This is a genomic window from Streptomyces sp. NPDC054794 (assembly GCF_053611585.1).
On the sequence record NZ_JBSHAQ010000012.1, the window covers coordinates 1 to 55,745 of the forward strand.

The window sequence follows — 55,745 nt, forward strand, 5'->3', positions numbered from 1 at the left end:
CCCCCCCCCCACCCCCCCCCGCCCCGCCCCCCCCGGGGGGGCGGGGGGCGCCCCACCACCCGGCCGGGTGGGGTGCCTCTGGAGCGGAGAGGCACCCCACCCGGCCGATCATTGTGCCGGGTCGATCAGACGTTCTGGCCGTTGCCGCCGCCGGACGACACCTTGATCCCCCGGGTGATCTCGTCGATCACCGACTCCTGCTGACCGACGTCGACGCCGAAGCGGACGACGACGATGTTCTTCGGGTCGGCCGGGGAGGGGAAGGCGAGCGACTCGACGTAGCCGTCGGCGCCCTTGCTCGTGATGGCCTTCCAGCGGACCAGGTAGCCCTTCTGGCCGGCCACCGTCACCGCCTTGGAGGCGAGCACCTCGTGCGAGGTGATCGCGCCGTAGGTGGCACCGCCGTACGAGTCCTTGGCGCTCTTGGCGATGTCCGCCTTGGCGACCTCCTCGGCCGTGCCGCCCGCGGCGCCCAGCAGCTTCGCGGGCGCCGAGTAGGCACCGCCGGTGGTGCACACCTTCGACGTGTCGCCGGGGCACTTGTAGGACTTGTCCGAGCTGACCTGGACGCCCGCGGTGCTCGCCTGGCCGGTCCAGCCCTGCGGCACGGGCAGGCTGATCCCGTTGAACGCGTCCGGCACGGTGCCGCCGCCCTCGACCTTCGGCGCCTCGGTCCGGCCGGGCGACGGGGACCGGTCGCCCGGCCCGCCGGAGCCGCCGCCCGATCCGCCCTGGCCGCCGCTTCGGCCGTCGGAACCGCCCTGCCCCGGCCGCTGCTGCGAACCGGCCCGGTCGCGGCCGCCGGAATCGCCCTTGGACAGCGCGTACACGCCGACGCCGATGCTCACGAGCACCGCGGCCGCCGCCACGACCGCTATGCCGATGCGCAGACCGCGCCGGGGAGCGGCCGGCGGCGGGGCGGGGTACGCCGGATAGCCCGGGTAGCCCGCCTGGGCCGGATAGCCGGAATGGGCCGGGTACGCCTCGCCGGCCGGCTGTGTCGGGGGACCCCATGCGGCGGCCGGCGCGGCGGGGCGGGTCTGGGCCGTCCATGCCGCGCCGTCCCACCAGCGCTCGGTGGCGGGAGAGTCATTCGTCTGCCCGGGGTCGGGGTACCACCCGGGAGGAGTCACCTGCGTCATGCCCCCACCGTATGAGGCGTCGGTGAAAGTGTGATGAGAGGCCCCGGCAACAATTTCGTGGCGGCGGCCGCCCGCCGGTTCGCGGCGACGGCCGTCCGCCGGGATCCCGCCGCCACCGGGGGCGTCACGCCGTCCCCGGTCAGCGCGACTCCAACTCCAGCCGCACCGGCCCCTGCCGGGCGGGCGCGGGCAGCCGCAGACCGTCCCGCCCCGGGGTGAGCGACCCCAGGACGCTCGGCCGCCGGGCGCCGGTGGCGACCGGATCGGTGCCCGGCAGCCCGTGCGCGGTGAGGAAGCCGAGCACGGCGAAGGCGTACGCCTCCTTGGCGTCCGCGGGCAGCCCCAACTCGTCGGAGGTGCGCAAGGAGACCCCGGACAGCCGGTCCCGGAGCAGCGCCATCAACGCGGGGTTGCGGGTGCCGCCGCCCGAGGCGAGCACCTCCGTGGCGCCCACGGACCGCACGCCGTCCGCAACCGTGCGGGCCGTCAGCAGGGTGAGCGTGGCGAGGACGTCCTCGGCGGGCAGGCCGTCGACGCCTGCCGCGCGCAGATAGCCGTGGTGGAACAGCTCCTTGCCGGTCGTCTTCGGGGCGGGCAGCGCGTAGTACGGCTCCGCGAGCAGCCGCTCCAGCAGCGGCTCGCGCACCCGGCCGCGGGCGGCCAGCGCCCCGTCGGCGTCGTAGGCCAGCCGCCCGCCGCTGAACTCCCGGGCGGCCGCGTCGATCAGCGCGCAGCCGGGACCGGTGTCGAAGGCCGTCCCGTCCGGTGCGGTGAGGTTGGCGATCCCGCCGATGTTGAGGGCCACCGGCGTGCCCGGCCGGCCCCGCAGCCACAGCCGGTCGACCAGGCTGACCAGCGGGGCGCCCTGGCCGCCGGCGGCGACGTCCCGGGGCCGGAAGTCGGCGACCACGGTCAGCCCGGTCGCCTCGGCGATCCAGGCGGGCTGGCCCAGCTGGAGCGTGCCGTGCACCCGGCCGTCCTGTGCCCAGTGGTAGACCGTCTGGCCGTGCGAGGCGACCAACTCGGCGGTACCGTCGCAGAGTTCACGGTTCGCGCGGACGGCCGTCGCGGCGAAGGCCTGCCCGATCCGGGTGTCGAGCCGGCACACCCGGGCGAGCGGCACGGCGGCCGGGGGCAGTGACCCCGCGAGGTCCTCCCGCAGCTCGTCCGGGTACGGCTCGCTCACCATGCCGAGCGGCCGCAGGACGAGACAGTCGCCGGCGAGGCGCAGCTCGGCCGCCGCCGCGTCGACGGCGTCGTACGACGTCCCGGACATCAGACCGATCACCAGCATCGCGTCAACCCGCCTTTCTCATACGTCCCTTGGCCAGTGCGAGCGCGCTCACCGCGCAGGCGGCCGCCGCGTAGTACGCGGGCACGTCCGCGTTCCCGGTCCGCCGCACGGCCTCCGTGATGACCAGTCCGGCGCAGCCCGAGAACACGGCGTTCGACAAGGCGTAGGCGAGCCCCAGGCCGGTGCAGCGCACATGCGTCGGGAACATCTCGGCCAGCAGCGCGGGCCCCGGCCCGGCCATCAGCCCCACGACCGCGCCGGCCACGAACACGGCCGCCCCCTGGCCGGCGGGCGAAGTGCCCGGGTCCTGAAGGACGTCGAGGAGCGGCACCGCCAGCACCACCACCAGGACCGCCCCGGTCAGCATCACGGGACGGCGCCCGACCCGGTCGCTCAGCAGCCCCGCCGGGAGGATCGTCGCCGCGAAACCGAGGTTGGCCACGACCGTGGCGAGCAGCGCCCGCCGGACGTCCGTGTGCAGCGTGGTCTGCAGATACGACGGCAGGACCACCAGGAAGGTGTACCCGGCCGCCGACCAGCCCATGACCCGCCCGACGCCGAGGGCCACGGCCCCCGCGAGCCGGCGCCCCGGCCGGCGCTCCACGGCCCGCTCCCCGTTCCGGAACGACGGCGTCTCCTCCAGTCGCAGCCGCAGCCACAGCGCCCCCAGCCCCATCGGCAACGCCAGCAGGAACGGCAACCGCCAGCCCCAGTCGGCCAGCTGATCACCGGTCAGCACCGTCGCCGCCCCGGTGGCCGCCCCGGCCCCGCCCAGCAGCCCCAGCGCCACGGTGAACGACTGCCACGCCCCGTACAGCCCGCGCCGGCCCGGCGGGGCGAACTCCGTCATCACCGACACCGCGCCACCGAATTCACCGCCCGCCGACAGCCCCTGAAGCACCCTCAAAAACGTGAGCAGCCAGGGCGCCAGGACGCCCACCGTGGCGTACGTCGGCAGCACGCCGATCAGCGTGGTCGCTCCGGTCATCAGCGCGACGACCATGATCAGCACCGGTCGCCGGCCGATCCGGTCACCCAGCCGGCCGAACAGGGCCGCGCCGACCGGCCGGAAGAAGAACGCCAGCGCGAAGGAGGCGTACGTCTTCACCAGCGCCTCGACCGCGCCGCCGCCCTCCGGGGTGAAGAAGCGCTGGGCGATGACCGGCGCCAGATAGCCGTAGACGCCGAACTCGTACCACTCGATGAAATTGCCCACCGATCCGGCGGCCAGCGCACGGACGGCGGGGGGTCGTGCCACAGTTCGGCGATCTTCGAAAGTCAGCTTCATTTCCAGGCCTGTTGACGGTCCGTTGGCTCTGTTTGCGGCAGGTCCGGGTCGTGGCGCGTCGCCTGCCCGTACCCGGGTTCACCCGTCCCGGCAACAGGTGCCGGGACGGGCCTCCGCATAGCCAAGCGGACGGCTACGCTCGTGGTCTGTACGTCGTTCGGGCGACTTGGGGAGGTAACGGGATGACGGAGGCACGGCCCCCAGCGGCCGCCTCGGCTTCCCTGTGGGAGCGCGACGCGGAGATCACCGCCGTCGCGCAGGCGCTCGACGGCCTGTGCGCGGACCGCTCGTCCTCGGGAAACCTGCTGGTCTTCCGGGGTGAGGCGGGCATCGGCAAGACCGCGCTGCTGGCCGAGACTCGGCGGGTCGCCGAACGGCGCGGCTGCACGGTCTGGTCCGCCCGCGGCGGCGAGACCCTGCGCTCCGTCCCCTTCAACGTGGTACGGCAGCTGCTGCAGCCCGCGCTCGTCTCGCTGATGCCCGAGGAGGCGCGCGAGTACCTCGGCGACTGGTACGAGATCGCGGGCCCCGCGCTCGGCATAGCGGAGCCCACCGAGGGACAGGCCGACCCGCAGGGCGTGTGCGACGGGCTGGTCGCCGCCGTGCGCCGACTCGCCAAACGCGAGTGGCCGCTGGTGCTGCTGATCGACGACGCGCACTGGGCCGACCAGGAGACCCTGCGCTGGCTCGCCGCCTTCGCCGAGCGCCTCGACGACCTGTCCGTCCTGGTCGTGGTCGCCCGCCGCCCCGGCGAGGTCACCGGCGACAGCGCCCGCTACCTCGAAGCGGTCGCCGCCACCGCGGGCGACCCCGTCGCCAACCTGGTCGCCCTCACCCCGGAGGCCGTCGCCGGGCTCACCCGCGCCGCCCTCGGCCGGTACGCCGACGCCCCCTTCTGCCGCGAGGTCTGGGCCGTCACCGGCGGCAACCCGTACGAGACCGTCGAACTCCTCGCCAAGGTGCGGGACAACGAGATCGAACCCGTCGAGGCACGGGCCGGCGAACTGCGGCCGCTCAACCGCTCGGCCCGGGGCGGCGGACTCGTCACCCGCCTGCAGGAACTCGGCATCGACGCCACCCGGTTCGCCTGGGCGGCCGCCATCCTCGGCACCGGCATCACCGTGGACCTGGTCGCCCAGCTCGCCATGATGAGCCTGGACGACGCGGCGCGCTGCGCCGAACTGCTGACCAATGCGCGCATCCTCACCGAGCCGGACCCGGCCGGCGCCCGGCCCGAGGACGGCGACCTGGAGTTCGTCCACCCGCTGATCGCCTCCGCCGTCTACAACTCCATCCCGCCGTCCACGTGCACCGCCATGCACGGCATCGCCGCCCAGATCGTCACCGACATTGGGCGCGGCGCCGCTGCGGCCTCCCGCCACCTCCTGGAGGTGCATCCGGACGACGACGAGGAACTCGTCGAGCAGCTGCGCGAGGCCGCCCGCGAACACCTCGCCGTCGGCGCTCCCGACGCGGCCCGCCGTTGTCTGGAACGCGCCCTGGTCGAGCCGCCCGTGCCCGAGATCCACGCGCGGGTGCTCTACGAACTGGGCTGCGCCACCCTGCTGACCGCGCCCGCGACGACCATCCACCACCTGCAGAGCGCGCTCGCCATGCCCGGCCTCGACGGCGGCGAACGCGTCGACGCCGTCGTCCGCCTGTCCCAGGCCCTGCTCCACAACGACCAGCTGGAGGAGGCCGTCCGCACCGTCGGTGCCGAGGCCGCGCGCCACGAGCCCGGACCCGCACGGATGCGGCTGCAGGCCGTGCAGTTCATGTGGGAGGGCATCTACGCGGGCGAGGCGACCTCACCGGGGCGCTCGGAGCGGCTCGCCGAACTCGCCGGGATGTGTGCCGGCCGGGACAACGCCGAGCGCGCGCTGCTGATCCTGCGCGGCTTCGACGCCCTGACGCACGGCGAGAGCGCCGAGGAGGTCGTCGGGCACTGCGACCGCGCGCTCGTCAACGGGCGGCTGGCACCGGGCCTCGGCTGGACCGACACCGAGTGGGGCATCGAACTCCTGCTCATGCTGGCCAACGCGTACGCCTACGCCGACCGGCTGGACCGGGCCGAGGCCCTGTACAACGAAGCCCTGCGCACCTACGAGACCGCCCGCTGGAGCGGCGGCCACCTCGCCCTGGCCCACGCCTACGTGGGTTTCGGGCACCGCAGGCGGGGCCGGCTCAGGGAGGCGGAGGCGTCCCTGCGGGAGGCGCTCGGCCTCGCCGAGCGCGTCGGCCGGGGCCTGCCCCTGTACTGGACCGCCGCCTGCAACCTCGTCGACACGCTGCTCGCCCGCGGTCAGGTCGACGAGGCGTGGGCGATCGCCGAACAGGGCGGATTCGCCCCGCCGTACCCGTCCACCATCGTGCTGCCGGATCCCCGCTCCGTGCGCGGCCGGCTGCTGCTGGCCGTCGGCCGCGTCGACGAGGGCATCGACGAACTGGAGGCGGCGGCCAAGGCCGCGGCCGTCCGCGGTCACCACAACCCGGTGATGGTTCCCTGGACGGTCGACCTCGCACGGGGCCTGGCCCAACGGGACCCGGGCCGCGCCGCCCAGCTCGTCACCGACGCCCGCCGCCAGGCCGAGCGGTTCGGCACGGACACCGCCATCGGGGAGGCCCTGCGCTGTGCGGCGGCCCTGGAAACGGGCCAGCGTGCGGTCCGGCTGGCCGCGCAGGCCGTCGCCTACCTGGAGGCCTCGCCCTGCCAGTACGAACACGCGGCGGCCCGCGTCGAGTACGGCATCGCGGCACGCTCGGTCGCCGAGCTCAACCGGGGCCTGGCGCTGGCCCGGTCGTGCGGCGCCGACGGGCTGGTGGCCCAGGCGAGGGAGGTCCTGGACACGGGCCGCGGCCTGGTCTGACCGGGTGACCGGGACCGGAGCGTGGGCCGAGGGGTCGCGCGGTTCGCGCTCGCGGGCCGGGCCGCCTCAGAGCGCCAGGAGCTGCGCGGTGACCGCCGCCAGCCGCTTGCGCACCTCCGGGTCGTACGCCTTCTCGTGCGCCCGCGCCGGACGCGTGCCCTCCAAGTAGCCGCCCGAGCCCAGGTCCCGCGTGGCCGACGCCAGTACGCCGGGCGCCCCCTCCGCGACCGTGCGCCGCGGGGGGATCCCCGCCTCGCGCACCATCGCCGTGTCCATATGGGTCGCCGGGTGCAGCACATTCACCGACACGCCGCTGCCCGCCAGCTCCTCGGCCAGCGAGAAGGTGTACGCGGCGAGGGCGAACTTGCTGCGGGCGTACGCCGACAGCCCGCTGTAACCGCGCGTGAGCTCGGGGTCGGCGAAGTCGAGCGGCTCCTGGGCGGCCGAGCCGACGTTGACGATCCGGGCCGGCGCGTTCGCGCGCAGCACCGGCAACAGGGCCCGGGTCAGCACGACCGGGGCGAGGTAATTCACCGCGAGACACAGCTCGTGCCCGTCGGCACTCAGCTGCCGGGCGGAGTCCGGCGCGCCGCCGCCCACCCCCGCGTTGTTGATCAGCACATCGAGCCCGGGACGCGCCTCGGCGACCCGGGCCCCCAGCTCCCGCACCTGATGAAGCGAGGCCAGGTCCGCGACGAACCCCTCGGTCTCACCCTCGGCGCGCAGTTCACCGACGAGCCGCTCGGTGCGCTCCGGGTCGCGTCCGTGGGCGAGGACGACATGGCCGGAGCGGACCAGCTCGAAGGCGACGTACCGGCCGAGCCCGGAGGTCGCGCCGGTGATCAGAACAGTGGACATATCGCCAGCCTAGGCACGGTCCGGTGGCGGTGCGTGGTGCCGCTGAGGCTACGACCGGCAGGATCACCCTCGGCCGGTCTCCTCCCCGGTCTCCTCCCCGGCGTCCTCCTCCGCGAGCGCGCGCTGGGCCGTCGCGAATGCCGAGTTCGCGGCGGGGACCCCGCAGTACACGGCCGTCTGCAGCAGCACCGCGCCGATCTCCTCCGGCGTGAGCCCGCCTCGCCGGGCCGCTCGCACGTGCAGCGCCAGCTCCTCGTAGTGGCCGTGCGCGACCAGGGCCGTCAGGGTGATCATGCTGCGTTCGCGGCGTGCCAGCGTCGGGTCCGTCCAGACCTCGCCCCACGCGTACCGGGAGATGAAGTCCTGGAACCGGGCGGTGAAGGGGGTCTGCCGGGCCTGGGCCCGGTCGACGTGCGCGTCGCCGAGCACCTCCCGGCGTACCGCCATGCCGCGCCCCGGAACGCCGTCGAGGTGGGCGCGCAGGGCGGCGACCACGGGCCGGGGACACTGCGCGGGCGCCAGGTGCGAGGCCCCGGGCAGCTCCACCAGCGTCGACCCCGGCACCGCGTCCGCGATCTCCCGCAGATGGGCGGGCGGCGTCGCGGGATCCTCCCGGCCGGCGATCAGCAGGGTCGGTACGGAGATGTCCGCCAGCCGGTCGCGTACATCGAACGCGGCCAGCGCGTCGCAGCAGGCGGCGTAGGCCGCCGGGTCCGCCTCCCGGTGCGCGCGGACGAGCCGGGGCACCGTGAAGCCGGGCGTGAACCAGCGGGCGTCGGCGCTCTCCACCAGCCACTCCAGCCCTTCACGGCGGACACGCTCGGCCCGTTCCCGCCAGGGCCGGGAGCCGTTGAAGTGGGCGGAGGAGCAGACGACGGCCAGCGACTGAAGCCGCTCGGGGTGGTGCACGGCCAGATGCAGCCCCACCGCCCCGCCGAGCGACACCCCGGCGTAGCCGAACCGCTCGATGCCGAGGGAGTCGGCGAGCGCGAGGACCAGGTCCGCCAGATCGCCGACCGTGGCACCCGGCCCGATCAGGTCCGCAGGGGAACCGCCGTGCCCCGGCAAGTCCCAGCGGACCACCCGGTGGGTCGCCGACAGCTCCGGCGCTACGTCGTCCCACAGGGCGTACGAGGTGCCGAGCGACGGTCCGAGGAGCAGCGGGGGAGCCGAAGCGGGCCCCTCGGTGCGGTGGTTGAGGAGTTGTCCGGTCATCAACGTCGCTCCAGAGCACGGTCGGTGAGCGTTCCGGCGGAGCCGGTGCCACGGGCGGGATCGGTGAGCTCGTCGAGGTCGAGGTCGGGTTCGAGACCGAGGGCGCGGGCGTTGTCCTTCGACTCGGGCTGCTCGGCGAGGAGTTCGGCGAGTGGGCGGCCCTCGGTGCGGGTGCGGCGGGCGAGTTCGGTGAGCAGTTCCTTCGCGCGGGCGCGGCCGAGGACCGGGGTCAGCGCGGCGGACAGCCGCTCCGAGACGATCAACCCCCCGGTGAGATCGAGGTGGTGGCGCATCGCGTCCGCGTCCACCCGCAGCCCCTCGGTCAGCTCGGCCGCGTCGCGTGCCGCGCCGCCGACCAGCCGGAGCAGGTCGCGCAGCGGTTCCCATTCGGCGTGCCAGGCTCCGGCCGGCCGCTCGTCCTCCGCCGCCATCGACCCGTACAGCGTGGCGGCGAGCTGCGGGGCGCGCCGGGCGGCGGCCGCGACGAGCGTGGAGCGTACGGGATTCGCCTTGTGCGGCATCGCCGACGAGCCGCCGCCGCTGCCCTCGCCGACCTCCGCGATCTCGGTGCGGGAGAGGGTGAGCACATCCGCGGCGAGCTTGCCGAGCGCTCCGGCGGTGAAGGCCAGACAGCCGGCGAGGTCGGCGATCGGAGTGCGCAGAGTGTGCCAGGGCAACTCCGGGGCGACGAGCCCGACTTCGCGGGCGAACGCCTCGGTCAGCGCACGCGTGTCCTCGGCGCCGTACGCCTCGAAGGCCGCCAGCGTGCCGGCCGCGCCGCCGAGTTGGGCGGGGAGCGAGTCCCGTACCCGGGTGACGCGGTCGCGCGCGTCGAGGACCAGTGAGCGCCAGCCCGCCGCCTTCAGGCCGAAGGTGGTCGGCACGGCGTGCTGGGTGAGCGTGCGCCCCGGCATCGGGGTGTCGCGGTGCGCGGCGGCCGTTCGGGCCAGGGCACGCTCGGTGCGGGCGAGGTCGGCGAGGACGAGGTCGAGGGTGCGTACGGAGACCAGCATCGCGGCGGTGTCCAGGATGTCCTGGCTGGTGGCGCCCCGGTGGACGTACGGACCGTACTCCGCGCCCACCGCCCTGGTCAGATCGGCCACCAGCGGGATGACGGGGTTGCCGCCGCCCCGGGCCCGCTCGGCGAGGGAGCGTACGTCGAAGCGGGTGGCGTCGGCGGCCTCGGTCACCGCCGTCGCCGCCCGCGCCGGGGCGAGTCCCAGCGCGGCCTGGGCGCGGGTCAGCGCGGCCTCCGCGCCCAGCAGCGCCCGCAGGTACGCGGTGTCGTCCGTCGCGGAGGCGGCGGGGGAACCGGCCCACCCGGGGCCGAGCAGACCGGTGCCGGACTCTTCGGGTGTCACTGGAACTCCAGGAAGACCGTCTCGCCCTCGCCCTGAAGGCGGATGTCGAAACGGTACGTTCCACGGCCCTCGTCGACGGCGATCAGCGTGTCGCGCCGCGCCTCGTCGAGCCGGGCGAGCAGCGGGTCGGCGGCGAGCGCCGCCGGGTCGCCGGGCAGGTAGATCCGGGTGAAGAGGTGGACCAGCAGGCCGCGCGCGAAGACACAGACACTGAGGTAGGGGGCGCTCTGCCCGCGTGCGCCGGGCCGCAGCGTGCGCGCGTGCCAGTGGCCGGCCGCGTCCGTCTGGACGCGGCCCCAGCCGGTGAACTCCACGCCGTCTCGGCCCAGATGGCCGCCGGTCGCGGGGTCGCGGCGGATCGAGCCGTCGGCCGTCGCCACCCTGCCGTCCGGATCGGGCCCCCACAGTTCCAGCAGTGCGTCCGGCAGCGGGGCGCCCTCGCCGTCGTGGACGTGTCCGTGGACGGTGATCGTGTCCGGATGGCCGAGCGGGGCGATGTCACCGCCGCCCGGGAACGGCAGCGCGTACCCGTAGAACGGGCCGACCGTGTGCGACGGGGTCGGCAGGACGCTCTCGGGCCCGCTCGGGTCGGTCGTCGTCATGACAGGTCAGCGTCCTTCCTGGGGCCAGGTGGCGGCGGGGCCGTCCAGCACGATGTCCCAGTGGTAGCCGAGCGAGAACTCCGGCACCGACAGGCTGTGGTCGTACGTCGCGACCAGCCGCTGCCGGGCCGCGTCGTCCGTGACCGACTGGAGGATCGGGTCGTACGGGAACAGCGGGTCGTTCGGGAAGTACATCTGCGTCACCAACCGCTGGGTGAACGCCGTGCCGAAGAGGGAGAAGTGGATGTGCGCCGGGCGCCAGGCGTTGACGTGGTTGCGCCACGGATAGGGGCCCGGCCGGACGGTGGTGAAGCGGTAGCCGCCGTTGGCGTTCGTGAGCGTGCGCCCCGTGCCGGTGAAGTTCGGGTCCAGTGGCGCGTCGTGCTGCTCGCGCCGGTGGGCGTAGCGGCCGGCCGCGTTCGCCTGCCAGATCTCGATCAGCTGGCCCCTGACCGGGCGGCCGTCCCGGTCGAGCAGGCGGCCGGAGACGGTGATGCGCTCACCGATCGGCGCGCCGGTGTGCTGCCGGGTGAGGTCGTTGTCGGTCTCGGTGAGGTCCCGCTCGCCGAACGCGGGGGAGTGCAGCTCCACCAGCTCCGGGTCCGCGCGCACGTCGATGGTGACCGGCGGCCGCACGGGGTGGCGCAGTGCGGAGGAGCGGTACGGGGCGTAGTCGCGGCGCGGGTGGTGTTCGACGGGGGCGCCGTCGGCGACCCGCTTCCGGTATTCGGCGCGGCGTGCCGCCATCTCCTGGTCGACGTCCTGCTGGGTGAGAGGCATGAAGGGCTCCTGGGGGTCCTGGGGGTCCTGGAGGTCCTGGAGGTCCTGGCGTGGCACGGGGTCCACGATGTGCACCGCGTTCACAGCAGGTCCTCCGTGACGACCAGCCGGGTGCCCGTCCTGGCGATGACCTCGTCGACGGTCACCTCGGGCGCGGTCTCGATCAACATCAGACCTTCGTGTGTCACGTCGAGCACGCCCAGATCCGTGACGACTCGGTTCACACATGCCCTGCCGGTGAGCGGAAGCGTGCACTCGTCGAGGATCTTCGGGCTGCCGTCCTTGGCGGTGTGGGTCATCACCACGATGACCGTGCCGGCGCCGTGCACCAGGTCCATCGCCCCACCGATGCCGGTGATCAGCTTCCCGGGGACGGCCCAGTTGGCCAGGTCACCCCGCGCCGACACCTGCATCGCGCCGAGGACGGCCACGTCGATGTGCCCGCCCCGGATCATCGCGAAGGACAGCGCCGAGTCGAAGAAGGAGGCGCCCGGCAGGACCGTGACGGTCTCCTTGCCCGCGTTGATCAGATCCGGGTCCACCCGGTCCTCGGCGGGGTAGGGGCCCGTGCCCAGGATCCCGTTCTCCGACTCCAGGACCACCTCGACGCCCGCGGGCAGGTGATTGGGGATCAGCGTCGGCAGCCCGATGCCGAGATTGACGTACTGACCGTCGCTCAGTTCGCGCGCGGCGCGGGCGGCCATCTCCTCGCGTGTCCAGGCCATCAGGAGCTCACCGTCCGCCGCTCGATCCGCTTGTCCGCCGCCTGCGCGGGCGTCAGCGCCACGACCCGCCGCACGAAGACGCCGGGCAGGTGCACCGCGTCCGGGTCGATCGCGCCGGGCTCGACGAGTTCCTCCACCTCGGCGATCGTCACCCGGCCGGCCATCGCCGCCAGCGGGTTGAAGTTCCGGGCGGACCTGTTGAAGACGAGGTTGCCGTGCCGGTCGCCCTTGGCCGCGCGTACCAGGGCGAAGTCGGTGCGGATGCCGCGCTCCAGCACGTACTCGGTGCCGTCGAACGCGCGGACCTCCTTCGGCGGCGAGGCGAGCGCCACCCCGCCCGAGCCGTCGTAGCGCCAGGGCAGTCCGCCCTCGGCGACCTGGGTGCCCACTCCGGCCGGGGTGTAGAAGGCGGGGATCCCGGCCCCGCCGGCCCGCAGCCGCTCGGCCAGCGTCCCCTGCGGGATCAGCTCCACCTCCAGTTCCCCGGCCAGGTACTGGCGGGCGAACTCCTTGTTGGCGCCGATGTAGGAGCCGGTCACCCGGGTGATCCGGCCGGCCGCCAGCAGGACGGCGAGGCCGGACTCCAGCGCCCCGCAGTTGTTGGAGACCACCGACAGCCCGCCGACCCCACGCTCGTACAGAGCCTGGATCAGGACGTCCGGGACCCCGCTCAGCCCGAAGCCGCCGACCGCGAGCGACGCGCCGTCCGGCACATCGGCCACCGCCTCCAGGGCCGTGGCGACCACCTTGTCCATCCGCGAAGCCCCATCTCGTCCTGGCGTCCCGACCGCGGCAGGAACCGCGAATTAATCAGGGCACTGAGTATTTGGTGAGCCGGTCCTCACGCTGCCATCACGCTGCCGCAGCGTCAAGAGCTGGACCGATGGCCGATGTGACCGCAGACAGTCAGCCGGGCGAGGGGTATCGTTCAGTACACCGACGAAAAATGCACCAACGAGGAGCACACATGGCCGCGGTGGACCTCACGACCCACCCCGGGCATCTGGCCCGGCGGCTGCAGCAGGCCCACTACCTGCTGTGGAACACGATGGTCTCGGAGGAGGTCACCTCGCCGCAGTTCGCCGTCCTGAACGCGCTCGTCGCCGAGCCGGGCCTCGACCAGCGCACCGTGGGGGAGCGGGTGGGGCTCGACCGGTCGACCATCGCCGAGGTGATCAGCCGGCTCTCCCGGCGCGACCTCCTCGACAAGGTGCGCGACCCGCAGGACGGCCGCCGGTTCCTGCTGCGCCTCACCGACGAGGGAGTGCGCACCCACCGCAGGCTGAGCGTGCGCACGGCCCGGATGAACCAGGTCTTCCTGGCCCCGCTCTCGGCCGAGGAACGGACCCTCTTCCTGGACCTGATCCGCCGGGTCTCGGACGCGGCGGAGGGACTGCGCCATCCCGCGGAGCCCCTCGCCGCACAGCCCTGATCAGCCGTCGGACTCCGTGAACACCACCCACACCTGGCCGTTCGCGAAGTTCACCGGCGTGCCGTCCGGGCCGGTGAAGCCCGTGCCGTCGTGCACGGTGGGGCGCGTCCAGGTGGCGTCGAAGGCGCGCCCGTCCCGCAGCACCTCCGCCTTCCCGGCTCCCACCGTCTCGGTGAACGGCGTGTTGTTGCCGAGCACGTCGTGGTACGCCGAATCGCGCACCGTCACGTGCTGTACGACGACCGTCGCCGGGGCCACCGGCTCGCCGTCGGCCGTCACGGCGGGCGTGCCGTCCATCGCGACCAGATAGCGGTGCCGCTCGGGGGACCAGGTGAAGGTGAAGCGGGCGGCGGGGTAGCGCACGGTGCGGGTGGCCTCGGCCCGGCCGCCGGCGGGCGCCGCGCCGTAGTGGAAGCCGGTGGTCAGCGCGGCCGGGCCCGGTGCGGAGGGCAGCAGTCGGTCCGGGCGCAGATAGAGGTTGTGCGGGGCGGGCCGGTCGGTGCCCCGGTAGTACGCGCCGGACGTCCCCTCCGGGGTCTCCGGTCGCAGCGAGGCCTTGTCGATCAGCGGCAGCAGCTTGTGCTGCGCTCCGGAGAAGGCCAGGACCGGCCGGTCGAACTGGCCCAGCAGTTCCAGGTCGGACTCGCGGGCGCTGCGCACCGGCCCGACGGCCTCGGGCAGCCGGGAGGCGTACACCGCCATCAGCCGGCTCAGCCCGCCCTCGACCTGCTCCGCGTACACGACGTCCGCCGCGTCCAGCCCCCTCTGCGGGCGTGCTGCGCCCACGTTGTCGATCTTCACGGCGAGGAGCGGACCCGCGTCGCCCACGCTCCGGCCCGTGCCCCCGCCCATGCCCGGCGCCGTTTGCCGGCCCCGCCCGTCGTCGGCCGGGGCGTGCCCCCTCGTGCAGCCCGCCGCGAGGGAAGCCGTCAGCGCGGCGGCCAGCAGTGCCGCCGCTCCGACGCGCCGTGAGCGCGACCGCTCTCTCATGTCCACCGCCGTTGCCACCCCGTCCGTGTCGTCGATTGTGCGCTCGTACGTTCAGTAATGGCCATACCCGATTGATCCCGATCAGGAGCGTTTGATTCTGATTGGGTCACTTCAATGCTCTGATCGGCTTACGTCGCCGGACGCGGGGGTACCCGGGCGGCACCGTCACGCGGGCGGCACCGTCACGGAGGGAGCGCGACGCCATGAAGGCAGTGACGTGGCAGGGCAGGCGGGACGTACGGGTGGACGACGTGCCCGACCCGAGGATCGAGGAACCGACGGACGCCGTCATCCGCGTCACGTCCACCGGGCTGTGCGGCTCCGATCTACACCTGTACGAGGTGCTGACCGCGTTCATGACCCCGGGCGACATCCTCGGACACGAACCCATGGGCATCGTCGAGGAGGTCGGCGCCGGGGTGCCGGACCTGCGGGCGGGCGACCGGGTGGTGGTGCCGTTCCAGATCGCCTGCGGCGGCTGCTGGATGTGCCTCACCGGGTTGCCCACGCAGTGCGAGACCACCCAGGTCACCGGCGAGGGCATGGGCGCCGCCCTGTTCGGCTACACCCGCCTGTACGGCGCGGTGCCGGGCGCCCAGGCCGAGTACCTGCGGGTCCCGCAGGCGCAGTACGGTCCGATCAAGGTGCCCGAGGGGCCGCCGGACGACCGCTTCCTCTACCTCTCCGACGTCCTGCCCACCGCCTGGCAGGCGGTCGCCTACGCCGGCGTCCCTGCCGGTGGCAGCATCGCCGTCCTCGGCCTCGGACCGATCGGCGACATGGCCTGCCGGATCGCCCGCGTGCGCGGCGCGGAGCGGGTGTTCGGCGTCGATCTGGTCCCCGAGCGCCTGGAACGGGCGCGCCAACACGGCGTGGAGACGTACGACCTCACCGACTTCGACGACGAGAAGGACCTGGTCTCGGCGATCCGCGACGCGACCGGCGGCCGGGGCCCGGACGCCGTGATCGACGCCGTCGGCACCGAGGCCCACGGCAGCGCCGCCGCGCGCCTCGCCCAGCAGGCCTCCTCGTTCCTGCCCCGCAGGATCGGCGGGCCGCTCGCCGAGCGCTTCAGCGTCGACCGGCTCGCCGCCCTGTACGCCGCGATCGACCTTGTCCGGCGGGGCGGCACCCTCTCGCTCGTCGGCGTGTACGGCGGCACCGCCGATCCCCTGCCGTTGCTCACGCTCTTCGACAAGCAGGTGCAGATCCGGATGGGCCAGGCCAACGTGCGCCGCTGGAGCGACGACATCCTGCCCTATCTGACCGACGAGGACCCGCTCGGCGTCGACGACTTCGCCACCCACCGGCTGCCGCTGAACGAGGCGCCGCACGCGTACGAGATGTTCCAGCGCAAGCAGGACGGTGCGATCAAGATCGTCATGCGGCCCTGAACCGGCCGTGGCTTCACCGGCTCGCCGGCTCCCCGGTTCAGTCGGCGGAGCCGCCGGTGCCGAGGATCTCCGCGAGGTCGTAACGGACCGGCTCCTCCAACTGGGCGTAGGTGCAGCTCTCCGGCGTGCGGTCGGGTCGCCAGCGGCGGAAGCGGGCGGTGTGCCGGAAGCGGGCCCCGTTCTCCATGTGGTCGTACGCCACCTCGGCCACCCGCTCCGGCCGGAGCGGCACCCAGGACAGGTCCTTCTTGCCCGACCAGCGGCTGGGCGCTCCGGGCAGCCGGGCACTCTCGTGCGCGGCCTCGTCCGACCAGGCCGCCCACGGATGTCCGGTCACGCCCGCCATCCGCAGCGGCTCCAGTTCCTCGACCAGTTCGGCGCGCCGCTTCATCGCGAAGGCGGCCGACACGCCCACGTGCTGCAGGGCGCCGTGCTCGTCGAACAGGCCGAGCAGCAGCGAACCGACCACCGGGCCGCTCTTGTGGTAGCGGTAGCCCGCCACCACGACGTCCGCCGTGCGCTCGTGCTTGATCTTGAACATGGCGCGCTGGTCCTGCAGATAGCGCAGGCCGAGCGGTTTGGCGATGACGCCGTCCAGACCGGCCCCCTCGTACTGCTCGAACCAGGTGTGCGCCACCTCGATGTCGGTCGTCGCCGGTGCCAGGTGGACCGGGGGCGTCACCCCGGCCAGGGCCCGTTCCAGGAGCGCCCGGCGGTCCGTCAGCGGGACGTCCAGCAGCGATGCGTCGGCCAGCGCCAGCACGTCGAAGGCGACGAAGGAGGCGGGGGTCCGCTCCGCCAGCGTTCGCACCCGGGAGTCGGCCGGGTGGATGCGCTCGGTGAGCGCGTCGAAGTCGAGCCGCCCCTCCCGCGCGATCACGATCTCGCCGTCCAGCACGCAGCGCTCGGGCACCCGCTCCTTCAGCGCAGCGACCAGCTCGGGGAAGTACCTGGTCAGCGGCTTTCCGGTACGGCTGCCGAGTTCGACCTCGGCCCCGTCGCGGAACACGACGGCCCGGAAGCCGTCCCACTTCGCCTCGTAGTGCATGTCCGGCGGGATCTTCGCCACCGACTTGGCGAGCATGGGCTTCACGGGCGGCATCACCGGCAGATCCATACTGCGATTTTGCGCGCATCGGCGCGCTGTCGCCCGGTATGCGCACTGTGCGCCGTACGCCTACCGTGGCCGCATGGGCGACGCGGTGGAACTGGAGGCGGGCGGCCGGACCGTACGGCTGTCCAGCCCGGACAAGGTCTTCTTCCCGGAGCGCGGTTTCACCAAGCTGGACCTCGCCCGGTACTACGTCGCGGTCGGCCCCGGCATCCTGCGCGCCCTGCGCGAGCGTCCCACCACCCTGGAGCGCTACCCGGACGGCGTCGCCGGCGAGTCCTTCTTCCAGAAGCGGGCGCCCAAGAACATGCCCGACTGGATCCCCACCGCCCACATCACCTTCCCCAGCGGCCGCACCGCGGACGAGATGTGCCCCACCGAGGAGGCCGCCGTGGTGTGGGCCGCCCAGTACGGCACGCTCACCTTCCACCCCTGGCCGGTCCGCCGCGGCGACGTCGACCGCCCCGACGAACTGCGTATCGACCTCGACCCGCAGCCCGGCACCGACTTCGACGACGCCGTGCGCGCCGCCCACGAACTGTGCGCCGTCCTCGACGAGTTCGGTGGGCTGCGCGGCTGGCCCAAGACCTCCGGCGGCCGCGGCCTGCATGTCTTCGTGCCCATCGAACCGCGCTGGACCTTCACCCAGGTGCGGCGCGCCGCCATCGCCGTGGGACGGGAGCTGGAGCGGCGGATGCCGGAGCAGGTGACGATCAAGTGGTGGAAGGAGGAACGCGGGCGCCGTATTTTCTTGGACTACAACCAGACAGCGAGAGACCGCACCATCGCGTCCGCCTACTCCGTACGTCCCCGCCCGCACGCCCCGGTCTCGGCCCCCCTCCGCTGGGAGGAGGTGGGCGAGGCCCACCCCCGGGACTTCGACCTGGCGACCATGCCGGCCCGGTTCGCCGAACTCGGCGATGTGCACGCTGACATGGACGACCACGCCTTCTCGCTGGACGCCCTGCTCGAACTCGCCCGCCGCGACGAACACGACCACGGTCTGGGCGACCTGCCCTACCCGCCCGAGTACCCGAAGATGCCCGGAGAGCCCAAGCGCGTCCAGCCCAGCCGGGCACGGCAGGACAAGAACCCGCCACCGCCGCCCGAGCCGAACGCGTCCTAGCGGTCCTCATTCGAGGTCGAGCACGGTCCACTCCGTGAACGGCCCCACCTGGACGTGGAGCCGGGCGCCCCGGCAGACGATCCGGCGGCGACCGAGTGCGCCGCCGTCCGCGCCCAGCAGGCGGCCCTCCGTCACGGGTTCGACCGCCTCCTCGGTGAGGCGGCAGTCGACGATCCGGTCGTGGTCGTCGCCGAATCCGCCGAAGAACACCAGCCGCTCGCCGCGCACGGCGAGACCGCTCGCGCCCCGCACCGGGTTCGCGCGCACCCGGACCACCCGGTCGTCGCGGATCGCCGGCAGGGGGAAACGGGGGTACGGACAGGACCAGACGGCACGCCGGGCCACGTTCAGGGCGGAGCAGTCGATGAACCATTCCGATCCGGACACCGGCCGGTACTCCCACAGCGGTTCGCCCGTGCCGCTCCACCGGCGCAGGCCCGCGGCGCTCAACTCGTCGCCCACGATGCCCTCGTCGAAGTGGCCGACCCAGAGGTCGCCCGCCTCGTCGGCCAGCAGATGCTCGATGCCGTCACCGACCCGGAACGTCCAGGAGGGCCGGCCCAGCGCGTCGAAGACCTGGATCTGTACCTCGTGCGGAGCCGCTCGCGCGGCCGCCGGCACGAACCCGCCGTCCGCCGGCACCTCGACGCGGTCGCACCGCGGCAGTATCCCGCCGAGGTGCGTCTCGTACGGGGTGCCGTCCTCGACGGTGACCACCAGGGCGTCGTACGGCTGCGTCCCGCACGGGTCCGTCTCCCGCTCGGTGAGCAGCCAGTGCGCCCGGCCGAACGCGTCGACCGTGCTGTGTGCGATGTGCCGGTCGTGATAGGTGCGCGGCAGCCGGGCGTGGGGCGCGAGCCGCGTCTCGGACCGCCTACTCGGCATGGGCCTTTCTCGTCGTCATGCCGCGATCCCCACCGACGCCGCCTGTCGGGCACAAACCCGACCCCCGGCGAGAGCGCTCTCTCGGTGCCGGCTCCGCCGGGCTATCCTGATCGGCAATCGCCAATGAGGAGTGCCGAAGTGAGCGAGACGGCGTCGCGTCCCACCCTGGAGGCCGTGGCCGCGCGGGCGGGGGTGTCGCGGGCCACCGTGTCCCGAGTGGTCAACGGCGGGGACGGGGTGCGGGAACCCCTCGTGGAGCGGGTCCGGCGAGCGGTCGAGGAACTCGGCTACGTCCCGAACCAGGCGGCCCGCAGCCTGGTGACCAGGCGGCACGACGCCGTCGCCGTCGTCATCGCCGAACCGGAGACCCGGGTCTTCGCCGACCCGTTCTTCGCGCTCCAACTGCGTGGGATCAGCAAGGAGTTGACGGCCCATGACAACCAGCTCGTCCTGCTGCTGACCGAGGGCCGGGACGACCACGCGCGCGTGGCCCGCTATCTCGCCGGAGGGCACGTCGACGGCGCGCTCGTCTTCTCGCTGCACCTCGACGACCCGCTGCCCGGGCTGATCCGGGGGGCGGGGATACCCACGGTGTTCGGCGGGCGGCCCGGCTGGAGCGACGCGACGCTCCCCGGGACATCCGGCCCCGCCGCGGCGGAGGGAACCCCGACCACGGAGCCCACGGCGCACGCCGCGCCCGCGGCGTCAGGAGCGGGACCGACGGTGTATGTCGACAGCGACAACCGCGGCGGCGCCCGGGAGGCCGTACGCCATCTGGTCGGCCTGGGCCGGACCCGGATCGCGCACATCACCGGCGCCCTCGACCAGACGTCCGCGGTGGACCGGCTCGACGGGTTCCGGGACGTCATGGGGGACGCCGATCCGCGGCTGATCGTGGAGGGCGATTTCACCCCGGCCGGCGGCGAGCGCGCCATGCGCGAACTCCTCGACCGCCGCCCGGACGTGGACGCCGTGTTCGCCGCCAACGACCTCTCGGCCTCCGGCGCCCTGCGCGTGCTGCGCGAACAGGGGCGGCGCGTGCCCGAGGACGTCGCCGTCATCGGCTTCGACGACATGCTGATCGTCGCCGAACAGACCGACCCGCCGCTGACGACGGTCCGTCAGGACATAGAGGAGATGGGCCGGCTGATGGCTCGCCTGCTGCTGCGGCGCCTAGACCGCCGGACCGGCCACGACCCGGCGGAGGCGCCGACCAGCGTCGTCACGCCGACGACACTGGTGCGGCGCGCCTCCGCCTAGGTCCTGCCGTCAAACTCCCGTCTGCCCCGCGACGCCATGCACGCTCCCCCAAGCTCTCGGCTCCGCTCGAGCAGGGGGGACCCCCATGACGCCGCGAGGCCCGCCCTCCGGGCGGACGACGCGAGTTTGACGACAGGACCTAGTTCTAGGGCCCTTCGTTTGGATCAAGCCTGCGGCGGCTCGCTCTTGATCACCGCGAAACGGGCCCCGTACGGGTCGGCGAGGCGGGCCATGCGGCCCACGCCCTCCATCGTCGTGGCGGGAACGCGGACCGTGCCGCCGAGCTCCTGGGCCTTGGCGACCACGGCGTCGGTGTCCTCGACCTCGAAGTACGGCAGCCAGTAGGCGCTCTCCTCGGCCGGGTCGTCGGCCAGCGGCACGATCCCGCCGAACATGGCGTCCTCACCACCCTCGGCGGGGTTCACACAGGTGTAGGTGCCGCCGGGGAACGGCACGGCCGAGGTCTCCATGCCGAGCACCTGCTGGTAGAACGCGGCGGCCGCCGCCATGTCCGGCGTGTACAGCTCCAGCCAGCACAGCGAACCGGGCTCGCCGGCCAGGTCCACGCCCTTGATCTCCGCGGGCTGCCAGAGGCCGAACGGCACGCCCGCCCGGTCGGCGAGGATCGCCATGTGACCCTTGCCCATCACGTCCATCGGCTGGACCAGCACGGTGCCGTGAGCCTGCTCGGCGGCCTTGGTCGTGGCCTGCGCGTCCCCCGTCTGGAAGTACACGGTCCACGACGGCGGACCCTGCTCCTGGGAGATCTGCATGGCGCCGGCCACGGTCCTGCCGCTCAGCTGGAAGAAGCCGTAGCCGCCGGCGTCCGGCCCCGCCGACTGGAACTGCCAGCCGAAGAGACCGTTGTAGAAGGAGGTGGCGCCCTCGATGTCGGGTGTGCCGATGTCGAGCCAGTTAGGAGCGCCGTTGACGAAACGGGTGGTGAGCATTCTCGCCCTCCTCGGAAGGGTCCCGTCCTTGCACTGCCGAGTCTTGCACCGCCCACTGACAATCGCCGGGGAAGTGCCGCCGCGCGCCGGACCGGCCCCCGTGATCACCCTGGGTGACCGGCCGCCTTCCCCCGGTTTACCTTTGCTTCCGCGCGCCGCCGTGCGTCTACGCGCAGAGCGGGAGGATCATCGAGGCGGCCAAAGGCCCGTGGGCACGGCGTTGAGTCCGCGTTGATCGAACGTTTTTCGCCGTTCGGCACGATCCTGGCCATGCACATCGAAACGATCAGCTCGCCCGACCTCGCCTGGCAGGAGGAGGCGTTGTGCGCGCAGACCGGGGCCGACTTCTTCTTCCCGGAGCCCGGCAGCTCCGTGCGGGAGGCGAAACGGATCTGCGGCCTGTGCCCGATCCGCACCGCCTGCCTGGAGTACGCGCTCGACAACGACGAGCGCTTCGGCGTCTGGGGCGGCCTGTCCGAGAAGGAACGCCTGGAACTGCGGCGCACAGCGCCGTGAACCGCCGTGGGGCATCGCCGCGAGCCGTCGCGGGTATTCGGTGTGACCGCTGTCGGCGGGTGCGGTTAGGATCCGGGGGCGCGTCCGGGCGTAGCGCAGAGGCAGACGCACGCCATGCGCAGGTGAACTACGCCGGTTCGAATCCGGTCGTCCGGATGCGTCGCGCGGTCCTGTAGAGCAGAGGCAGACTCGCCACCTTCTCAGGGTGGATACGCCGGTTCGAATCCGGCCGGGACCACGGTCGTACGGCGGACACGGGGCGGGACGGATGGGCGAGGCGGTCACCGAGGCGGAACTGGCGGCATTCCACCACGTGGTGGGCAAGCTGCGAGGGCTGCCCGTCGACGACCCGGTGCGGCTGCGGGCCGAACAGGTCGCCGCCTCCTTCGCCCGTGACGGCCGGCTGCGCCGTCGCAAGGCGCGGGGCGCCGAGGTCTCGTCCGCCGACGCGGCGGCCATGGCCGCGACCGCCACCGGCGCCGTGGACCGACGCGAGGACGCGCCGCTGACCGCGCCCGGCGCCGGGGGAGTCTTCCTCAAACCGCGCACCTGCTACGTCTGCAAGTCGCCCTACCGACAGGTCGACACCTTCTACCACCGGCTCTGCCCCGACTGCGCCGCCGACAACAACGGCCGCCGCGCTCTGCGTACCGACCTGAGCGGACGCCGGGCGCTGCTCACCGGCGGCCGCGTGAAGATCGGTTTCCAGCTGGCGCTGATGATGCTCCGGGACGGCGCCGAGGTCCTGGTCACCTCGCGCTTCCCGCACGACACCCTGCGCCGCTTCCGGGAGGCGCCGGGCCACGAGAAATGGCTCGACCGGCTCACCGTCCTCGCCGTCGACCTGCGCGACCCGCGCCAGGTGCTCGGCCTGTGCGAGGAACTGCGCCAGGAGGGCGAGCCGCTGGACATCCTGGTCAACAACGCCGCCCAGACGGTACGCCGGCCGCCCTCGTCGTACGCGCTGCTGGCCGGTGGAGAGCACGACGCGCTGCCCGAAGGCGCCCGCCAGGCACCGGGCTTCACGCCGATGCGGATGCTGGCGGGATCCGCCGCGGCCCTGCCCGTCGCGCTGCGCGAGGCGGACGAGGCCGGACTCCTGCCCGACCCGTCCCCCGAGAACTCCTGGTCGGCCCGGCTCGGCGCGCTCGACCCGGCGGAGGTGCTGGAGACCCAGCTGGTCAACGCCCTCGCCCCGGCCCTGCTCTGCGACCGGCTGCTGCCGCTGCTGCTCGCCTCGCCGCACCCCCGCCGCTACGTCGTCAACGTGACCGCCGTCGAGGGCCGCTTCGCCGTCCGCAACAAGATGCCCGGCCACCCGCACACCAACATGGCCAAAGCCGCCCTCAACATGCTCACCCGCACCAGCGCCGCCGAACTCGCCGAGCGGGGCGTGCACATGTGCGCCGTCGACACCGGCTGGATCACCGACGAGAACCCGGCCCCGAAGAAGGCCCGGATGGCGGACGCCGGGTTCCGCACCCCGCTGGACATCGTGGACGGTGCGGCCCGGGTGTACGACCCGATCGTGCGGGGCGAGGCCGGCGACCCGGTCTCCGGGGTGTTCCTCAAGGACTACCGGGAGGCGCAGTGGTGAACGAGACCCCTGACACGAGTCCGGACGGTTTCGCCGGAGTGCCGCGCGTCCAGCCGCGTCCCCTCGCCGAACTCGCCCCGCTGCTCGACTGGCTCCGCGCCGGGCGACCCGCCGGTGAGCGGCTGGACTTCGCCGCGGGTACGGCGCTGCCCGACGGGCGGCTCGACCTGTGCAAACAGGGGGTCGGCGCGCGGGGGGCCGCCCTGATCGCGGACGCCCTGGCCCAGGGGCCCACTCCGGTACGGCACTTGACGCGCAGCCGCGAGGCTCACCGCCTCCTCGACCACGCCCCGCACGCCCGCACCCCCACCCGCTTCCGGCTCGGCTCCAGCATCGCCGCCAGCATCAAGCGCCGCCTGGACGGCTTCAGCGCGCACATCCCCGCCCCGGCGGTCCCGGCCGACGTGGCGGCCGTACGCAGCGTCCACCGCACGGCACCGCCGGAGGGCTGAGCGGGCGCCGGTACCGGCAGCCGGCGGGCTCACCCGCCGGCGGCCGCGGCCGCGTTCAGTTCCGCCCCGCCCCCGTGAACACCTCCGTCCAGAACCGTTGTTGCCGCTCCGATGCGCCCACCAGATACGTCGCCCGCAGCTTGGGAGGCAGCAGCCGCACCAGCCGGGCCACCACCGCCTTGTGCTTCTTCAGCTGGGACAGCTCCGCGTTCGCGAGGATCTGGTGGACGACGTCGCTGTCGTCGCCGCCCTCGTCCGAGCGCTCGGCCGCCCGGCGCAGCCGGGCCTCCCATGCGTCGGCGTCCCGGGCGAGCTCGCGCAGCCCCGTGACCGGGCGGCCCCGCAGCCGGTCGATCAGCGCGGTGAGCGGCACCGGCGCGTACTCGCCGTCGCCGAGGTAGACCGTGCCCATCTCCAGCGGCAGTCCGCGCCGGTGCAGCTTGATGAGCCGCTCCAGGGTGCGCTTGGTGATCCAGGCGCGGCCGTCGTCGTCGATGTCGTGCTTCCACCACTCCAGCACCGTCTCGGCGTCCGTGCCGTACCGCGCGAGCAGCCACTCGTTCGCCGGTATGTCCTCCGGCTCCACGGTCAGCGAGGCCGTGAAGCGCGTCGCCTGGGCGATGTTGTTGCGCGAGACCAGCAGCTTGCGGCCGAGGTGGTACGGCGGGTTCTGGACCGCGATCTGCGCGCGCAGGTTCTCGATCCGCCGGCCTGCCAGCGACCACTCCTGGGTGACCTCCATGAGCTTGGCGAACGCGGCCTTGTCCTTGGGGCGGTTGTACTCGTCCCACACGATCGCCTTCGGCTCGGGGCCGGTGAAGGGCGCGGCGAGGAGGTTGTCCAGCGTGCCGTCGGGGGAGGGGAGCGGCGCGCACAGGTCCTCGACGTTCGTCACCGGCAGCGAGAAGTACAGCGCTTCGCGGCCCAGTCCCTCGCGTACCGTCTCGCGCACCAGTTCCGTCTTGCCGCAGCCCGGCGGGCCCTGCAGCAGTACCGTCCAGCGGTGGCGCAGCGCCGCCCGGACCACCTGCCGTACCGGGTCGGGGACGGTGGACGGATTGGCCACGCCCAGGGTTTCGGCGATCCGGTCCAGGATCTCCGCCGTGCGGTTGTGGCCGGGGCGGCCGTCGGGGCCGGGCTCGGCCAGCCGCAGCCGTTCGCCGTCGACCAGGGGCAGGCCCCAGCGCAGCGGGAAGCCCTCGGTCGCGTTGGCGAGGATGTGGTCCAGGGTGCGCGGGGAGAGCAGTTCGCGCAGCGCGGGGGCGAGCGCGGCCCACAGGGAGAACACCGGACGCAGGTCCCACTGGCGGTACTTGGCCGCCAGATGGCGGCGCCAGGACGTGTCGTTCGCCGTGATCCGGATCGTCACCATGCGGTCGAGGAGCGCGAGGTCACCGCGGCGGGCCGACGTCTCGGCGAGGGACTCGTTGTCGGTGAGGAACACCCCGACACAGCCCAGGGCGCGCAGGTCGTGCTCGCCGAGCGTCCAGTTGCAGGCGATCTGCATCAGCTGCGACTGGATCGTGTCGCCCGCCTGCAGCGAGTCGTCGATCAGCAGCACGAAGGGCCGGCCCGGCTTGAGCTGGCTCATCACCAGCTGGCGCAGGACGAGTTCACCGGTGCGCGGGTCGCGGACCGGCGCGTTGACGAGGAGGTCGTCGGGCGTCAGGTTGGCCGCGGGGACGTACACCAGCGTGGCGTCCGGGTGGGCGCGGCCGACATGGGTGAAGAACGTCGCCGTCTTGCCGATGCCGTGCTCGCCGAAGACCTGCCCGGTCTGCCCCATGTCGATCATCGCGTCGATGAACGACTCCAGGCGAGAGGCGGTCGGCTGTCCTGTCTGCGCGTGCTGTGTCTCGGTGGTCATCTACCCGGATCCTGTGGTGACGCGATGGCAGGCCATCGCCGGTGTGTGCGTCTCGGGCCACTCGTGGCCGCCCTCGGTGATGAGCCAGATCCACTTGTCCGGCTCGGCGGGCGTGATCGGCGGGGCGCATCCGTCGGTGAGGACGACGACGGCGTCCGGTGTCACGTCGAAGCGGCGGCCGTTCACCTCGGTGCGGCCCTCCACGTAGTCCGCGACCGCCTGGAAGCTCGTACCGCCGCCTCCGTACACCCGCTCGCCGGGCCTGAACGGCATCACCACGGCGTCGAAGGACAGCCAGTGCGCCTCCACCCCGTCGATCCGGCCGACGAGTTGGGTGAGCCACCGGATCACGTGGTCCGGCATCGACCCCGAGGTGTCGTAGGCGACGACCAGCACCTTGTCCCGTACCGGGCCGCGCCGTGAGAGCAGCGGATCCTGGCCGAGGGCCGCCAGCAGGGCGCCGCGCTTCTTCGGGTACACCAGCCGCTCGCCGTCGCGCAGCCTGGAGGCGACCACGTCGACCAGCCAGCGCTGCCACCAGTGCACGGTCCGCGTGCGCGCGGTCTCGCCGCGCAGCACGCCCGCGCCCAGGCTGCCCCAGATCCGGGCGGCCCGCGCCGAACCGTCCTCGGTACGGCCCATCAGGTCCAGCAGCTCCCGCTCAGCGCCCGTGTGCCCGCGCCGGGCCGCCAGCAGGGAGTTGAGCAGGGCGGAGGACGTCACCGCGTCCACGGTCTCCTGGTCGGCCGGCACGAGCCCGTCCACCAGGTGGACGCACAGCCGCGGTTCGGGCACCGGCGGGTGCCGCATCCGCCTCAGCTCGCCGTACACCCGCATGTCCGTCTCCGTGAACGTCACGTACGGCACCGGCTCCAGGCCGTGCGCCGTCAGGTCCGCGGTGTAGGCGTCGTACACCGCGCGCGGGTCGACGCCCGTGGGGCGGCCGTCGAGCAGCGGCAGCCGCGTGCGGCCGAGCCGGACCAGGGCCACGTGGTTGACGGCGACCTCGGCGGCCAGCTCGAAGACCGGGTCCGCGCGCAGTTCGGGGTCGGCGAACAGATGGCGGTGCACGAGGTGCCGGGCCTCGTGGAACAGCACGAACTTCACGCCGTCCAGGCCGAGTCCGACGAAGAAGTGCGGGTTGTACAGCAGCAGGCAGGTGCCGTCGCCGGAGGCCACCACGGCCGCCGTGTCCACCGCCGTCGTCGGGATCTGGTGATGGCACTTCGCGTACAGCCAGGAGGCCACCGCCGACTCGGTCAGCCCGAAGTCCAGCAGCGCGGCCTCCTTCAGCCGCCGCGCCTCCTCGACGACCGCCTCGTCGGCCGGGCGATAGCGCTCCAGCGCCCTGCGGTCGGCGAGATCGACCACCGCGGGACGTGCGCGTCCCCGCTCTCCGTACGCCATGTGAAGCCCCCCGTGCCCCCTGCGTGCCCCCGTCGTCCCCCGCGCTTCATTGGTACCAGGCCGCACCGACAACGGGCCAAGGCATTACGCTTCGACGCAAGGACGGGGCCGTAGCGCAGGGGCAGACGCGCCGGTCTCCAGAACTGGAACACGCCGGTTCGAATCCGGCCGCCCCGTCCCCTCTCCTCCCGGGCGCCGTTCAGGCGAGGGCGCCCGCCGTCGTCACCAGCTCCCGCGGGTTCCCGTGGAAGGTGTCGGCGAGCTGCGCCAGCACCGCCCAGGCGTCCTCGCGCGCGCCCAAGTGGTCGTGCACGAGCGGGCGCAGGGCGTCCTCCGCCTCACGCATCCGGGCCGGGAACAGCCAGGTCCCCAGGGACAGGACCTGGAGCACGGACGCGGCGGGGCCGTACGTCGTCGCGTACACGGCCGGTCCGTCCAGGATGCCCGCGTCGCGCACCCGGTTGGTGAACTTGCGGTGGGAGCCGAACCGCGCGCGCACCTCGGGCGGGCAGTCCGGGCGTACGGACAGCGCCCAGCGCGCGTACCCGGGCAGCGGACGCTCGGCGTCGGCCTCGGCGACCGTCCGCCAGTCGGCGCGGGTCAGGACCATCGAGGCGCCCGCCCTGCCCTCCCGCATGGAGCCGGCCTCCCGCAGGGCGCCCACGAGGCCGTGACGGACGTAACCGAAGGGGATGTCGGGTTCCTGCTCCCGCAGGCTCTGCTCCACGGGCACGGGTTCCGTGCGGCCGGGCCCGAACGGCACCCCGCGGGCGACGGCCCGGCGCAGCCCGGCGTCGAGGGAAAGGTACTGCCAGATCAGGAGGTTCAGCGCCGGATCGTCCTGTTCCAGGATCCACAGGACCACCGAGGCAGGCAGTCCGTTCCCCCAGCCCCATGCGCGGTACAGACGGCGCCGGGCCGCCTCGGGGTCTTCGGCGTCGGGCAGGCCGATCCGGGCCCGGACCCGTTCGGCGGTGTCCGCGTCGGTCAGGCCGAGGAGGAAGGCGACCGCCTGCTCCGCCCTGGTGTAGTCACGCATGGCGGCATGATGCCGCAGGCCACCGACAGGGCGCACCGGGAAATCGGCGCGCCCCGCCGAGCGGCGATCAGGCGCTCGCGCGCGCCGCCATCCGCGCCTTGCGGGCGGCCAGCTTCTCGTCGAACTTCAGGGCCTCGGAGTTGAGTCCGCCCATGAACAGGCCGAGCTCCTCCTGCGCCCGGAGGCCCTCCGGGCCGAGTCCGTCGATCTCCAGGACCTTCAGATGGCGCAGCACCGGCTGCAGGACGTCGTCGTGGTGGATGCGCAGGTTGTAGACCTCGCCGATCGCCATCTGGGCGGCGGCGCGCTCGAAGCCGGGGATGCCGTGCCCGGGCATGCGGAAGTTGACCACGACGTCCCGGACCGCCTGCATGGTCAGGTCGGGAGCGAGCTCGAACGCGGCCTTCAGCAGGTTGCGGTAGAAGACCATGTGGAGGTTCTCGTCGGTCGCGATGCGGGCCAGCATGCGGTCGCAGACCGGGTCGCCGGACTGGTGACCGGTGTTGCGGTGCGAGATGCGGGTCGCGAGCTCCTGGAAGGCGACGTAGGCGACCGAGTGCAGCATCGAGTGCCGGTTGTCCGACTCGAAGCCCTCGCTCATGTGGGACATGCGGAACTGCTCCAGCTTGTCCGGGTCCACGGCGCGCGAGGTGAGCAGGTAGTCGCGCATGACGATGCCGTGCCGGCCCTCCTCGGCCGTCCAGCGGTGCACCCAGGTGCCCCAGGCGCCGTCCCGGCCGAACAGCGAGGCGATCTCGTGGTGGTAGCTGGGGAGGTTGTCCTCGGTCAGCAGGTTCACCACGAGCGCGATGCGGCCGACCTCGGTGACCTTGGAGTGCTCCTTGTCCCAGGCCTCGCCGTCCTCGAAGAGGCCGGGGAAGTTACGGCCGTCGCTCCACGGGACGTACTCGTGCGGCATCCAGTCCTTGGCGACCTTCAGATGGCGGTTCAGCTCCGTCTCGACCACTTCCTCCAGCGCGTACAGCAGCCGGGCGTCGGTCCACACGGACGGGCTGCCGAGATGGGGAGAGGTGAGGGTCACGGGAACTCCAGGGGGACGCCGTACAAAGGGGGATGAAGCAAGGGGGCGTACCGGCGGGCGGCGCCGGAACCTACGAGATCGTAGGCTACGAAGCCGTAGGTTACGAAGCCGTAGGTTAAGTGTGACGTAAAGATCGCTGATCAGGTGCCGTTCCCGTGCCGGACCCGGACATGCCGAACGGCCCCGGGACGCGCAGGTCCCGGGGCTGGAGTCGCGGTGGCGTCACCCGGTCAGACGTACAGCTCCCGCAGGCGCACCGAGAGGCACGTCACACAACCTTCGAGCTTCTCGAACTCGCTGATGTCCACGGTGACCACCTGGTGGCCGAGGTCGGTGAGCAGTTCCTCCGTCTTCGGCGCGGCGGCCGACATCAGCACCTTGCCGCCGCCGAGCAGCACCACATGGGCGCCGGCCTCCTCGGGCACGGACAGGAAGCCGGGGAACAGCGACGGGCGGTCCACCTTCGGGATGTGCCCGATCACCGTGCCGTCGGGCAGCGCGGTCACCGCCGACTTCAGGTGCAGCACCTTGGTCACCGGCACGGCCACCACCCGGGCGCCGAGCGGCTCGAAGGCGGCCCGAACCTGCTGCACGCCCAAAGCGTTGGTGCGCCCGCCCCGGCCGACGTAGATCGTGTCGCCGACCTTCAGGACGTCGCCGCCGTCCAGCGTGCCCGGCTCCCATATCCAGTTCACCGAGCAGCCGAGGCGGGCCACGGCCTCCTCGACCCCGGCGGTCTCCTCGCGCCGGGACTCGGCACCGGGCCGCGTGATCAGCGCCACGTTCTTGTACATGACCACGGTGTCCTCGACGAACACGGAGTCCGGGCAGTCGTCCGCCGGGTCCACCTCGATCGTCTCCCAGCCGTTCGTGCGCAGCGCCTCGACGTACGCCTCCCACTGCTCGACGGCGAGCTCCACGTCGACCTTCTCCCGCTCCATGTGCGTCACCAGGCCTTCGGCGAGGCGCGGGCTGGGGCGGCGGACGAGGGCCTTCTTGCTGGGCACGACAGTCTCCGTATCGGCGGGACGAGATCCGGCACCCGTGATGGGTTCCGGTCCGCCATCATGCAGGGCGCCCGGGCCGGCACAAAACCCAGGTGGCCGGGCTGTGTCCGTCCTGAGACGCGGCGCCGGACGCTCAGAAGGCCTCCGCGATCTTGTCCGGTGTGGTCTCCCGCAATTCTCCCTCCTCCAGCAGCAGCCAGCGCGTGATGCCGATGGACTCCAGGAACGGCAGGTCGTGGCCGGCCACGAGCAGGGCTCCCTCGTAGGACTCCAGGGCCGTCCGGAGTTGGCGGACGCTGGCCATGTCGAGGTTGTTCGTCGGTTCGTCGAGCACGAGCAGCTGCGGGGCGGGCTCGGCGAGCATGAGGGCGGCCAGGGCCGCCCGGAAGCGCTCGCCGCCGGAGAGGGTCCCCGCCTTCTGGTCCGCCCGGGCGCCCCGGAACAGGAAGCGCGCCAGGCGTGCCCGGATGCGGTTGTTGGTGGCGGCCGGCGCGAACCGGGCCACGTTCTCCGCGACGCTCAGCTCGCCGTCGAGGACGTCCAGCCGCTGCGGCAGGAACCGCAGCGGCACATGGACCGTCGCCTCGCCCGACACCGGCTGGAGCTCCCCGGCGATGGTGCGCAGCAGCGTCGTCTTGCCCGCGCCGTTGGGCCCGATCAACGCGATCCGCTCCGGACCGCGCACGTCCAGCAGACCCTCGACGCGTGCTCCGTACACCGTCGTCAGCCGGCGCAGGGCCAGGACGTCGCGGCCCGGCGGCACGGCCGTGTGCGGCAGGTCGACGCGGATCTCGTCGTCGTCCCGTACGGCCTCCACCGCCTCGTCGAGCCGCTCCCTGGCCTCGGCGAGCCTCTCCTCGTGCATGATGCGGTGCTTGCCCGCGGACTCCTGCGCCGCGCGCTTGCGTGCCCCCATGACGATCTTCGGCTCGCGCTTCTGGTCCCACATCTTCTGCCCGTACCGCTTGCGGCGGGCCAGTTTGACCTGGGCGTCGACCAGTTCGCGCTTCTGCTTGCGAAAGTCCGCCTCGGCGGCGCGCACCGTGCGTTCGGCCGCCTCCTGCTCGACGGCGAGGCACTCCTCGTACGCCGAGAAGTTGCCGCCGTACCAGGTGATCTCCCCGGCGCGCAGGTCGGCGATCTGGTCGACCAGCTCGAGCAGTTCGCGGTCGTGGCTGACCACGACCAGCATGCCCGGCCAGGACGTGACGGCCGCGTACAGCCGGCGGCGCGCGTACAGGTCGAGGTTGTTGGTGGGCTCGTCGAGCAGCAGCACGTCCGGTCGGCGCAGCAGCAGCGCGGCCAGGCGCAGCAGCACGCCCTCGCCGCCGGACACCTCGCCGACCGTGCGGTCCAGGCCGAGGTGGCCGAGGCCGAGTTCGCCGAGGGTGGCGAGGGCGCGCTCCTCGACGTCCCAGTCGTCGCCGAGCGTCTCGAAGTGCGCCGGTGCCGCGTCGCCCGCCTCGATGGCGTGCAGCGCGGCCCGCCGCTCGGCGATGCCGAGCACCTCGTCGACCCGCAGGGCCGTGTCGAGCGTGACGTTCTGCGGGAGGTAGCCGATCTCACCGGCCGCCCGGACGGCGCCGTCGGACGGGGTGAGCTCACCGGCGATCAGTTTCAGCAGCGTCGACTTGCCCGATCCGTTGACGCCGACGAGCCCCGTCCGGCCGGGTCCGAAGACCACGTCGAGATCGTCGAAGACGGGGGTGCCGTCGGGCCAGGCGAAGGACAGGGACGTGCAGGTGAGGGAAAGGGTGGGAGACATACGGGCCTCGCGGTTGCTGGATGCGGTCAGGGCACACGCGTGACGAGACACCGCAAGGCGGAAACCGGGAGGCGGAAAGGAGCCCTGTGTCCGAGGACGGCTCGCACGCCGAGGTCGCACGCTGCGCACACACCTCCGGTGTGTGACGCGGTGTCTCAAGACCTCAGACGAGCAACGTCCTTCTCCGATCGACGGCAACAGAACCGTCATGCAACGTACGAGGGGGCCGCCGCCGGCGTCAACGCGATTAACGCGCGACAGATCCCGTCCCGCCGCCCGCCCGCCGGATCCCACGTACCTGTCGGATTCCTGCCAGCGCCCGGCCCCGGACCACTGCTTGAGTGGGACGCATGACGAACCAGCAGCCCCTGCGCGACCGTGCCCTCGCCTTCCGCTCCCTGCACGTCCCGGGACGTCCGCTCGTCCTCCCCAACGCCTGGGACGCGATGAGCGCCCGGCTCACCGAGGACGCGGGCGCCGCCGCGGTGGCGACCACCAGCGCCGGGCTCGCCTGGGCGCTCGGCGCCGCCGACGGCGACCGGCTGGAGCGCGGCCGTGCGCTGGACGCCGTCGCGCGCATCGCCGCCACGGTCCGGGTGCCGGTCAGCGCCGACATCGAGAGCGGCTACGCCGACGATCCGGCGGGCGTCGCGGACACCGTCCGCGCGGTGCTCGCCGCGGGCGCGGTGGGCGTCAACATCGAGGACGCGCTGTACGAGGAGGGCAGCGGCCCGCTGCGACCGGTCGGCGAGCAGGCCGAGCGCATCGCCGCCGCCCGCGAGGCCGCCGACGCCCAGGGCGTGCCGCTGTTCGTCAACGCCCGGATCGACACCTTCCTGCGCGGTACCGGCGACCTGGACGCCACCTTGGAGCGGGCCGCCGCCTTCCGCGCCGCGGGTGCCGACGGGATCTTCGTCCCCGGGGCCGTCGACCCGGGGACCGTCAAAGTGCTCGCCGACGGCGTCGACGGGCCGCTCAACATCCTGGTCGGCCCCGGCGCGCCGCCGGTGGCCGAACTCGCCGCGCTCGGCGTGGCCCGGATCAGCACGGGGTCCGCCCTCGCCGAGGCCGCCCACGCGGTCGTCCGCCGCGCCGCGCGGGAGCTGCTGGACGCGGGGACGTACGGGGCACTGGCCGGCGGACTCGCCTACGGCGAGCTCAACGCCCTGCTGGCGCAGGGGAGCTGAGTCAGCAGGCGTCCCGCATCAATTCGGCCAGATCGTGGTCGAGGTCGAGCTGGAGGTGCTCCAGGCCGACGGGCACCAGGTCGCTCGTCGCCTGCAGGAAACGGCGGATCTCGCCCGTGCGGACGTGCACGACGGCCGTGCCCTCGTGGGCGTGGAACTCCAGGACGGTGCGGTCGTACCCGTACGGCCGCACCCGCACGTCACCATGGCCCTCGGGCTGTTCCAGGCCCGCGGTGAGCAGGTCGCGGGAGAAGGTCCAGCAGACCTCGACCCCCTCCAGGGTGGCCGGGGCGGGGAAGGTCATGCGGACCGCGAACGGGTCGCTGCGGTCGTAGCACAGCATCGCGGGAATGCTCGGCATGCGCGGTGCTGCGGCGACGAGTCGGGCCTCTACGGGCTGCTCGATGACGGTGGACAACGCCTTGCTCCCTCGTGACGGCTGGACGGATTCCGGACGGCTGGTGTCTGGCACAGGAAGAGACGACGGAATCGGCCAATCCGTGCACAGGAATTCCGAGTGACCTCGGTCACCGCGTTCATGCGCCCCGGGGGACGGACGCGTACCGGTGGATCGGGAGGGGCCCGTGGGCACCCTGGACGGCGGCGGGGCAGTGGACTAGCTTCGCCCGCCATGAGGCGCTTGGGGAGCACGCGACGCAGGAGACGTACGAACCGAGTGGTCGCCGCGGGGGTGGCGTGCGGGGCGGCGCTGGCCGCGCTGACGGTCGCGCCGGCCGAGGCCCGGCCGCTGGACCACCGGGCACCGCACTGGGCACTCAAGGACACCGGCACCCCCACGGTCCGCTATCGCGGGCTGTCCGCGGTGGACCGCGAGACGGCCTGGCTGGCCGGAACCGGCGGTACCGTTCTGCGCACCACGGACGGCGGAGCCACCTGGCGCAACGTCTCGCCGCCGGGCGCCGCCGAGCTGCAGTTCCGGGACGTCGAGGCGTTCGACGCGCGGCGCGCCGTGGTGCTGGCCATAGGCGAGGGCGAGGCCTCGCGCGTCTACCGGACCGACGACGGCGGAGCCACCTGGACCGAGTCGTTCCGCAACACCGACCCGAAGGCGTTCTACGACTGTCTCGCCTTCTTCGACCGCCGGCACGGCCTGGCCATGGGCGACCCGGTGGACGGAAGGTTCCGCATCCTGTCCACCAGCGACGGCGGCCGCTCCTGGACCGTGCTGCCGGGCGACGGCATGCCGGCCGCCCTCGACGGCGAGGCGGGCTTCGCGGCGAGCGGCCAGTGCCTGGTGACCTCCGGCCCGAGGGACGCCTGGCTGGCCACCGGCGGCGGGGCACGCGCGCGCGTGCTGCACTCCGCCGACCGCGGCCGGACCTGGACGGCCGCCGACACCCCCGTCCCGGCCGACGACCCGGCGCGCGGCGTCTTCGCGCTCGCCTTCCGCGACCGCGTCCACGGCCTCGCGGTCGGCGGCGACTACCGCGCCGACCAGCCCTCACCGCAGGCGGCGGCACGCACCCCGGACGGCGGCCGCAGCTGGACGCCCGCCGCGACACCCCCGCCCGCCTACCGCTCCGGCGCCGCCTGGCTCCCGCACAGCCGCACCGCCGCCCTCGCCGTCGGCCCGACCGGCACCGACCTGACCACCGACGCCGGCCGCACCTGGCGGACGATCGACACCGGCTCGTACGACACCGTGACCTGCACCGCCGACCTGAGCTGCTGGGCGGCGGGGGAGAAGGGGCGCGTGGCGCGGCTGGAGCGCTGAGGTTGCGGGCCGGAGCGCGGGTACTCGGTCACCGCACACGACACGAGAGGAAGTGAGCGGTCGTGCCACGCGGTTCCAGCCCCAAGCGGGAACGTCAGTACGAGCACATCAAGGAGAGCGCGCTGGAGCGGGGCGAGAGCACGGAGCGCGCCGAGGAGATCGCCGCGCGGACGGTGAACAAGGAACGTGCCAGGTCCGGTGAGTCGAAGACCGCCAGTCGCACCTCGATCGAGGACATGTCCTCCGGCGAGCGCGGCGGCAGGCGGTCGCACCAGGGCGCCCAGGGACCCACCTACGACCAGCTGTACGAGGAGGCCAAGCGGCGCAACATCGAGGGCCGTTCGGACATGAACAAGGAGCAGTTGCAGCGCGCGCTGGGCGGCAAGAAGAGCTGACCTTGCGGGCTCAGCCGAGCGTCTCGCGGTAGCGCTCGAGCCCGGGGGCCGTCTTCGTGGCGACGAACTCCGTGACGCGGTACGCGCATACCCCGGCCGCCACGAAGGGGTCGCCCGCGACGATCTCCTCGATCCGGGCGCGGTCCGCCGCGACGGCCAGGATCACCCCGCCGTCGCGGGGGTTCTTGCGCCCGGAGGCGAGGAAGACGCCCTGGGCGTACTGCTCGTCGAGCCAGACCACGTGCGCCGGGAGGACGGCGTCCACGGCGTCGAGCGGTGCGGTGTAGGTGAGTTCGAGCACGAACATGATCACGAGCCTACCCCGGGCCCCGCGCGGCCGGCCCCGGGCCCGTACAGTCGTGCCCACCATGACGACCGTACGCGTTCCCGCGGGCTGGCCCGCGACCGAGGAGCAGGCCCGCGCCGTCCAGGACGAGTTGCGCGGGCGGGTGGTGCTGGACGAGCCGGGACCGCCGCCCGCAGCCGGTCGCGTCACGGGGGTGGACGTCGCCTACGACGACGAGCGGGACGTGGTCGCCGCCGCGGCCGTCGTCCTGGACGCGGCGACCCTGGAGGTGGTGGCCGAGGCGACGGCCGTCGGCCGGATCTCCTTCCCGTACGTCCCCGGCCTGCTGGCCTTCCGGGAGATCCCCACCGTCCTGGCCGCCCTCGACGCCCTGCCCGGCCCGCCCGGCCTGGTCGTCTGCGACGGCTACGGACTGGCCCACCCCCGCCGCTTCGGCCTGGCCAGCCACCTCGGCGTCCTCACCGGCCTGCCCACCATCGGCGTCGCCAAGAACCCCTTCACCTTCACGTACGACGACCCGGACCCCCGGCGCGGCAGCGCCTCCCCGCTGCTCGCGGGCACCGAGGAGGTCGGCCGCGCCCTGCGCACCCGGCAAGGGGTCAAGCCGGTCTTCGTCTCCGTCGGCCACCGGATGAGCCTCGACAACGCCTGCGCCCACACCCTCGCGCTGACCCCGGAGTACCGGCTCCCGGAGACGACGCGCCGGGCGGACGCGCTGTGCCGGCGCGCGCTTCGCGAGGCGACGCACGGGCGGAGCCCACTCGTCGAGTACGCGGCCGCGGATCCCGAACGGAGCTGGGGCCGTTCCCTGTTCGAGCGCCAGCCTCTTCCCGTCGTCTGGGCGGGCCGGGTGCTCCGGGCGGCGGCACGGGCGCCGGGCCGGACACCGGAGATCGATGCCGCGCTGGAACTCGCGGACGATCGCGACCGCTGGAGCCAGGGGCGCGAGGTGTTCGAGCTGGTGCGCGGGCGCGGACTCGCGGCCTGGGAGCATCCCACGGAGGAGCAGCGGCTCCTGGTCCGCCTCGCGGAGCTGGTCGGCAAGCTCGCCCACAACGAGGCGGGCCCCCCGCCCTTCTTCGACCATCACACGGGGTGGCAGATCGGCCCCCTCGCCGTCCGGCTCGCCACCGCCGCGCACGATCCCGCCGTGCGCGACCGCATCGCGGACGCGTTGGGGGACTGGCCGCCGACCGAGCACGACGACTGAGGACGGCGTGCCGAGCGCGCTGTGACAGCCGCGCCCGGGCGCCGTCGGGGTCGATCAGAAGGTCGCCGCCACCCGGAACGTGATCCCCGCCCCGCGCAGTCGCTCGGTGAGCGCGTCGCCCATCGACTGGGCCGTGGTGACCTGGCCGGCCGTCGGTGGCAGGTCGTCGAAGGCCAGGCACAGGGCGGACTCGGCGAACATCTTCGCCGTCTCGTCGTAGCCGGGGTCGCCGCCCGCGACCTCCGTGAACACGCGCCGGCCGCCGCCCTCGCCGACGAAGCGGACCGAGAACCAGCTCTTCGCCCGCTTCTCGGCGCTCGGCCCGTCCCCGGGCCTGAGCCGGTCGGACAGCCAGCGCCGGGCGGGCGGCAGCTGGGCGGCGGTGACGAGCGCGCCCACGGCCGCGACCCCGCCGAGGGCCACGGGCAGTCGGCGCACGGCCGCGTAGTGCCGGTAGCGGAAGTCGGGGCCGTAGCGCTCCAGCGTCCGCGCGGAGCGGCGCACGATCTGCGCGTCGATGGTCGGCAGCGGCAGCGCCCAGGCGCCGATCTCCTTGGCGAACCGCGGCGCGCCCGTCGGCGCCGTCGCCCGGCGTCCCATCAGGCGCGGCTCGTGCCGGCCGCGGTCGCGCGCGGCGGCGAGCATCTGCGGCCCGCGCGCCATCTGGGTCAGCGCCGAGGCGAGGGTGCCGCCGGAGAAGGTGGCGTCGGCGGTCACGTATCCGTCCACGGTCAGCGGCACGCCCTCGGGCAGCTGCCGGACCGTGAAGTACGCCCCCAGGTCGTGCGGAATCGAGTCGAAACCGCAGGCGTGCACCAGCCGGGCGCCCGTCTCACGCGCGCGTGCGTCGTGGCGGACGTACATCAGGTCCACGAACTCGGGCTCGCCCGTGAGATCGAGATAGTCCGCCCCGCCGTCGGCGCAGGCGGCGACGAGTTCCTCGCCGTAGCGGACGTACGGCCCCACGGTCGAGGCCACCACGCGCGCGTGCTCCGCGAGTGCGCGCACCGTGGCGGGTTCGCCCACGTCGGCGCGCAGCACCCCCACGTCCGCGCCGAGCCCCAGCCGGTCGCGCAGGGCGCGGAGCCGGTTCTCGTCGCGGCCGGCCAGGGCCCAGCGCAGGCCCTCGGGCGCGTGCGCGGCGAGGTACTGCGCGGTGAGCGTCCCGACGAAACCTGTGGCTCCGAAGAGCACGATGTCGTAGGGACGGTCCGTCCTCTTCAGCCTGCTCATGACACCTCTCGGTCGTACATCCCGCGCCGCTGTCGACGGCTGAGGCTAGCGTGAGAAGGACGAGGCGCGACGCGCGGCCCGGCGCAGCGCGACGAGCCCGTCCGGGTAACTTGGCTAAGCGCTTGCTCGTCCGGGTCTTGTGCCAGGTGGAACACGTTCTTAGCATCATTGGTGTTACATCGGTTGTGTCACATGACTGGGGGCGCCATGACGGCAGGGACGCCGGGGCAGGGCCCGCTCGCGGGCGTGCGCGTGCTGGAGCTGGCCGGAATCGGGCCGGGCCCGTTCGCGGCGATGCTCCTCGCCGACCTCGGCGCCGACGTCGTGCGCGTGGACCGTCCGGGCGGCGCCGGCCTCGCGATCGACCCGGCCTACGACATCACCAACCGCAACAAGCGCTCGGTGCTCGTCGACCTGAAGGCGCCGGACGGCCCGGCCCGCGTCCTGGACCTCGCCGAGCGGGCCGACATCCTCATCGAGGGCTACCGCCCCGGCGTCGCCGAACGCCTCGGCGTGGGCCCCGACGACTGCCACGCCCGCAACCCCCGGCTGGTGTACGGCCGCATGACCGGCTGGGGCCAGGAGGGCCCCCTCGCCCAGCGCGCCGGCCACGACATCGCCTACATCGCCGTCACCGGCACCCTCGGCATGATCGGCGACCCGGACGGCCCCCCGGCCGTCCCCGCCAACCTCGTCGGCGACTACGCCGGCGGCTCCCTCTACCTGGTCGTCGGCATCCTCGCCGCCCTGCACCACGCGCGCGCGACCGGCACCGGCCAGGTCGTCGACGCCGCCATCGTCGACGGCGCCTCCCACCTCGCCGCGATGATCCACGGCATGCTGGCCGCCGGCGGCTGGCAGGACCGGCGCGGCGCCAACCTCCTGGACGGTGGCTGCCCCTACTACGGGACCTACGAGACCGCCGACGGCAAGTACATGGCGGTCGGCGCCCTGGAGCGGCAGTTCTACGAGGAGTTCCTCGCCCTGATGGGTCTGGACGACCTGGCACCGGCCCGCAAGGACTGGACCCGCTGGGGCGAGCTGCGCGAGGCGGTCGCCGCCCGCTTCAAGTCCCGCACCCGGGACGAGTGGACGGCCGTCTTCGAGGCCTCCGACGCCTGCGTGGCCCCGGTCCTGTCCCTGCGCGAGGCCCCGCGGCACCCCCACCTCGCGGCCCGCGGCACCTTCACCGACCACGGCGGCATCACCCAGCCCGCGCCCGCGCCCCGCTTCTCCGCGACCCCGACCGCGATCCGCACCGGCCCCGCCCACCCGGGCGCCGACGCCGACGACGTGGCCCGTGACTGGGACGTGCCCCGGCTCCTCGACGCCGACGTGCCCCGGCCCGCCGACGCCCGAGGCGACCAGCGGGAGCCGCTGCCATGAGCGCGTCGCCGTGTCCCCCGAGTCCGGGGTCAGCATGCTGAAGGACGCCCCGGGTCACCCCGCCGACCTCCGCCCCGAAAACCCTCGTGGAAAGGCTTGTCAGTGAGCACCGAAGCGTACGTGTACGACGCGATCCGCACCCCGCGCGGCCGCGGCAAGGCGAATGGCGCCCTGCACGGAACGAAGCCCATCGACCTGGTCGTGGGTCTCATCCACGAGATCCGCGACCGCTTCCCGGGCCTCGACCCGGCCGCCGTCGACGACATCGTCCTCGGCGTCGTCGGCCCGGTCGGCGACCAGGGCTCCGACATCGCCCGCATCGCCGCCGTCGCGGCCGGGCTGCCGGACACCGTGGCAGGCGTCCAGGAGAACCGCTTCTGCGCGTCCGGCCTGGAGGCAGTCAACATGGCCGCCGCCAAGATCCGTTCCGGCTGGGAGGACCTCGTCCTGGCCGGTGGCGTCGAGTCGATGTCCCGGGTGCCCATGGCCTCGGACGGCGGCGCCTGGTTCAACGACCCGATGACCAACCTCGCCGTCAACTTCGTGCCCCAGGGCATCGGCGCCGACCTGATCGCCACCATCGAGGGCTTCTCGCGGCGCGACGTCGACGAGTACGCGGCCCTGTCGCAGGAGCGCGCGGCCGCCGCCTGGAAGGAGGGCCGCTTCGAGCGCTCCGTGGTCCCCGTGAAGGACCGTAGCGGCCTCGTCGTCCTCGACCACGACGAGCACCCGCGGCCCGGCACCACGGCCGACTCGCTCGCCAAGCTGAAGCCGTCGTTCTCCGACATCGGTGAGCTCGGCGGTTTCGACGCGGTGGCGCTGCAGAAGTACCACTGGGTCGAGAAGATCGACCACGTCCACCACGCGGGCAACTCCTCCGGCATCGTGGACGGCGCCTCGCTGGTCGCGATCGGCTCCAAGGAGGTCGGCGAGCGCTACGGACTGACCCCGCGCGCGCGGATCGTCTCCGCCGCCGTCTCCGGCTCCGAGCCGACCATCATGCTCACCGGTCCCGCGCCCGCCACCCGCAAGGCGCTGGCCAAGGCCGGGCTGACGATCGACGACATCGACCTCGTCGAGATCAACGAGGCGTTCGCGGCAGTCGTGCTGCGCTTCGTGAAGGACATGGGCCTGTCCCTGGACAAGGTCAACGTCAACGGCGGCGCCATCGCGCTCGGCCACCCGCTCGGCGCCACCGGCGCGATGATCCTCGGCTCGCTGATCGACGAACTGGAGCGCCAGGACAAGCGGTACGGCCTCGCCACCCTGTGTGTGGGCGGGGGCATGGGCATCGCCACCATCGTCGAGCGTGTCTGACCCCCTGCGGATTCACGAGACTTCTACGGAGACCCCTGTCATGACCGAGAGCACCACCATCCGCTGGGAGCAGGACGACACCGGTGTCGTCACCCTCGTCCTCGACGACCCCAACCAGTCCGCGAACACCATGAATCAGGCGTTCCGCGACTCCCTCGCCGTCGTCGTCGACCGCCTGGAGGCCGAGCAGGACTCCATCCGCGGCATCATCGTCACCTCCGCGAAGAAGACCTTCTTCGCCGGCGGCGACCTGCGCGACCTCATCCGCGTCACCCCCGAGACCGCCCAGGACCTGTTCGACGGCGGTCTCGCCATCAAGCGCAACCTGCGCCGCATCGAGACCCTCGGCAAGCCGGTCGTCGCCGCCATCAACGGCGCGGCCCTGGGCGGCGGCTTCGAGATCGCCCTCGCCTGCCACCACCGGGTCGCCCTCGACACCTCCGGCACCAAGATCGGCTGCCCCGAGGTCACCCTCGGTCTGCTTCCCGGAGGCGGCGGCGTCGCCCGCACCGTCCGCCTGCTCGGCATCGCCGACGCACTGCTGAAGGTCCTGCTCCAGGGCACGCAGTACAACGCGCGGCGAGCCCAGGAGAACGGCCTGGTCCACGAGGTCGCCGGCACGCCGGAGGAACTGCTCGCCAAGGCCCGCGCCTTCATCGACGCCAACCCCGAGTCCCAGCAGCCCTGGGACAGGCCCGGCTACAAGATCCCCGGCGGCACCCCGGCGAACCCGAAGTTCGCGGCCAACCTGCCCGCCTTCCCGGCCAGCCTGCGCAAGCAGACGGGTGGCGCCCCCTACCCGGCCCCGCGCAACATCCTCGCCGCCGCGGTCGAGGGCTCCCAGGTCGACTTCGAGACCGCCCAGGTCATCGAGGCCCGCTACTTCGTCGAGCTGGCGGCGGGCCAGACGTCGAAGAACATGATCCAGGCGTTCTTCTTCGACCTGCAGGCCGTCAACTCCGGCGCCAACCGCCCCAAGGGCATCGAGCCGCGCCCGGTCCGCAAGGTCGCCGTCCTCGGCGCGGGCATGATGGGCGCGGGCATCGCCTACTCCTGCGCCCGCGCGGGCATCGAGGTCGTCCTCAAGGACGTCTCGCCGGAGGCGGCCGCCAAGGGCAAGGCCTACTCCGAGCAGCTGTGCGCCAAGGCCGTCGCCAAGGGCCGTACGACCCAGGAGAAGGCGGACGCGCTGCTCGCCCGCATCACGCCCAGCGCCGAGGTCCAGGACCTGGCGGGCTGCGACGCGGTCATCGAGGCCGTCTTCGAGGACACCTCGCTCAAGCACAAGGTGTTCCAGGAGATCCAGCACGTCGTCGAGCCGGACGCGCTGCTGTGCTCCAACACCTCCACCCTGCCCATCACCGTCCTCGCCGAGGGCGTGGAGCGCCAGGCAGACTTCATCGGGCTGCACTTCTTCTCGCCCGTCGACAAGATGCCGCTCGTCGAGATCATCAAGGGCGAGCGCACCGGCGACGAGGCCCTGGCCCGCGCCTTCGACCTGGTCCGGCAGATCAACAAGACGCCGATCGTCGTCAACGACTCGCGCGGCTTCTTCACCTCGCGGGTGATCGGCCACTTCATCAACGAGGGCGTCGCCATGGTCGGCGAGGGCATCGAGCCCGCCTCCGTCGAGCAGGCGGCCGCCCAGGCCGGCTACCCGGCCAAGGTCCTCTCGCTCATGGACGAGCTGACCCTCACCCTCCCGCGCAAGATCCGGGACGAGTCGAAGCGGGCGGTGGAGGAGTCCGGCGGCACCTGGACGCCGCACCCCGCCGAGGCGGTCATCGACCGCATGGTCGACGAGTTCGGCCGCCCCGGCCGCAGCGGCGGCGCCGGCTTCTACGAGTACGGCGAGGACGGCAAGCGGGCCGGACTGTGGCCGGGACTGCGCGAGCACTTCACCAAGCCCGGCCACGAGGTCCCGTTCCGCGACATGCAGGAGCGCATGCTCTTCGCCGAGGCGATCGACACCGTCCGGCTCCTCGAAGAGGACGTGCTGACCTCCGTCGCCGACGCCAACATCGGCTCCATCCTCGGTATCGGCTTCCCCGGCTGGACCGGCGGTGTGCTCCAGTACATCAACGGCTACGACGGCGACGCCGGGGCAGGGGCAGGTACCGGTGTCGCCGGCTTCGTGGCACGCGCGCGTGAACTCGCCGAACGCTACGGCGACCGGTTCCAGCCGCCCGCGCTGCTGGTCGAGAAGGCGGAGCGGGGGGAGACCTTCACCGACGGGCACTGAGTGCGCCGTACCGCCGGGTGCCTCACCCGGCGGTACGCCGTCCTCGCTCCCGGGGCGTGAAACGGCCCCGGGGGCCTGGGGGTTGAGGCGGCCTCCGCGCGCGGGGGCGCTGTTGCGGAAGTGAGGGCCGGGGGACCCGGGGGCGAGCCGGGCGAGAAGTTCCTGCACGCCTGTGGACTGGCGGGGACCTGGGGACGCACCGTGAGGGCGAGCGAACTCGGCCACACCGCTCAGGGGGGTCCTCATGCCGTACTCGCGCTCCGCCCTGCGAAGATTCTTCGCCCTCACCGCCGCCGGCCTCCTCGGCGGCGCCTTCGCGCTGGCGGTCGCTCCCGTCGCCACGGCCGAACCGGCCACGCCGGTCGGCTACCCGGCGGGCTCGACCGCCACCCGCTACTCGGGGCTCGCCCTCGACGCCTGCACGGCCCCGCCGCTCTCCACCGTGCAGGCCTGGAACGCCTCGCCCTACCGCGCCCTCGGCGTCTACCTCTCAGGCGTCAACCGCACCTGCGCCCAGCCCCAGTTGACCGCGTCCTGGGTGGCCTCCGTGACGGGGCTGAAGTGGCGCCTGCTGCCCATACACAAGGGCCTGCAACCGCCGTGCGGGGCACGCCCGTCCGACGCCAAGATCAGTACGAGCCCCGCCACGGCCCGCTCGCAGGGCACCGCGGCCGCCACGGAGGCGATCGCCGCGGCGAAGGCCCTCGGCATGCTGCCCGGCAGCGCCCTCTACAACGACATCGAGCACTACACCCAGACCGACGCCACCTGCCGCACGGCCGTCCTGACCTACACGTCCGCCTGGACCAAGGAGCTGCACCGGCTCGGCTACGTCTCCGGCGTCTACATGAACCTCAACCTCGGCGCCCGCCAACTCGCCGACGCCTACACGTCCACGGCGTACGCACGCCCGGACGCCCTGTGGATCGCGCGCTACGACAGCGTGGACTCCCTCAAGGGCTGGGCCGGCATCGCCGATGCCAAGTGGGCCGTCCACCAGCGCGCCAAGCAGTTCCGCGGCGGCCACGACGAGACCTACGGCTCAGTCACCCTCAACATCGACACCGACCGGCTCGACGCTCCCGTCGCCACGGTGGCGTACCCGTACAAGGTGACCAGCACGACCCCGCTCAACGCGCGCACCGGGCCCGCGACGAGCTACCCGGTCACCGCGGCCTACGCCCCCGGTTCGACGCTGAAGGTCGTCTGCCAGACGCCCGGTACCAAGGTCGGCACCACGTCGGTGTGGGACAGGCTCACCAACGGCGGCTACGTCTCGGACCGTTACGTCAGCACCCCCTCCGGCACCGGCTACAGCGCGCCGCTGCCCCGCTGCGCCTACCCGTACCAGGTGACCGCCCCGGCAGGCGTGACCGAACGCAGCGGCCCCGGCTCCGGGTACACCGCCGTCGGCACCTCGCCGGGCGGAGCGCTGGCGTGGGTCACCTGCCAGCGGTCCGGTTCGGCGGTCGGCCCCACCCGGATCTGGGACCGGCTCGACAACGGCCACTACGTGTCGGACCACTACGTGGCCACGCCCGGCACCACCTCGTACAGCAAGCCCGTGCCCCGCTGCTGAGCCGCGCGACGTGCCGGTGCGTCAGGAGGGTCCGTCCGCCCGCGACTCCTCCAGCCACACGCGCAGCTCCTGCTTCAAGGACCGCTGGAACGTGGTCAGCAGGGCCTGCACGACCAGGGGCTGCATATGGGCGGACAGCGACCGCACGTCCTCGGCGTCCCGCTCGGACACCTCGCCGCGCAGCACCTGGGACAGCTCGTGGGCCGCCGCGCGGGAGTGTTCGAGCAGGACGTTCCGGGCCGCGAGGATGGATTCCTGGGACAGCGGCACGTCGAGCAGTTCGACGCCGAGGCGGAGCAGGCCCAGGTCGACGCGGTAGGCGTCACCGGCCCGCGTCACGACGTTCATCGCCGCCAGCCGGTCCAGGTCCTCCTCGGTCAGGTCCCGGCCGGCGCGCCGCCCGAGCTCCTCGCGGGAGAGCGTCTCGGCCGAGTCCGGGGCCCAGGAGGAGACGACGGCCCGGTGCACGGCGAGGTCGCGCGCGGTCAGGTCCGGCGGCAGCTGCCGCAGATACCGCTCGATCGCCGCCAGGGTCATGCCCTGGTGCTGCAGTTCCTCGATCAGCACCAGCCGGGCGAGGTGCTCCGGGCCGTAGTGACCCACCCGGCGCGGACCGATCACCGGGGGCGGCAGCAGGCCCTTGGTGCTGTAGAAGCGGACCGTGCGGACCGTGACGCCCGTCCGGGCGGCCAGCTCGTCGATCGTGAGGGTCGGCTCCTCGGCATCGGTCGTCATGTGCAGCAGTATCGCTGTCTCACCACTGGTGTGAAACCTCTGATCCGTGTGTGACAAGTGCCGCTGTGTGACATGGACCATCGCATACCTGATGATCATTCTGGGAAGGTGCTGCCTTGGTCTGTACCGCGACACAGGGGTGCGGGCCGGGACTGTACGACTCCCGGGCCCACGAGGCCCGGGCGCACCAGAGAGTGGAACCACCCCGTGAGCAAGGACTCCCTGGAATCGGCACAGGTCGCCGCCCGTCCCCAGGCGACCGGAACACCCGCGGACGCGGGCGACGCCGGCTACAGCAAGGACCTCAAGGCCCGCCACGTCAACATGATCGCCATCGGCGGCGCCATCGGCACCGGACTCTTCCTCGGCGCCGGCGGCCGCCTGCACAACGCGGGCCCCGCGCTCGCCGTGGCCTATCTGATCTGCGGCGTGTTCGCCTTCTTCGTCGTTCGGGCGCTGGGCGAACTCGTCCTGTACCGGCCCTCGTCCGGATCGTTCGTGTCGTACGCGCGCGAGTTCCTCGGCGAGAAGGGCGCCTACGTCGCCGGCTGGATGTACTTCCTGAACTGGTCGACCACCGGCATCGCCGACATCACCGCCATCGCGCTCTACACGCACTACTGGAGCATGTTCACCAGCATCCCGCAGTGGGTGCTCGCCCTGGTCGCCCTCGCGGTGGTCCTGGCCGTGAACCTCATCTCCGTGAAGATCTTCGGCGAGATGGAGTTCTGGTTCGCGATCATCAAGGTCGCGACTCTCGTCGGCTTCATGCTGATCGGCATCTTCCTGCTGGCCACCCAGCACAAGGTCGGCGGCCAGACGCCGGGCCTGAGCGTGGTCACCGACCACGGCGGTGTCCTCCCGCACGGTCTGATGCCGGTCGTCCTGGTCATGCAGGGTGTGATCTTCGCGTACGCCGCCCTGGAGCTGGTGGGCGTCGCGGCCGGCGAGACCGCCGAGCCGGAGAAGGTCGTCCCGCGCGCGGTGAACTCGATCATGTGGCGCGTCGGCCTGTTCTACGTCGGTTCGGTCGTGCTGCTCGCCCTGCTGCTGCCGGGCTCGGTCTACTCCGCCGACCAGAGCCCCTTCGTGACCGTGCTCTCGAAGATCGGCGTCTCGGGCGCCGGCGACGTGATGAACCTGGTCGTCCTGACCGCCGCCATGTCCTCGCTGAACTCCGGCCTGTACTCCACCGGCCGCATCCTGCGCTCCATGGCGATGGCCGGCTCCGCGCCGAAGTTCACCGCCCGGATGAACCGCAGCCAGGTCCCCTACGGCGGCATCCTGCTCACCTGCGCGGTGTGCGTGCTCGGCGTCGGCCTGAACTACCTCATGCCGAGCCAGGCCTTCGAGATCGTGCTGAACGTCGCCTCCCTCGGCATCATCAGCACCTGGGTGATCATCATGATCTGCCACATGATCTTCGTGCGCCGCGCCCGGGCCGGTCTGGTCACCCGGCCGGATTTCCGCCTCAAGGGCAGCCCGGTCACCGAGATCGCCACGATCGTCTTCCTGCTGGTCTGCCTCGGCATGATGGGGAAGGACCCCGAGGTGGGCCGCAAGACCCTCCTGCTCATCCCGGTGATCGCCGCGCTGCTGGTCGGCGGCTGGTACGGGGTGCGCCGCCGGGTCTCGAAGGAAGCGGACCGGGAGCTGAGCGAACTCACCCGCTAGCGCAGGCTCTCGAAGCGGCGGGCCGCGGCCACTGTCAGTGGCATCGCCTACGGTGGCGTCATGTCGGAGATCACGTATGTCCGGGGTGACGCCACCGTGCCGTCGGGCAAGGGCGTCAAGGTGATCGCCCACGTCTGCAACGACATCGGGGGATGGGGAAAGGGCTTCGTGCTGGCGCTGTCGCGCCGCTGGCCGGAGCCCGAGGCGGAGTACCGCGCATGGCACCGCCGGCGCGCGTCCAACGACTTCGGCCTGGGCGCGGTACAACTCGTCCGGGCCGAGCGGTACATCTGGGTGGCCAACATGATCGGCCAGCGTGGCACCCGCACGGGCAGCAAGGGCGTGCCCGTGCGCTACGAGGCCATCGACACGGCACTGACCCGGCTCGCCGACGAAGTGATCGAACTCGGCGCGTCCGTGCACATGCCCCGCATAGGCTGCGGTCTGGCGGGCGGCAAGTGGTCCCGGATCGAGCCGCTGATCACGGAGCGGCTGGTGCGGCGCGGGATCGCGGTGACGGTGTACGACCACGGGGAGGGCGCCGGATGAGCGGCGAGATCGACGTCCTGGTGCTGGGCGGCGCGGGCGTGGACACGATCGTGTACGTCCCCGAGCTGCCGCTCCCGTACGCCGACAGCTATCCGATCGACTCCGGGATCCGCACCCGCGCCGGGCAGACCGGCGACTTCGTCGCGGTGGGCCTGAGCGCCCTGGGCCTGCGCACCCACCACCTCGACCTGCTCGGTGACGACCCCGAGGGCGACCTCGTCCGCGCCCTGCACCGGGAGCGGGACATCCCGCTCACCGCGATCCCGCAGCCGGCCGGCACCAAGCGCGCGGTGAACCTGGTCGGCCCGGACGGACGCCGGCTCTCCCTGTACGACACCAGCCGCGCCCACGCCGACGACCGCCTCCCGGAGCGCACGGTCCGGGACCTCGCCGCGTCGAGCCGACACGTCCACGTGGCCATCACCCACCCGTGCGCCCACGCCCTGCCCGCACTGCGCGAGACCGGCGTGACCCTCTCCACCGACCTGCACGACTGGGACGGCGAGAACCCCTACCACGAGCCCTTCGCCCACGCGGCGGACATCGTCTTCCTCTCCACGACCGCGCTCACCGACCCCGAGCGGACCATGCGCCGCATCGCCGAGAGGGGCAGTGCCCGCCTCGTCGTCGCCACCGCCGGGGCCGAGGGGGCGCATCTGCTGGCCGACGGCGAGCTGTGCCACGTCCCGACGGTGACACCACCCGCGCCGGTGGTGGACTCCAACGGCGCGGGCGACGCCTTCGCCGCCGGTTTCCTCTTCGGTCACCTCACCGGGCAGCCGCCCCGGCGGTGCGCCCTGTACGGGGCGGTGGCCGGGGCGTACGCCTGCACGGTGCCTTCGACCGAGACGGACGCGATAACCCGGGACGAGCTGCTCGCCCGCGTGGCCGAGCCGACGCCGGCCACGCGGTGAGCCGTGCGGCGGCTCAGCCGCCGTGCGCCTCGTTCGTCGCCTCGATCCGCTGCCAGGACTTCGGCCGGGCCACAGCCGTCGCCTTCGGGGCGAGGGACGCGGCGCGCGCCGCCGCGGCCGCGGGCTTCTCCGGCTGGAACAGCCAGGTGTCGAAGAGGGCGGACAGCGGCTTGCCGGACACCTTCTCCGCGTACGTCCGGAAGTCGCCCACGGACGCGTTGCCGTACGCGTGCTCCTTCGGCCAGCCCTTCAGGATGGCGAAGAAGGCGTCGTCGCCGACCGCGTTGCGCAGCGCCTGGACGGCCAGCGCGCCCCGGTCGTAGACGGCGGTGTCGAACTGGTCGTCCGGACCCGGGTCACCCGGCTTGACCGTCCAGAACGCGTCGTCGGCCGGGTGCGAGGCGTACACGTAGTCGGCGAGTTCCTGCGTGGTGCCCTCGCCCTCGTGCTCGGACCACAGCCACTGCGCGTACCGGGCGAAGCCCTCGTTGATCCAGATGTCCTTCCAGCCCTTCAGCGACACGGAGTCGCCGTACCACTGGTGTGTCAGCTCGTGCACCACGACCGAGGTGTTGGAGCCGTTCGCGAACTGCCGGGGGCTGTAGTACACGCGGGTCTGCGTCTCCAGCGCGTACCCGGTGGTGGTGTTGGGCACATAGCCGCCGGCCGAACTGAAGGGGTACGGGCCGAAGTAGCCGCTCAGCCAGTCCACGATCTCCCCGGTCCGCTCCACGCTGGCCCGCGCCGCCCCGTCGTTGTCCCCGAGGTCCTTGCTGTACGCGTTGACGATGGGGACGCCGCCCTCGGAGGTCCCGGTCGTGATGTCGAACTTCCCGACCGCCAGGGTGGCCAGATAGGTCGCCTGCGGTTTGTTCTCCCGCCAGTTGTAGCGCGTCCAGCCGAGCTTCGAAACGGTGGACTGGAGGGTGCCGTTGGAGATGACCTGGGTGCCGTCCGGCACCGACACCGACACGTCGTAGGTCGCCTTGTCCAGCGGGTGGTCGTTGCTCGGGAACCACCACCAGGCCGCCTCGGGCTCGTCCGCCGCGACGGCCCCGTCCGGGGTGCGGTGCCAGGTCGAGAACCCGTACGCGCTCTTCGTCGACGGCACCCCGCTGTAGCGGACCACCACGGTGACCGGTGTGCCCTTGGCGAGCGGGTTCTTCGGGGTGACGACCAGTTCGTGCTGTCCGGACGTGGTGAAGGCCGCCTTGGCGCCGTTGACCCGCACCTCGCTCACGTCCAGCAGGAAGTCCAGATCGAAGCTGGACAGGTCCTGTGTGGTCCGCGCCTCGATCGTCGCCGTCCCGGCCAGCTCGTCCGTCCCGGGCCGGTAGGTCAGCCGCAGGTCGTAGTGGGAGACGTCGTAACCGCCGTTGCCGTAGTTCGGGTAATAGGGATCGCCGATGCCCGGTGCGCCGGGTGCGTAGCTCGCGGCCGATGCCGGGATCGCCAGCAGGAGGGAGGCCGCCGCGAGCGCGCCCGGCGCGAAGATTCTGCGGTGCACGAGAACTCCAAGTCGTAGGGGCACGAGGAATGTTCGGAGCCTATTGAGTCCCGGTGGCCCCTGGCCTGTCCACGGCCCCCGCTGTCACACGATCGCCATTCGGCCGTCACGACCCGACACGACCCGCCGGTCACTCAGCCGCCCTCTTCTGTACGGGAGTTGACCGGGGTACCGTCCGCCCATGCCGACACGCACGCGCTTCACGCTCTGGAGAACGCTCGCGACAGCGGCCGTCGCAGCCCTGCTGGCCGCCCTGCTCACTCCGGCCGCGGCCCAGGCCGCCCCACGGGAGAGCCGGCCCGTCTACTCGTACGCCCACGCGATCCGTGAGGCCGTCTGGGTGGACACCGGCCTCGACGGCGACGGCGACGGGCGGACCGACCGGGTCGCCGCCGACATCGTCCGCCCGTCCGAACCCGCCCACCAGGGCCGCAAGGTTCCCGTCATCATGGACGCCAGCCCGTACTACTCCTGCTGCGGGCGCGGCAACGAGAGTCAGAAGAAGACGTACGACGCGCACGGTCACGTCGTCCAAATGCCGCTGTTCTACGACAACTTCTTCGTTCCGCGCGGTTACGCGTTCGTCGGCGTCGACCTCGCCGGCACCAACCGCTCCGACGGCTGCGTCGACGTCGGCGGCCGCTCCGACATCCGGTCAGCGAAGGCCGTCATCGACTGGCTGAACGGCCGCGCCAAGGCGTACACCAGCCGCACCGGCGGCACCCGGGTGAAGGCCGGCTGGACCAACGGCCGGACCGGCATGATCGGCAAGAGCTGGGACGGTACCATCGCCAACGGCGTCGCCGCGACCGGCGTCAAGGGGCTGAAGACCATCGTCCCGATCAGCGCGATCTCGTCCTGGTACGACTACTACTTCGCCAAGGGCGCCCCGCTGTACGACTCCGGCCCCGACTGGCTGTCCGACGCCGTCGAGAGCGACGGTGCCCGCGCCCACTGCGCCGCCGTGCAGCGCAAGCTCGTCGACGGGGCACCGCGCACCGGCGACTGGACCGGCCTGTGGACCGAGCGCGACTACGTCAAGGACGCGGCCAAGGTGCGGGCCAGCGTGTTCCTGGTGCACGGCACGCAGGACCTCAACGTCCGCACCAAGCACTTCGGCCAGTGGTGGGACACGCTCGCCGCGCACGGGGTCGAGCGCAAGATCTGGCTCTCCCAGACCGGGCACGTCGACCCCTTCGACTACCGGCGCGCCGGCTGGGTCGACACCTTGCACCGCTGGTTCGACCACGAACTGCTGGGCTACGACAACGGCATCGACCGTGAGCCGATGGCCGACATCGAACGCCACCCCGACCAGTCGGTCACCACCAAGGTCTGGCCGCCGCGCGACACCCGGACCACCACGCTGCTGCCCGCGGCCGGCACCCAGGCGGGCGTCGGCACCCTCGGCCTGCGCCGGGGCACCGGCACCGAGACCTTCACCGACAACCCGGCGCTGAGCGAGACCGACTGGGCCGCGCGGATCGGTACGTCGACACCGGAGAAGGCCGGATTCGTGACCCGGCCCCTCACCCGCGACCTGAGGCTGTCCGGTTCCTCGAAGGTCACCGTCACGGCGACCCCGACCACCTCGACGGCCCACCTCTCCGCCGTCCTGGTCGACCTGGGCCCCGACACCATCCGGGACTACGCGGACGGCGCCGAGGGCATCACCACGCTCACCGACCGCACCTGCTGGGGCGCGAGCACCGCCGGGGACAGCGCCTGCTTCAAGGCGACGCGGGCGAAGACCACGGCCGTCGACTACACCGTGTTCAGCCGCGGCTGGGCCGACCTCGGCAACTACGCCTCCGACGGCAAGGGCGTCCCGCTCACCCCGGGCAAGGCGTACACGATCACGCTCGACCTGGCGGCCACCGACCATGTCGTGCCCAAGGGCCACCGGCTGGCGCTGATCGTCGCGGGCACGGACAAGGACCTGATCGACCCGCCGTCCAGTACACCGACGCTCACGCTCGACCTGTCCCGTACGGCGGCCGAGGTGCCCCTGGTGGGCGGCGCACCCGCGTTCACGAGGGCGACCCCGGGCGCTTCGTCCGCCGCTCCCGGCGCGACGCCCCTGACCGGGGTGCACGCACCGCGGACGGTGCAGCGCGTGCCGCGGGGCTGATCGCGCTCCCGTCGCTCCACCCTCCCGGGCGGCGGTCGGCCGACGGCCGCCCGGGAGCGACCGGCCGATCCGGTCGGGTCAGTCCGCCGGGCGCGCCAGCCCCGCCGCCTCCCGCGCGCATCCCCACGCCACGGTGACGCCGGCGCCGCCGTGGCCGTAGTTGTGCACCAGGACCCGCCCGTCCGGCAGCGCCCGGCGCTCCAGCCGTACCGCGTCCCGCGCCGGCCGCAGTCCCACCCGGTGCGCCAGCACCCGCGCCCCGGCGATCTCCGGATGTACGGCCGCGCACCGCGCGACGATGCCGTCCGCCACGCGGGGATCCGGCGTCAGGGACCACGCGTCCTCCTCCGCCGTGCCGCCCAGGACCAGCCCGCCCGGCTGCGGGAAGAGATACGTCGAGGCACCCGCTGCGCCCGAGGCGTCGCCGACGGACGTCAACCACGTGGTGATCCCCGGGTTCTCCACGACCACCAGTTGCCCGCGCACCGGCCGCACCGCCGGATCCGGTACGAGGGACCGGGCGTCCAGCCCCGCGCAGTTGACCACGACCGGCGCGGGTACCGCGGCCAGGTCGGTGACCGCCCGCTCCTCGACCGTCCCGCCCGCCTTCAGCAACCGCTCCCGCAGCCACGCCAGATGGACCGGCATGTCGATCAACGGCAGCCGCGCCCCCAGCCCTTCGGCGAGGTCCCGCAGCCCCGGCACCCGTGCCGCCCACGGGCCCAGCTCGTCCAGCCGCATCCCACGGTGTACGCCCTCGACCATCCGTACGCCCGTCTCCCCGGGCCGCGCCGCCAACTCCTCGTACACGACGAGGGACGCGAGCGCCCACGGGCCGACGAGCGCCTCCGGCTCGATGCGGTACGGCCACCACAGGGCCCCGGCGACCGCCGAGGTCGTGCGCTCCGCGGGCTCCCGCGTCCACACCCGGACCCGGGTGCCGCCCTCGGCCAGCACCACGGCGGTGGTCAGCCCGATGACACCGCCGCCCACCACGATCACACCGTCACTCGGTTCACGCTCCACGCGGGGACGGTAACGGAAATATGTCATGCCGCGCTCACATCCGTCCCAGTCTGGGGATACTCACAGCATGTCTGCCGCATACGTGTCCTTCGGACTGGCACCGGCGATGCGCGCCGGCGGCGTTCTCGCCGACGGTGGCTACCAGGTGCACCGGGACTTCGTGGACTTCGTCGTCGACGGGCGTCCCCTGCTGTTCCAGCTCTCCGACCTGGACGCCGTCTCCCCGCTCGCCTCGGACGTGCCGCCCGCCATCTTCACCGCGCAGGTCCGCAGCCTGCTCCTGGAGACGGAGGCGCCGCTACCGGAGGGGCGGTACGTCATCTACGGCTGCCCCGAGTGCGAGGATCTGGCCTGCGGAGCGGTCACCGCCGTCATCGAGTCCGAGGGCGACGACTACATCTGGCGCGACTTCGCCTGGCAGACCGACGAGAACGCCGACCTGGAGCTCAACGGGTACCACGGCATAGGGCCCTTCCGCTTCCACGGCACCGAGTACCGCGCGGCTCTCGGCGCCCTGCTCGACGGCGCCGAAGCCCCGGCCGCGTCCCGCCGGCGGGTCCTGCTGATCGGCGCCCGTGTCGCCGTCCTCGCCAAGCTCGCCGCCGCCCTGCGCACCATCGGCATCGGCGCCGACATCGCCCATGACGCCACCGGGGTCCCCGCGGAGGAACTGCGCGCGTACGGCGCCGTCGCCTTCGGCCGCGCGATCGGCGAACCCGAACGGGCCGCCGTACGCCGGGCGTTCGAGGGCGCCGGGGTCGACGTGGCCTTCGTCGACGGACTCGCCCCGATCGTCCCCCTCCTGGTCGCCCAGATCGAACACGCCCTGGACCGCCGCCCCCCCGACCAGCGCCGCCTGACCCGCCTGACGGTCACCGACGGCGCCGCGGACATCGAGGTCACGTCGGCCTGCCGGGTCCGACTCACGGCGTATCGCCTCGACCGCCTCTACCGCACCCACACCCGAGAACTCTTCGACGACGTCCTGGAACCGGGCCGCCACCGCATCCCCCTCGACGCGAAGGCGGTGAAGGGGGAGTCCTTCGTGGTGGCCCGGACGTCCGGGAGCGTGCTGGCGGCGGGGACGGCCCACGGACCCGCTCGCCACGGCCATTAGGATCGGCGTTCTGATGACTGCCACCCTCGTCGCCAAGAACCTCGCCGCCGGCCACGGCGACCGCTCGCTCTTCTCCGGGCTCGACCTCGTCGTCGCGCCCGGGGACGTGATCGGGCTGGTCGGTGCCAACGGCGCGGGCAAGTCCACCCTGCTCCGGCTGCTCGCCGGGCTGAGCACGCCCGAGCAGGGGGAGCTCCGGCTCTCCCCGCCGACCGCGACCGTCGGCCACCTGCCCCAGGAGCCGGAGCGCCGGCCCGGTGAGACGGTGCGGGAGTTCCTCGCCCGCCGCACCGGCGTCGCCGAGGCGCAGCGGATCATGGACGAGGCGACCCAGGCACTCGTCGACGGGGCGCCCGGCGCCGACGACGCGTACGCGACGAGCCTGGAGCGCTGGCTGGACCTGGGCGGCGCCGACCTGGACGAGCGGGCGGAGGAGGTCGCCGACTCGCTGGGCCTGGCCGTGGACCTGGACCAGCCGATGACGTCGCTGTCCGGCGGGCAGGCGGCCCGCGCCGGCCTCGCCTCGCTCCTGCTCTCCCGCTACGACGTCTTCCTGCTCGACGAGCCCACCAACGATCTCGACCTGGACGGCCTGGAGCGCCTCGAACGCTTCGTGACCGGTCTGCGCGCGGGCACGGTCGTCGTCAGCCACGACCGCGAGTTCCTCACCCGCACCGTCACCAAGGTCCTCGAACTCGACCTCGCCCAGGGGCAGATCAACCTCTACGGCGGCGGCTACGAGGCCTACCTGGAGGAGCGCGAGACGGCCCGTCGGCACGCGCGCGAGGACTTCGAGGAGTACGCCGACAAGAAGGCCGCCCTGCAGGACCGCGCGCAGATGCAGCGCTCCTGGGTGGACAAGGGCGTCAAGAACGCCCGGCGCAAGGCGAGCAACGACAACGACAAGATCGGCCGCAAGTTCCGCAGCGAGGCCAGTGAGAAGCAGGCCGCGAAGGCGCGCCAGACCCAGCGGATGATCGAGCGCCTGGACGTCGTCGAGGAGCCGCGCAAGGAGTGGGAGCTGCGCATGGAGATCGCGGCCGCGCCGCGCTCCGGCGCCGTGGTCGCCACCCTGCGGGACGCGGAGGTACGGCGCGGGGACTTCACCCTCGGACCCGTCTCGCTCCAGATCGACTGGGCCGACCGGGTCGCGGTGACCGGCGCCAACGGCGCGGGCAAGTCCACGCTGCTGGGCGCGTTGCTCGGCCGCGTTCCGCTGGACGCGGGGCACGCCGCGCTGGGTCCGGGCGTCCTGGTCGGCGAGGTCGACCAGGCCCGCAAGGTGTTCCATGGTCCGCAGGCGCTGCTGGACGCCTTCTGCGCGGCGGTGCCCGACACCGAGCCGGTCGAGGTCCGCACCCTCCTGGCCAAGTTCGGCCTGAAGGCCGACCACGTCCTGCGCCCCGCCGCCGGCCTCTCCCCGGGCGAGCGCACCCGGGCTGCGCTCGCCCTGCTCCAGGGCCGGGGAGTGAACCTCCTGGTCCTCGACGAGCCGACCAACCACCTCGACCTGCCGGCCATCGAACAGC

The 55,745-nt window shown here is 72.9% G+C and carries 47 protein-coding genes, 3 tRNA genes and 1 pseudogene (1 of these 51 running past the window's edge); 25 read left to right on the forward strand and 26 right to left on the reverse strand.

The genetic code is table 11. From position 1 onward, the window contains the following. Nucleotides 1-125 precede the first annotated feature (125 nt). The 3 genes from ACWGKT_RS14780 to ACWGKT_RS14790 all read right to left on the reverse strand — a co-directional run bounded on the left by ACWGKT_RS14780 (nucleotide 126) and on the right by ACWGKT_RS14790 (nucleotide 3,724). On the reverse strand, nucleotides 126-1,142 hold the full coding sequence (locus ACWGKT_RS14780; protein WP_453273894.1) for a DUF2510 domain-containing protein: 1,017 nt from the start codon (nucleotides 1,140-1,142) through the stop codon (nucleotides 126-128). A gap of 139 nt (nucleotides 1,143-1,281) precedes the next feature. After that, on the reverse strand, nucleotides 1,282-2,436 hold the full coding sequence (locus ACWGKT_RS14785) for an anhydro-N-acetylmuramic acid kinase (RefSeq protein WP_453273895.1): 1,155 nt from the start codon (nucleotides 2,434-2,436) through the stop codon (nucleotides 1,282-1,284). A 4-nt stretch (nucleotides 2,437-2,440) separates the two neighbouring features. Then, a complete protein-coding gene (locus ACWGKT_RS14790; protein WP_453273896.1) occupies nucleotides 2,441-3,724 on the reverse strand; it encodes an MFS transporter in 1,284 nt (427 codons plus the stop codon). Between the two features lie 182 nt (nucleotides 3,725-3,906). Between ACWGKT_RS14790 and ACWGKT_RS14795 the strand changes: the two genes are divergently transcribed. Next, complete coding sequence (locus ACWGKT_RS14795; protein WP_356147216.1) at nucleotides 3,907-6,591, forward strand: ATP-binding protein; 2,685 nt, start codon at nucleotides 3,907-3,909, stop codon at nucleotides 6,589-6,591. A gap of 66 nt (nucleotides 6,592-6,657) precedes the next feature. On the opposite strand, the gene ACWGKT_RS14800 is transcribed toward ACWGKT_RS14795, so the two are convergent. The 7 genes from ACWGKT_RS14800 to ACWGKT_RS14830 all read right to left on the reverse strand — a co-directional run bounded on the left by ACWGKT_RS14800 (nucleotide 6,658) and on the right by ACWGKT_RS14830 (nucleotide 12,887). Then, nucleotides 6,658-7,449, reverse strand: coding sequence for an SDR family NAD(P)-dependent oxidoreductase (locus ACWGKT_RS14800; protein WP_453273897.1), 792 nt, complete (start codon nucleotides 7,447-7,449; stop codon nucleotides 6,658-6,660). Nucleotides 7,450-7,512: 63 nt separating this feature from the next. Beyond that, nucleotides 7,513-8,664 carry a bifunctional 3-oxoadipate enol-lactonase/4-carboxymuconolactone decarboxylase PcaDC gene (gene pcaDC / locus ACWGKT_RS14805; protein ID WP_453273898.1) on the reverse strand — a complete coding sequence of 384 codons (1,152 nt, stop codon included), beginning with the start codon at nucleotides 8,662-8,664 and terminating at the stop codon, nucleotides 7,513-7,515. Further along, the gene (gene pcaB, locus ACWGKT_RS14810; RefSeq protein ID WP_453273899.1) at nucleotides 8,664-10,025 is read right to left on the reverse strand and encodes a 3-carboxy-cis,cis-muconate cycloisomerase; all 1,362 of its coding nucleotides are present in this window, start codon (nucleotides 10,023-10,025) and stop codon (nucleotides 8,664-8,666) included. The genes pcaDC and pcaB overlap by 1 nt, the downstream gene beginning before the upstream one ends. Beyond that, the gene (gene pcaG / locus ACWGKT_RS14815) at nucleotides 10,022-10,627 is read right to left on the reverse strand and encodes a protocatechuate 3,4-dioxygenase subunit alpha (protein WP_453273900.1); all 606 of its coding nucleotides are present in this window, start codon (nucleotides 10,625-10,627) and stop codon (nucleotides 10,022-10,024) included. Before pcaG ends, pcaB begins: the two co-directional genes overlap by 4 nt. A 6-nt stretch (nucleotides 10,628-10,633) precedes the next feature. Then, nucleotides 10,634-11,407 carry a protocatechuate 3,4-dioxygenase subunit beta gene (pcaH, locus tag ACWGKT_RS14820; RefSeq protein ID WP_453274024.1) on the reverse strand — a complete coding sequence of 258 codons (774 nt, stop codon included), beginning with the start codon at nucleotides 11,405-11,407 and terminating at the stop codon, nucleotides 10,634-10,636. Between the two features lie 80 nt (nucleotides 11,408-11,487). Next, nucleotides 11,488-12,132 (reverse strand): CoA transferase subunit B, encoded by a 645-nt coding sequence (locus ACWGKT_RS14825; RefSeq protein WP_453273901.1) that lies wholly within the window; start codon nucleotides 12,130-12,132, stop codon nucleotides 11,488-11,490. Further along, entirely contained in the window at nucleotides 12,132-12,887 is a 756-nt protein-coding gene (locus ACWGKT_RS14830) for a CoA transferase subunit A (protein WP_453273902.1), read from the reverse strand. Before ACWGKT_RS14830 ends, ACWGKT_RS14825 begins: the two co-directional genes overlap by 1 nt. Nucleotides 12,888-13,099: 212 nt before the next feature. Here ACWGKT_RS14830 and ACWGKT_RS14835 point away from each other — a divergent pair, with 212 nt between their 5' ends. Beyond that, nucleotides 13,100-13,564, forward strand: a complete 465-nt coding sequence (locus tag ACWGKT_RS14835) for a MarR family winged helix-turn-helix transcriptional regulator (RefSeq protein ID WP_453273903.1) — start codon at nucleotides 13,100-13,102, stop codon at nucleotides 13,562-13,564. Here the strand turns inward: ACWGKT_RS14835 and ACWGKT_RS14840 are convergent, their stop codons facing one another. Further along, nucleotides 13,565-14,554, reverse strand: a complete 990-nt coding sequence (locus tag ACWGKT_RS14840; protein ID WP_453273904.1) for a DUF3048 domain-containing protein — start codon at nucleotides 14,552-14,554, stop codon at nucleotides 13,565-13,567. 203 nt (nucleotides 14,555-14,757) lie between these two features. Here ACWGKT_RS14840 and ACWGKT_RS14845 point away from each other — a divergent pair, with 203 nt between their 5' ends. Beyond that, a complete protein-coding gene (locus tag ACWGKT_RS14845; RefSeq protein WP_356147190.1) occupies nucleotides 14,758-15,948 on the forward strand; it encodes a zinc-dependent alcohol dehydrogenase in 1,191 nt (396 codons plus the stop codon). Between the two features lie 37 nt (nucleotides 15,949-15,985). On the opposite strand, the gene ACWGKT_RS14850 is transcribed toward ACWGKT_RS14845, so the two are convergent. Then, entirely contained in the window at nucleotides 15,986-17,065 is a 1,080-nt protein-coding gene (locus tag ACWGKT_RS14850) for an ATP-dependent DNA ligase (protein ID WP_453273905.1), read from the reverse strand. A 73-nt stretch (nucleotides 17,066-17,138) separates the two neighbouring features. Here ACWGKT_RS14850 and ligD point away from each other — a divergent pair, with 73 nt between their 5' ends. Beyond that, nucleotides 17,139-18,185: a non-homologous end-joining DNA ligase gene (gene ligD / locus ACWGKT_RS14855; protein ID WP_356147185.1), complete on the forward strand. Its 1,047-nt coding sequence runs from the start codon at nucleotides 17,139-17,141 to the stop codon at nucleotides 18,183-18,185. 6 nt (nucleotides 18,186-18,191) lie between these two features. On the opposite strand, the gene ACWGKT_RS14860 is transcribed toward ligD, so the two are convergent. Then, on the reverse strand, nucleotides 18,192-19,070 hold the full coding sequence (locus tag ACWGKT_RS14860) for a hypothetical protein (RefSeq protein ID WP_453273906.1): 879 nt from the start codon (nucleotides 19,068-19,070) through the stop codon (nucleotides 18,192-18,194). Nucleotides 19,071-19,208: 138 nt separating this feature from the next. Here ACWGKT_RS14860 and ACWGKT_RS14865 point away from each other — a divergent pair, with 138 nt between their 5' ends. After that, nucleotides 19,209-20,330, forward strand: coding sequence for a LacI family DNA-binding transcriptional regulator (locus ACWGKT_RS14865; RefSeq protein WP_356147179.1), 1,122 nt, complete (start codon nucleotides 19,209-19,211; stop codon nucleotides 20,328-20,330). Nucleotides 20,331-20,494: 164 nt separating this feature from the next. Here ACWGKT_RS14865 and ACWGKT_RS14870 read toward each other — a convergent pair whose 3' ends face one another. Further along, on the reverse strand, nucleotides 20,495-21,280 hold the full coding sequence (locus tag ACWGKT_RS14870) for a VOC family protein (protein WP_453273907.1): 786 nt from the start codon (nucleotides 21,278-21,280) through the stop codon (nucleotides 20,495-20,497). Nucleotides 21,281-21,550: 270 nt separating this feature from the next. Between ACWGKT_RS14870 and ACWGKT_RS14875 the strand changes: the two genes are divergently transcribed. The 5 genes from ACWGKT_RS14875 to ACWGKT_RS14895 all read left to right on the forward strand — a co-directional run bounded on the left by ACWGKT_RS14875 (nucleotide 21,551) and on the right by ACWGKT_RS14895 (nucleotide 23,845). After that, nucleotides 21,551-21,796, forward strand: coding sequence for a WhiB family transcriptional regulator (locus ACWGKT_RS14875; RefSeq protein WP_235452123.1), 246 nt, complete (start codon nucleotides 21,551-21,553; stop codon nucleotides 21,794-21,796). Nucleotides 21,797-21,880: 84 nt separating this feature from the next. After that, nucleotides 21,881-21,952, forward strand: a tRNA-OTHER gene (locus ACWGKT_RS14880). A 10-nt stretch (nucleotides 21,953-21,962) separates the two neighbouring features. Further along, nucleotides 21,963-22,034: transfer RNA gene (locus ACWGKT_RS14885), tRNA-Glu, on the forward strand. Between the two features lie 30 nt (nucleotides 22,035-22,064). Next, nucleotides 22,065-23,393, forward strand: coding sequence for an SDR family NAD(P)-dependent oxidoreductase (locus ACWGKT_RS14890; RefSeq protein ID WP_453273908.1), 1,329 nt, complete (start codon nucleotides 22,065-22,067; stop codon nucleotides 23,391-23,393). After that, nucleotides 23,390-23,845 carry a hypothetical protein gene (locus tag ACWGKT_RS14895; RefSeq protein ID WP_453273909.1) on the forward strand — a complete coding sequence of 152 codons (456 nt, stop codon included), beginning with the start codon at nucleotides 23,390-23,392 and terminating at the stop codon, nucleotides 23,843-23,845. Before ACWGKT_RS14890 ends, ACWGKT_RS14895 begins: the two co-directional genes overlap by 4 nt. 55 nt (nucleotides 23,846-23,900) lie before the next feature. On the opposite strand, the gene ACWGKT_RS14900 is transcribed toward ACWGKT_RS14895, so the two are convergent. Both ACWGKT_RS14900 and ACWGKT_RS14905 read right to left on the reverse strand, forming a co-directional pair. Beyond that, a complete protein-coding gene (locus tag ACWGKT_RS14900; protein WP_453273910.1) occupies nucleotides 23,901-25,712 on the reverse strand; it encodes an AAA family ATPase in 1,812 nt (603 codons plus the stop codon). After that, the gene (locus ACWGKT_RS14905) at nucleotides 25,713-27,119 is read right to left on the reverse strand and encodes a DUF2201 family putative metallopeptidase (protein ID WP_453273911.1); all 1,407 of its coding nucleotides are present in this window, start codon (nucleotides 27,117-27,119) and stop codon (nucleotides 25,713-25,715) included. Nucleotides 27,120-27,222: 103 nt separating this feature from the next. Between ACWGKT_RS14905 and ACWGKT_RS14910 the strand changes: the two genes are divergently transcribed. After that, a tRNA-Trp gene (locus tag ACWGKT_RS14910) sits at nucleotides 27,223-27,296 on the forward strand. A gap of 22 nt (nucleotides 27,297-27,318) precedes the next feature. Here the strand turns inward: ACWGKT_RS14910 and ACWGKT_RS14915 are convergent. From ACWGKT_RS14915 to ACWGKT_RS14930, 4 genes are all read right to left on the reverse strand, one after another. Next, entirely contained in the window at nucleotides 27,319-28,158 is an 840-nt protein-coding gene (locus ACWGKT_RS14915) for a hypothetical protein (protein ID WP_453273912.1), read from the reverse strand. Nucleotides 28,159-28,225: 67 nt separating this feature from the next. Continuing rightward, nucleotides 28,226-29,200, reverse strand: coding sequence for an acyl-ACP desaturase (locus ACWGKT_RS14920; RefSeq protein WP_453273913.1), 975 nt, complete (start codon nucleotides 29,198-29,200; stop codon nucleotides 28,226-28,228). 230 nt (nucleotides 29,201-29,430) lie between these two features. Continuing rightward, a complete protein-coding gene (gene ddaH, locus ACWGKT_RS14925) occupies nucleotides 29,431-30,207 on the reverse strand; it encodes a dimethylargininase (protein ID WP_356150661.1) in 777 nt (258 codons plus the stop codon). Between the two features lie 133 nt (nucleotides 30,208-30,340). Further along, nucleotides 30,341-31,972 (reverse strand): ABC-F family ATP-binding cassette domain-containing protein, encoded by a 1,632-nt coding sequence (locus ACWGKT_RS14930; protein WP_453273914.1) that lies wholly within the window; start codon nucleotides 31,970-31,972, stop codon nucleotides 30,341-30,343. A 350-nt stretch (nucleotides 31,973-32,322) separates the two neighbouring features. Between ACWGKT_RS14930 and ACWGKT_RS14935 the strand changes: the two genes are divergently transcribed. Next, the gene (locus ACWGKT_RS14935; protein ID WP_453273915.1) at nucleotides 32,323-33,159 is read left to right on the forward strand and encodes an isocitrate lyase/PEP mutase family protein; all 837 of its coding nucleotides are present in this window, start codon (nucleotides 32,323-32,325) and stop codon (nucleotides 33,157-33,159) included. A 1-nt stretch (nucleotide 33,160) separates the two neighbouring features. On the opposite strand, the gene ACWGKT_RS14940 is transcribed toward ACWGKT_RS14935, so the two are convergent. Further along, nucleotides 33,161-33,577, reverse strand: a complete 417-nt coding sequence (locus tag ACWGKT_RS14940) for a spore wall synthesis regulator SsgD (RefSeq protein ID WP_356150655.1) — start codon at nucleotides 33,575-33,577, stop codon at nucleotides 33,161-33,163. A gap of 213 nt (nucleotides 33,578-33,790) precedes the next feature. On the opposite strand from ACWGKT_RS14940, the gene ACWGKT_RS14945 reads away from it, so the two are divergent. Both ACWGKT_RS14945 and ACWGKT_RS14950 read left to right on the forward strand, forming a co-directional pair. After that, nucleotides 33,791-34,894 (forward strand): WD40/YVTN/BNR-like repeat-containing protein, encoded by a 1,104-nt coding sequence (locus ACWGKT_RS14945; RefSeq protein WP_453273916.1) that lies wholly within the window; start codon nucleotides 33,791-33,793, stop codon nucleotides 34,892-34,894. Nucleotides 34,895-34,956: 62 nt separating this feature from the next. Beyond that, nucleotides 34,957-35,289, forward strand: a complete 333-nt coding sequence (locus tag ACWGKT_RS14950) for a plasmid stabilization protein (RefSeq protein ID WP_356150651.1) — start codon at nucleotides 34,957-34,959, stop codon at nucleotides 35,287-35,289. 10 nt (nucleotides 35,290-35,299) lie between these two features. On the opposite strand, the gene ACWGKT_RS14955 is transcribed toward ACWGKT_RS14950, so the two are convergent. Then, complete coding sequence (locus ACWGKT_RS14955) at nucleotides 35,300-35,596, reverse strand: YciI family protein (protein ID WP_453273917.1); 297 nt, start codon at nucleotides 35,594-35,596, stop codon at nucleotides 35,300-35,302. A gap of 61 nt (nucleotides 35,597-35,657) precedes the next feature. Between ACWGKT_RS14955 and ACWGKT_RS14960 the strand changes: the two are divergent. Next, nucleotides 35,658-36,341 (forward strand): annotated as a pseudogene (locus ACWGKT_RS14960) (endonuclease V); the annotation flags it as partial. A 519-nt stretch (nucleotides 36,342-36,860) separates the two neighbouring features. On the opposite strand, the gene ACWGKT_RS14965 reads toward ACWGKT_RS14960, so the two are convergent. Further along, nucleotides 36,861-38,039 carry a saccharopine dehydrogenase family protein gene (locus ACWGKT_RS14965; RefSeq protein ID WP_356150647.1) on the reverse strand — a complete coding sequence of 393 codons (1,179 nt, stop codon included), beginning with the start codon at nucleotides 38,037-38,039 and terminating at the stop codon, nucleotides 36,861-36,863. Nucleotides 38,040-38,246: 207 nt separating this feature from the next. Between ACWGKT_RS14965 and ACWGKT_RS14970 the strand changes: the two genes are divergently transcribed. The 4 genes from ACWGKT_RS14970 to ACWGKT_RS14985 all read left to right on the forward strand — a co-directional run bounded on the left by ACWGKT_RS14970 (nucleotide 38,247) and on the right by ACWGKT_RS14985 (nucleotide 44,563). After that, nucleotides 38,247-39,425: a CaiB/BaiF CoA transferase family protein gene (locus tag ACWGKT_RS14970; RefSeq protein WP_453273918.1), complete on the forward strand. Its 1,179-nt coding sequence runs from the start codon at nucleotides 38,247-38,249 to the stop codon at nucleotides 39,423-39,425. A 102-nt stretch (nucleotides 39,426-39,527) separates the two neighbouring features. Next, complete coding sequence (locus tag ACWGKT_RS14975; RefSeq protein ID WP_453273919.1) at nucleotides 39,528-40,742, forward strand: acetyl-CoA C-acetyltransferase; 1,215 nt, start codon at nucleotides 39,528-39,530, stop codon at nucleotides 40,740-40,742. 40 nt (nucleotides 40,743-40,782) lie between these two features. Beyond that, entirely contained in the window at nucleotides 40,783-42,984 is a 2,202-nt protein-coding gene (locus ACWGKT_RS14980) for a 3-hydroxyacyl-CoA dehydrogenase NAD-binding domain-containing protein (protein WP_453273920.1), read from the forward strand. Between the two features lie 244 nt (nucleotides 42,985-43,228). Next, complete coding sequence (locus ACWGKT_RS14985) at nucleotides 43,229-44,563, forward strand: glycoside hydrolase domain-containing protein (RefSeq protein ID WP_453273921.1); 1,335 nt, start codon at nucleotides 43,229-43,231, stop codon at nucleotides 44,561-44,563. Between the two features lie 21 nt (nucleotides 44,564-44,584). Here ACWGKT_RS14985 and ACWGKT_RS14990 read toward each other — a convergent pair whose 3' ends face one another. Then, nucleotides 44,585-45,298, reverse strand: a complete 714-nt coding sequence (locus ACWGKT_RS14990) for a MerR family transcriptional regulator (protein ID WP_356150637.1) — start codon at nucleotides 45,296-45,298, stop codon at nucleotides 44,585-44,587. A 207-nt stretch (nucleotides 45,299-45,505) separates the two neighbouring features. Here ACWGKT_RS14990 and ACWGKT_RS14995 point away from each other — a divergent pair, with 207 nt between their 5' ends. The 3 genes from ACWGKT_RS14995 to ACWGKT_RS15005 are packed head-to-tail and all read left to right on the forward strand — an operon-like array spanning nucleotide 45,506 to nucleotide 48,435. After that, nucleotides 45,506-46,972 (forward strand): amino acid permease, encoded by a 1,467-nt coding sequence (locus ACWGKT_RS14995; protein WP_453273922.1) that lies wholly within the window; start codon nucleotides 45,506-45,508, stop codon nucleotides 46,970-46,972. A 60-nt stretch (nucleotides 46,973-47,032) separates the two neighbouring features. Next, on the forward strand, nucleotides 47,033-47,521 hold the full coding sequence (locus ACWGKT_RS15000; protein WP_453273923.1) for a macro domain-containing protein: 489 nt from the start codon (nucleotides 47,033-47,035) through the stop codon (nucleotides 47,519-47,521). Then, nucleotides 47,518-48,435, forward strand: coding sequence for an adenosine kinase (locus ACWGKT_RS15005; RefSeq protein ID WP_453273924.1), 918 nt, complete (start codon nucleotides 47,518-47,520; stop codon nucleotides 48,433-48,435). The genes ACWGKT_RS15000 and ACWGKT_RS15005 overlap by 4 nt, the downstream gene beginning before the upstream one ends. A gap of 13 nt (nucleotides 48,436-48,448) precedes the next feature. Here ACWGKT_RS15005 and ACWGKT_RS15010 read toward each other — a convergent pair whose 3' ends face one another. Further along, on the reverse strand, nucleotides 48,449-49,942 hold the full coding sequence (locus tag ACWGKT_RS15010; protein ID WP_453273925.1) for a M1 family metallopeptidase: 1,494 nt from the start codon (nucleotides 49,940-49,942) through the stop codon (nucleotides 48,449-48,451). 181 nt (nucleotides 49,943-50,123) lie between these two features. Between ACWGKT_RS15010 and ACWGKT_RS15015 the strand changes: the two genes are divergently transcribed. Next, nucleotides 50,124-52,073, forward strand: a complete 1,950-nt coding sequence (locus tag ACWGKT_RS15015; RefSeq protein WP_453273926.1) for a Xaa-Pro dipeptidyl-peptidase — start codon at nucleotides 50,124-50,126, stop codon at nucleotides 52,071-52,073. A 78-nt stretch (nucleotides 52,074-52,151) separates the two neighbouring features. Here the strand turns inward: ACWGKT_RS15015 and ACWGKT_RS15020 are convergent, their stop codons facing one another. Then, nucleotides 52,152-53,075, reverse strand: coding sequence for an FAD-dependent oxidoreductase (locus ACWGKT_RS15020; protein ID WP_453274025.1), 924 nt, complete (start codon nucleotides 53,073-53,075; stop codon nucleotides 52,152-52,154). Between the two features lie 91 nt (nucleotides 53,076-53,166). On the opposite strand from ACWGKT_RS15020, the gene ACWGKT_RS15025 reads away from it, so the two are divergent. Then, nucleotides 53,167-54,216 (forward strand): oxidoreductase, encoded by a 1,050-nt coding sequence (locus ACWGKT_RS15025; RefSeq protein WP_453273927.1) that lies wholly within the window; start codon nucleotides 53,167-53,169, stop codon nucleotides 54,214-54,216. A 13-nt stretch (nucleotides 54,217-54,229) separates the two neighbouring features. Continuing rightward, on the forward strand, nucleotides 54,230-55,745 hold the 5' portion of the coding sequence (locus ACWGKT_RS15030; protein WP_453273928.1) for an ABC-F family ATP-binding cassette domain-containing protein. The gene runs 125 nt beyond the window's last position; 1,516 of the gene's 1,641 nt are visible here — the first part of the coding sequence; the start codon lies at nucleotides 54,230-54,232; its stop codon lies beyond the right edge, outside the window.

Excerpts from the sequence above, each read along its gene's own strand:
- ligD (WP_356147185.1), top strand. The coding sequence starts at position 17,139 with ATGGGCGACGCGGTGGAACTGGAGGCGGGCGGCCGGACCGTACGGCTG.
- ACWGKT_RS14830 (WP_453273902.1), bottom strand. The coding sequence starts at position 12,887 with ATGGACAAGGTGGTCGCCACGGCCCTGGAGGCGGTGGCCGATGTGCCG.
- ACWGKT_RS14785 (WP_453273895.1), bottom strand. The coding sequence starts at position 2,436 with ATGCTGGTGATCGGTCTGATGTCCGGGACGTCGTACGACGCCGTCGAC.
- ACWGKT_RS14825 (WP_453273901.1), bottom strand. The coding sequence starts at position 12,132 with ATGGCCTGGACACGCGAGGAGATGGCCGCCCGCGCCGCGCGCGAACTG.
- ACWGKT_RS14840 (WP_453273904.1), bottom strand. The coding sequence starts at position 14,554 with ATGAGAGAGCGGTCGCGCTCACGGCGCGTCGGAGCGGCGGCACTGCTG.
- ACWGKT_RS14930 (WP_453273914.1), bottom strand. The coding sequence starts at position 31,972 with ATGTCTCCCACCCTTTCCCTCACCTGCACGTCCCTGTCCTTCGCCTGG.
- ACWGKT_RS14955 (WP_453273917.1), bottom strand. The coding sequence starts at position 35,596 with ATGTTCGTGCTCGAACTCACCTACACCGCACCGCTCGACGCCGTGGAC.
- ACWGKT_RS14945 (WP_453273916.1), top strand. The coding sequence starts at position 33,791 with ATGAGGCGCTTGGGGAGCACGCGACGCAGGAGACGTACGAACCGAGTG.
- ACWGKT_RS14980 (WP_453273920.1), top strand. The coding sequence starts at position 40,783 with ATGACCGAGAGCACCACCATCCGCTGGGAGCAGGACGACACCGGTGTC.
- ACWGKT_RS14990 (WP_356150637.1), bottom strand. The coding sequence starts at position 45,298 with ATGACGACCGATGCCGAGGAGCCGACCCTCACGATCGACGAGCTGGCC.
- ACWGKT_RS14890 (WP_453273908.1), top strand. The coding sequence starts at position 22,065 with ATGGGCGAGGCGGTCACCGAGGCGGAACTGGCGGCATTCCACCACGTG.
- pcaG (WP_453273900.1), bottom strand. The coding sequence starts at position 10,627 with ATGACGACGACCGACCCGAGCGGGCCCGAGAGCGTCCTGCCGACCCCG.
- ACWGKT_RS14860 (WP_453273906.1), bottom strand. The coding sequence starts at position 19,070 with ATGCCGAGTAGGCGGTCCGAGACGCGGCTCGCGCCCCACGCCCGGCTG.
- ACWGKT_RS14790 (WP_453273896.1), bottom strand. The coding sequence starts at position 3,724 with ATGAAGCTGACTTTCGAAGATCGCCGAACTGTGGCACGACCCCCCGCC.
- pcaH (WP_453274024.1), bottom strand. The coding sequence starts at position 11,407 with ATGCCTCTCACCCAGCAGGACGTCGACCAGGAGATGGCGGCACGCCGC.
- ACWGKT_RS14875 (WP_235452123.1), top strand. The coding sequence starts at position 21,551 with ATGCACATCGAAACGATCAGCTCGCCCGACCTCGCCTGGCAGGAGGAG.
- ACWGKT_RS15005 (WP_453273924.1), top strand. The coding sequence starts at position 47,518 with ATGAGCGGCGAGATCGACGTCCTGGTGCTGGGCGGCGCGGGCGTGGAC.
- pcaDC (WP_453273898.1), bottom strand. The coding sequence starts at position 8,664 with ATGACCGGACAACTCCTCAACCACCGCACCGAGGGGCCCGCTTCGGCT.
- ACWGKT_RS14970 (WP_453273918.1), top strand. The coding sequence starts at position 38,247 with ATGACGGCAGGGACGCCGGGGCAGGGCCCGCTCGCGGGCGTGCGCGTG.
- ACWGKT_RS14905 (WP_453273911.1), bottom strand. The coding sequence starts at position 27,119 with ATGGCGTACGGAGAGCGGGGACGCGCACGTCCCGCGGTGGTCGATCTC.
- ACWGKT_RS15000 (WP_453273923.1), top strand. The coding sequence starts at position 47,033 with ATGTCGGAGATCACGTATGTCCGGGGTGACGCCACCGTGCCGTCGGGC.
- ACWGKT_RS14900 (WP_453273910.1), bottom strand. The coding sequence starts at position 25,712 with ATGACCACCGAGACACAGCACGCGCAGACAGGACAGCCGACCGCCTCT.
- ACWGKT_RS14870 (WP_453273907.1), bottom strand. The coding sequence starts at position 21,280 with ATGCTCACCACCCGTTTCGTCAACGGCGCTCCTAACTGGCTCGACATC.
- ACWGKT_RS14935 (WP_453273915.1), top strand. The coding sequence starts at position 32,323 with ATGACGAACCAGCAGCCCCTGCGCGACCGTGCCCTCGCCTTCCGCTCC.
- ACWGKT_RS14780 (WP_453273894.1), bottom strand. The coding sequence starts at position 1,142 with ATGACGCAGGTGACTCCTCCCGGGTGGTACCCCGACCCCGGGCAGACG.
- ACWGKT_RS14800 (WP_453273897.1), bottom strand. The coding sequence starts at position 7,449 with ATGTCCACTGTTCTGATCACCGGCGCGACCTCCGGGCTCGGCCGGTAC.
- ACWGKT_RS15015 (WP_453273926.1), top strand. The coding sequence starts at position 50,124 with ATGCCGACACGCACGCGCTTCACGCTCTGGAGAACGCTCGCGACAGCG.
- ACWGKT_RS14915 (WP_453273912.1), bottom strand. The coding sequence starts at position 28,158 with ATGCGTGACTACACCAGGGCGGAGCAGGCGGTCGCCTTCCTCCTCGGC.
- ACWGKT_RS14835 (WP_453273903.1), top strand. The coding sequence starts at position 13,100 with ATGGCCGCGGTGGACCTCACGACCCACCCCGGGCATCTGGCCCGGCGG.
- ACWGKT_RS14965 (WP_356150647.1), bottom strand. The coding sequence starts at position 38,039 with ATGAGCAGGCTGAAGAGGACGGACCGTCCCTACGACATCGTGCTCTTC.
- ACWGKT_RS14845 (WP_356147190.1), top strand. The coding sequence starts at position 14,758 with ATGAAGGCAGTGACGTGGCAGGGCAGGCGGGACGTACGGGTGGACGAC.
- ACWGKT_RS14850 (WP_453273905.1), bottom strand. The coding sequence starts at position 17,065 with ATGGATCTGCCGGTGATGCCGCCCGTGAAGCCCATGCTCGCCAAGTCG.
- ACWGKT_RS14985 (WP_453273921.1), top strand. The coding sequence starts at position 43,229 with ATGCCGTACTCGCGCTCCGCCCTGCGAAGATTCTTCGCCCTCACCGCC.
- ACWGKT_RS15025 (WP_453273927.1), top strand. The coding sequence starts at position 53,167 with ATGTCTGCCGCATACGTGTCCTTCGGACTGGCACCGGCGATGCGCGCC.
- ACWGKT_RS14795 (WP_356147216.1), top strand. The coding sequence starts at position 3,907 with ATGACGGAGGCACGGCCCCCAGCGGCCGCCTCGGCTTCCCTGTGGGAG.